The 57482-nt window shown below is 61.2% G+C and carries 49 protein-coding genes and 1 pseudogene; 26 read left to right on the plus strand and 24 right to left on the minus strand.

Translation table 11 applies throughout. From position 1 onward, the window contains the following. From B348_RS1000000132315 to B348_RS1000000131675, 3 genes and pseudogenes are all read left to right on the plus strand, one after another. A pseudogene (locus B348_RS1000000132315) lies at positions 1–138 on the plus strand (RHS repeat-associated core domain-containing protein); the annotation flags it as partial. A 93-nt stretch (positions 139–231) separates the two neighbouring features. Next, positions 232–477 carry a hypothetical protein gene (locus tag B348_RS1000000132075; RefSeq protein ID WP_256204504.1) on the plus strand — a complete coding sequence of 82 codons (246 nt, stop codon included), beginning with the start codon at positions 232–234 and terminating at the stop codon, positions 475–477. 192 nt (positions 478–669) lie between these two features. Continuing rightward, positions 670–936 (plus strand): hypothetical protein, encoded by a 267-nt coding sequence (locus tag B348_RS1000000131675; protein WP_157356562.1) that lies wholly within the window; start codon positions 670–672, stop codon positions 934–936. A 96-nt stretch (positions 937–1032) separates the two neighbouring features. Here the strand turns inward: B348_RS1000000131675 and B348_RS1000000132080 are convergent, their stop codons facing one another. The 4 genes from B348_RS1000000132080 to B348_RS0126135 all read right to left on the minus strand — a co-directional run bounded on the left by B348_RS1000000132080 (position 1033) and on the right by B348_RS0126135 (position 4088). Continuing rightward, positions 1033–2004: a hypothetical protein gene (locus B348_RS1000000132080; protein ID WP_017738983.1), complete on the minus strand. Its 972-nt coding sequence runs from the start codon at positions 2002–2004 to the stop codon at positions 1033–1035. A gap of 264 nt (positions 2005–2268) precedes the next feature. Beyond that, complete coding sequence (locus B348_RS0126125) at positions 2269–2544, minus strand: HU family DNA-binding protein (protein ID WP_003213368.1); 276 nt, start codon at positions 2542–2544, stop codon at positions 2269–2271. A gap of 191 nt (positions 2545–2735) precedes the next feature. Beyond that, positions 2736–3884 carry an NAD(P)/FAD-dependent oxidoreductase gene (locus tag B348_RS0126130; protein WP_017738984.1) on the minus strand — a complete coding sequence of 383 codons (1149 nt, stop codon included), beginning with the start codon at positions 3882–3884 and terminating at the stop codon, positions 2736–2738. Positions 3885–3920: 36 nt separating this feature from the next. After that, a complete protein-coding gene (locus tag B348_RS0126135) occupies positions 3921–4088 on the minus strand; it encodes a rubredoxin (RefSeq protein ID WP_015886569.1) in 168 nt (55 codons plus the stop codon). A 196-nt stretch (positions 4089–4284) separates the two neighbouring features. Between B348_RS0126135 and B348_RS0126140 the strand changes: the two genes are divergently transcribed. Both B348_RS0126140 and ubiA read left to right on the plus strand, forming a co-directional pair. Then, positions 4285–4848: a chorismate lyase gene (locus B348_RS0126140; RefSeq protein ID WP_026137078.1), complete on the plus strand. Its 564-nt coding sequence runs from the start codon at positions 4285–4287 to the stop codon at positions 4846–4848. Further along, positions 4848–5738 (plus strand): 4-hydroxybenzoate octaprenyltransferase, encoded by an 891-nt coding sequence (ubiA, locus tag B348_RS0126145; protein ID WP_017738986.1) that lies wholly within the window; start codon positions 4848–4850, stop codon positions 5736–5738. Before B348_RS0126140 ends, ubiA begins: the two co-directional genes overlap by 1 nt. Positions 5739–5844: 106 nt before the next feature. Here the strand turns inward: ubiA and B348_RS0126150 are convergent, their stop codons facing one another. Then, positions 5845–6222 carry a hypothetical protein gene (locus tag B348_RS0126150; RefSeq protein WP_017738987.1) on the minus strand — a complete coding sequence of 126 codons (378 nt, stop codon included), beginning with the start codon at positions 6220–6222 and terminating at the stop codon, positions 5845–5847. A gap of 153 nt (positions 6223–6375) precedes the next feature. Between B348_RS0126150 and phoB the strand changes: the two genes are divergently transcribed. The 3 genes from phoB to B348_RS0126165 all read left to right on the plus strand — a co-directional run bounded on the left by phoB (position 6376) and on the right by B348_RS0126165 (position 10047). Further along, positions 6376–7065 carry a phosphate regulon transcriptional regulator PhoB gene (gene phoB, locus B348_RS0126155; RefSeq protein ID WP_003231714.1) on the plus strand — a complete coding sequence of 230 codons (690 nt, stop codon included), beginning with the start codon at positions 6376–6378 and terminating at the stop codon, positions 7063–7065. Positions 7066–7149: 84 nt separating this feature from the next. Beyond that, the gene (phoR, locus tag B348_RS0126160) at positions 7150–8436 is read left to right on the plus strand and encodes a phosphate regulon sensor histidine kinase PhoR (RefSeq protein ID WP_256204507.1); all 1287 of its coding nucleotides are present in this window, start codon (positions 7150–7152) and stop codon (positions 8434–8436) included. A gap of 270 nt (positions 8437–8706) precedes the next feature. Next, positions 8707–10047 (plus strand): hemolysin family protein, encoded by a 1341-nt coding sequence (locus tag B348_RS0126165; RefSeq protein WP_017738989.1) that lies wholly within the window; start codon positions 8707–8709, stop codon positions 10045–10047. 3 nt (positions 10048–10050) lie between these two features. On the opposite strand, the gene B348_RS0126170 is transcribed toward B348_RS0126165, so the two are convergent. The 8 genes from B348_RS0126170 to B348_RS0126205 form a co-directional block, all read right to left on the minus strand. Further along, positions 10051–10713 carry a M23 family metallopeptidase gene (locus B348_RS0126170; RefSeq protein ID WP_026137079.1) on the minus strand — a complete coding sequence of 221 codons (663 nt, stop codon included), beginning with the start codon at positions 10711–10713 and terminating at the stop codon, positions 10051–10053. Positions 10714–10904: 191 nt separating this feature from the next. Further along, positions 10905–11813: a response regulator gene (locus B348_RS0126175; protein WP_017738991.1), complete on the minus strand. Its 909-nt coding sequence runs from the start codon at positions 11811–11813 to the stop codon at positions 10905–10907. 168 nt (positions 11814–11981) lie between these two features. After that, positions 11982–12743 carry a phosphate signaling complex protein PhoU gene (gene phoU / locus B348_RS0126180; RefSeq protein WP_017738992.1) on the minus strand — a complete coding sequence of 254 codons (762 nt, stop codon included), beginning with the start codon at positions 12741–12743 and terminating at the stop codon, positions 11982–11984. Positions 12744–12813: 70 nt separating this feature from the next. Beyond that, positions 12814–13647: a phosphate ABC transporter ATP-binding protein PstB gene (gene pstB, locus B348_RS0126185; RefSeq protein ID WP_017738993.1), complete on the minus strand. Its 834-nt coding sequence runs from the start codon at positions 13645–13647 to the stop codon at positions 12814–12816. Between the two features lie 187 nt (positions 13648–13834). Continuing rightward, positions 13835–15505, minus strand: a complete 1671-nt coding sequence (gene pstA / locus B348_RS0126190; RefSeq protein WP_017738994.1) for a phosphate ABC transporter permease PstA — start codon at positions 15503–15505, stop codon at positions 13835–13837. A gap of 15 nt (positions 15506–15520) precedes the next feature. Then, entirely contained in the window at positions 15521–17554 is a 2034-nt protein-coding gene (locus B348_RS0126195; RefSeq protein ID WP_177325359.1) for an ABC transporter permease subunit, read from the minus strand. Between the two features lie 485 nt (positions 17555–18039). Further along, a complete protein-coding gene (locus tag B348_RS0126200; RefSeq protein WP_017738996.1) occupies positions 18040–19026 on the minus strand; it encodes a phosphate ABC transporter substrate-binding protein PstS in 987 nt (328 codons plus the stop codon). A gap of 234 nt (positions 19027–19260) precedes the next feature. After that, the gene (locus B348_RS0126205; RefSeq protein WP_017738997.1) at positions 19261–20550 is read right to left on the minus strand and encodes an MFS transporter; all 1290 of its coding nucleotides are present in this window, start codon (positions 20548–20550) and stop codon (positions 19261–19263) included. A gap of 239 nt (positions 20551–20789) precedes the next feature. Between B348_RS0126205 and B348_RS0126210 the strand changes: the two genes are divergently transcribed. After that, on the plus strand, positions 20790–21194 hold the full coding sequence (locus tag B348_RS0126210) for an acyl-CoA thioesterase (protein ID WP_003176975.1): 405 nt from the start codon (positions 20790–20792) through the stop codon (positions 21192–21194). 57 nt (positions 21195–21251) lie between these two features. After that, positions 21252–22151, plus strand: coding sequence for a D-hexose-6-phosphate mutarotase (locus B348_RS0126215; RefSeq protein WP_017738998.1), 900 nt, complete (start codon positions 21252–21254; stop codon positions 22149–22151). 133 nt (positions 22152–22284) lie between these two features. Here B348_RS0126215 and B348_RS0126220 read toward each other — a convergent pair whose 3' ends face one another. From B348_RS0126220 to purE, 4 genes are all read right to left on the minus strand, one after another. Then, positions 22285–22821, minus strand: a complete 537-nt coding sequence (locus B348_RS0126220) for a DUF3299 domain-containing protein (RefSeq protein WP_017738999.1) — start codon at positions 22819–22821, stop codon at positions 22285–22287. Positions 22822–22902: 81 nt separating this feature from the next. Then, positions 22903–23148, minus strand: coding sequence for a GlsB/YeaQ/YmgE family stress response membrane protein (locus tag B348_RS0126225; protein WP_017739000.1), 246 nt, complete (start codon positions 23146–23148; stop codon positions 22903–22905). A 105-nt stretch (positions 23149–23253) separates the two neighbouring features. After that, complete coding sequence (locus tag B348_RS0126230; RefSeq protein ID WP_017739001.1) at positions 23254–24339, minus strand: 5-(carboxyamino)imidazole ribonucleotide synthase; 1086 nt, start codon at positions 24337–24339, stop codon at positions 23254–23256. Positions 24340–24351: 12 nt separating this feature from the next. Beyond that, positions 24352–24843, minus strand: a complete 492-nt coding sequence (gene purE / locus B348_RS0126235) for a 5-(carboxyamino)imidazole ribonucleotide mutase (RefSeq protein WP_003176980.1) — start codon at positions 24841–24843, stop codon at positions 24352–24354. A 381-nt stretch (positions 24844–25224) separates the two neighbouring features. Here purE and B348_RS0126240 point away from each other — a divergent pair, with 381 nt between their 5' ends. Next, complete coding sequence (locus B348_RS0126240) at positions 25225–25860, plus strand: hypothetical protein (protein ID WP_017739002.1); 636 nt, start codon at positions 25225–25227, stop codon at positions 25858–25860. Positions 25861–25917: 57 nt separating this feature from the next. On the opposite strand, the gene B348_RS0126245 is transcribed toward B348_RS0126240, so the two are convergent. After that, positions 25918–26829 carry a LysR substrate-binding domain-containing protein gene (locus B348_RS0126245; protein ID WP_017739003.1) on the minus strand — a complete coding sequence of 304 codons (912 nt, stop codon included), beginning with the start codon at positions 26827–26829 and terminating at the stop codon, positions 25918–25920. Between the two features lie 182 nt (positions 26830–27011). On the opposite strand from B348_RS0126245, the gene aspA reads away from it, so the two are divergent. The 7 genes from aspA to B348_RS0126280 all read left to right on the plus strand — a co-directional run bounded on the left by aspA (position 27012) and on the right by B348_RS0126280 (position 39398). Then, positions 27012–28436: an aspartate ammonia-lyase gene (aspA, locus tag B348_RS0126250; RefSeq protein ID WP_017739004.1), complete on the plus strand. Its 1425-nt coding sequence runs from the start codon at positions 27012–27014 to the stop codon at positions 28434–28436. 380 nt (positions 28437–28816) lie between these two features. Then, positions 28817–30262 carry a sodium:alanine symporter family protein gene (locus B348_RS0126255; RefSeq protein ID WP_017739005.1) on the plus strand — a complete coding sequence of 482 codons (1446 nt, stop codon included), beginning with the start codon at positions 28817–28819 and terminating at the stop codon, positions 30260–30262. A gap of 77 nt (positions 30263–30339) precedes the next feature. Continuing rightward, complete coding sequence (locus B348_RS0126260) at positions 30340–31317, plus strand: asparaginase (RefSeq protein WP_026137080.1); 978 nt, start codon at positions 30340–30342, stop codon at positions 31315–31317. Between the two features lie 105 nt (positions 31318–31422). After that, on the plus strand, positions 31423–36096 hold the full coding sequence (locus B348_RS01000000130340) for a dermonecrotic toxin domain-containing protein (RefSeq protein WP_017739007.1): 4674 nt from the start codon (positions 31423–31425) through the stop codon (positions 36094–36096). Positions 36097–36154: 58 nt separating this feature from the next. After that, on the plus strand, positions 36155–37147 hold the full coding sequence (locus tag B348_RS0126270; protein ID WP_017739008.1) for an AraC family transcriptional regulator: 993 nt from the start codon (positions 36155–36157) through the stop codon (positions 37145–37147). A gap of 122 nt (positions 37148–37269) precedes the next feature. Further along, positions 37270–38310, plus strand: coding sequence for a histone deacetylase family protein (locus B348_RS0126275; RefSeq protein ID WP_017739009.1), 1041 nt, complete (start codon positions 37270–37272; stop codon positions 38308–38310). Next, positions 38307–39398, plus strand: coding sequence for a polyamine ABC transporter substrate-binding protein (locus B348_RS0126280; protein ID WP_017739010.1), 1092 nt, complete (start codon positions 38307–38309; stop codon positions 39396–39398). Before B348_RS0126275 ends, B348_RS0126280 begins: the two co-directional genes overlap by 4 nt. 46 nt (positions 39399–39444) lie before the next feature. Here B348_RS0126280 and B348_RS0126285 read toward each other — a convergent pair whose 3' ends face one another. Further along, positions 39445–40989 carry a PLP-dependent aminotransferase family protein gene (locus tag B348_RS0126285; RefSeq protein ID WP_017739011.1) on the minus strand — a complete coding sequence of 515 codons (1545 nt, stop codon included), beginning with the start codon at positions 40987–40989 and terminating at the stop codon, positions 39445–39447. A gap of 87 nt (positions 40990–41076) precedes the next feature. Here B348_RS0126285 and B348_RS0126290 point away from each other — a divergent pair, with 87 nt between their 5' ends. The 4 genes from B348_RS0126290 (at position 41077) to B348_RS0126305 (ending at position 47411) form a co-directional block, all read left to right on the plus strand. Next, on the plus strand, positions 41077–41715 hold the full coding sequence (locus B348_RS0126290) for an FMN-binding negative transcriptional regulator (RefSeq protein WP_017739012.1): 639 nt from the start codon (positions 41077–41079) through the stop codon (positions 41713–41715). Next, positions 41712–42158 carry a GNAT family N-acetyltransferase gene (locus tag B348_RS0126295; protein ID WP_017739013.1) on the plus strand — a complete coding sequence of 149 codons (447 nt, stop codon included), beginning with the start codon at positions 41712–41714 and terminating at the stop codon, positions 42156–42158. Before B348_RS0126290 ends, B348_RS0126295 begins: the two co-directional genes overlap by 4 nt. A gap of 10 nt (positions 42159–42168) precedes the next feature. Further along, positions 42169–42849, plus strand: coding sequence for a GNAT family N-acetyltransferase (locus B348_RS0126300; protein ID WP_017739014.1), 681 nt, complete (start codon positions 42169–42171; stop codon positions 42847–42849). Positions 42850–42929: 80 nt separating this feature from the next. Next, the gene (locus tag B348_RS0126305; protein ID WP_017739015.1) at positions 42930–47411 is read left to right on the plus strand and encodes a dermonecrotic toxin domain-containing protein; all 4482 of its coding nucleotides are present in this window, start codon (positions 42930–42932) and stop codon (positions 47409–47411) included. Between the two features lie 21 nt (positions 47412–47432). On the opposite strand, the gene B348_RS0126310 is transcribed toward B348_RS0126305, so the two are convergent. Further along, positions 47433–48332, minus strand: a complete 900-nt coding sequence (locus tag B348_RS0126310) for a homocysteine S-methyltransferase family protein (protein WP_017739016.1) — start codon at positions 48330–48332, stop codon at positions 47433–47435. A gap of 112 nt (positions 48333–48444) precedes the next feature. Here B348_RS0126310 and B348_RS0126315 point away from each other — a divergent pair, with 112 nt between their 5' ends. From B348_RS0126315 to B348_RS0126325, 3 genes are all read left to right on the plus strand, one after another. Further along, positions 48445–49266 carry an ABC transporter substrate-binding protein gene (locus tag B348_RS0126315; RefSeq protein ID WP_017739017.1) on the plus strand — a complete coding sequence of 274 codons (822 nt, stop codon included), beginning with the start codon at positions 48445–48447 and terminating at the stop codon, positions 49264–49266. Beyond that, the gene (locus B348_RS0126320; RefSeq protein WP_026137081.1) at positions 49263–50087 is read left to right on the plus strand and encodes an amino acid ABC transporter permease; all 825 of its coding nucleotides are present in this window, start codon (positions 49263–49265) and stop codon (positions 50085–50087) included. The genes B348_RS0126315 and B348_RS0126320 overlap by 4 nt, the downstream gene beginning before the upstream one ends. 232 nt (positions 50088–50319) lie before the next feature. Then, on the plus strand, positions 50320–51603 hold the full coding sequence (locus B348_RS0126325; protein WP_017739019.1) for an autotransporter domain-containing protein: 1284 nt from the start codon (positions 50320–50322) through the stop codon (positions 51601–51603). A 128-nt stretch (positions 51604–51731) separates the two neighbouring features. Here the strand turns inward: B348_RS0126325 and oadA are convergent, their stop codons facing one another. Then, positions 51732–53540 carry a sodium-extruding oxaloacetate decarboxylase subunit alpha gene (gene oadA / locus B348_RS0126330; protein ID WP_017739020.1) on the minus strand — a complete coding sequence of 603 codons (1809 nt, stop codon included), beginning with the start codon at positions 53538–53540 and terminating at the stop codon, positions 51732–51734. Positions 53541–53551: 11 nt separating this feature from the next. Continuing rightward, entirely contained in the window at positions 53552–54967 is a 1416-nt protein-coding gene (locus tag B348_RS0126335; RefSeq protein WP_003213442.1) for an acetyl-CoA carboxylase biotin carboxylase subunit, read from the minus strand. A gap of 196 nt (positions 54968–55163) precedes the next feature. On the opposite strand from B348_RS0126335, the gene B348_RS0126340 reads away from it, so the two are divergent. After that, positions 55164–56138: a LysR family transcriptional regulator gene (locus B348_RS0126340; protein ID WP_017739021.1), complete on the plus strand. Its 975-nt coding sequence runs from the start codon at positions 55164–55166 to the stop codon at positions 56136–56138. Here the strand turns inward: B348_RS0126340 and B348_RS1000000131290 are convergent. Together B348_RS1000000131290 and hexR are read right to left on the minus strand one after the other, a co-directional pair. After that, entirely contained in the window at positions 56068–56265 is a 198-nt protein-coding gene (locus tag B348_RS1000000131290; protein WP_081609292.1) for a PA3496 family putative envelope integrity protein, read from the minus strand. The two genes, B348_RS0126340 and B348_RS1000000131290, sit on opposite strands and share 71 nt — an antisense overlap. Positions 56266–56488: 223 nt before the next feature. Continuing rightward, positions 56489–57355 (minus strand): transcriptional regulator HexR, encoded by an 867-nt coding sequence (hexR, locus tag B348_RS0126350; protein ID WP_017739023.1) that lies wholly within the window; start codon positions 57353–57355, stop codon positions 56489–56491. Positions 57356–57482: the final 127 nt, after the last annotated feature.

Consider the following 57482-nt stretch of genomic DNA (forward strand, 5'->3'; position numbering starts at 1 on the left):
GGGGCTGCATTTCAATACGTTCAGGTTTTATGATCCGGATGTGGCGCTGTTTGCTGCGCCGGATCCGATTGGGTTGGTGGGGGGATCAACCTCTACAAGTACGCACCCAATCCTATTTCATGGATTGATCCATGGGGGCTGATCAATCTGAATACCCACGGGGCCGTAGGTAATTTTGGCGTCTATGAGATTCGAATAGATGGTGAGCTGCACAAATACGACAAGGCCGATATGAACCGCGTGACAAAATCTAGCGGCGACCCGACCAGGCTTCACCAGCAGGTAGAAAAACTAGAACGTCTAAATCCTGGAAAAACGATCAAGGGAACTGTTGTGCAAAGCGGTATAAGTTCGACCCAGGCAGCGAAGACCATTGAAACGGCGAAATTGGACGCTCACTTCGAAAAAACAGGTGGTCAAATTCCCGAAGGATATAGAAAAAGCTATAAAGGTCCTGAACCGCTCTGCGGCAAATAGAAGAGGTCAATAATGCGCACCCCATTCCCTCTCGCTATCGGCGGCCTGTTCCCAGATCCTGGCGCTGTATTTTTTGTATCGCACCTCGTTAGCCGGATTATTCGTGAACAATTGGAACATCGAATAGTCGACACCGAGGAATTCGATAAAAAATAGGGCGACAACTATTGGCTGAGTTCAAAAGACTCCAGCATGGCTGACTTAACGGACCTCAAAATCATGGGACCTGAAGTGTCGAAAAGAAATAAAACAGTCAGCTACTCTTTGAAAATACCTCATCAGCCCATCAATGAAGATCCAACGAGTCATGAACAATACCTTGCCTATCATGAACGAGCCGTGAAGGAAATACTTGACGCTCTCCCAATACATCTATCAGAGCCCGTAGAAAATATTTACGCCGCCATACCTCAGGAAGTGCAAACGTTACCGGCAGCACAGCTGAAGAGCACAGAATAAATTAAAACCCGGCCTGAAAATTATCATGGATACATGGGGCTGATTTATTTACCATTCTTTTTATAGACCAAATAAATCCGCCCCCTTTATCCCTATTTATTCAGCATCTTCTGCATCTGCTTGCGCGTTTCTTATCAGCCGCTTCAGCATTTTGTTCATGTGCTCATAGCGCTTCTCAACGACCGCCATACGAGACGCTGCCGTCGGCGTTTCCGATGACTCCGGCGCCACATAGGGGTCGTAGATAAGCCCGTATCGTTTCGCGATTTCTTTCATCTGGTCTTCTGTGGCGTTCATCCTGCTTTCAAGAGCGTTCAAGCGTGAGTCAACATCAGTTGCCGCGCCAGGATCCTTACCCACCGCCTTGGCATCCGGCCCCTCATTAATGGAGAGTATGCTGTTGACCATTACTTCCGTTTTTATTTCAGCGCTTTCAAGACGTGCGTCTAATTTTTGCTGTTCCGTCGCGGAAGGATCGTTGGTGCTTACCCTACCGTCTGCGTTCCTTTTTTCAGCCCCCGGCATTTTGGCTTGTGCGTCAATCCTGTCCGTTATGGCGCAAGAAGCTATATGCTCCCCGGCGGTAAAGGGCAAACCAGTAAGTGTGCTTACGCCATGATTTATAAACGCGCTACGAGCACCGCTGGCGAGCTCACTCGATATTGGCGGAAGCACATTTTTTTTGTGCAAATCGGAAATTGTTTTCGAGCTATTGACGGCATCGTTCGACCCATTTGGCCCACCCGCAGGCTTGGGTGGTTTCGTCGATGGTGGCTTAGTCTCCGCTGGTGGCTTGGTATTCGCTGGCGGCTTTTTCTTAGGTGCCTTTGTCTTCGGGTTATTGAAAAAAACAGAGCTAGCGCGCTTAGCCCTCGCTTGCACCTCCTCTTCACTCGCCATCGGATACTGGGAAGAACGCCCGCTCTCATTACCCAAATCGCGTTCAACTCTCAAGCCGCTCGCAACGTCCTGCTGTTTATCTGTAACTATCGGCGCTTTGCCCCCCTGAGTGCCGGGTTGAGCCGACGGGATCTGCAAATGGGTATACGGCTGATCAGACAGTTTCATAACGACACCTCTTAAATTCAATTGAGAGAGTGCTTCCTGCAACCTCAACCTTTAAGTGAGCGTTCACACATAGAGGTTCCGGCATTTAAAAAAAAACGCACCAAGACGAATACAAGCCGTTGCAACCCCCGTCTGCTCAAGCCATTTAAACGTGCATATGAACCTGAACACCGACTTGCTTTGCCCCAACAAAAATGGGCACCCGACCCAGTCGGCGTGCCCATTTTTTCTACCACCCCGCCTCCCTTCGAGGCGATACCGCTCTTACGGGTTGACGCTGTCTTTGAGCGACTTGCCCGGCTTGAACGCAACGGTGTTGCTGGCCTTGATCTTCACCGGCTCGCCGGTTTGCGGGTTCTTGCCGGTGCGGGCGCCGCGATGGCGTTGCAGGAAGGTGCCGAAGCCAACCAGGGTGACGCTGTCCTTGCGGTGCAGGGCGCCGGTGATTTCTTCGAGAACGGCGTTGAGGACGCGGTTGGCCTGTTCTTTGGTGAGATCCGCTTTTTCAGCGATGGCGGCTGCGAGTTCTGGTTTACGCATGAGTGAAGCCTCTTTGACGGTTTTTTGTTGTTATGTCCGTGCTGCTCTCTAACGGAGCAGCGCCCAAGGCGCCGCAGGCTCTACTCTGCGGCAGACGGGAGTGAGGATGGCATGCCCACCGACGCTGCGCCAGTGTCGCGGCGACCTTTCTGGGGGTAGGAACGTGCTGATTCCGACAGAACGACCGGTATTTACGCCAGCAACGGTGGAAGTTCTTTGTTCAGGGCCAGTTTGTCCATGACAGCGCCGCCGGTCAGCGCATAACCCAACAGGCGGCCGCTGGCGTCGCGGCACAGGGCCTTTATATCGGCGCCCTGGCCTTCGACGCTCCACACGCCTTCGCTGCCCCGTGGCGGTGGCGAAACCACCAGCGGGCAGATCGGGGTTTTCACGGTGATGGGCATCGGCCCGTAGCTGACCGCCGTCGCATTGCCGGCCAACGTCTGGGCCAGGGCGCGGGCGCAGCTCATCAGTGGCATCACATACAGCAGGTTCAGGCCATCGACTTCGGCGCAATCGCCCAGGGCGTAGATATTCGCGTGGGAGGTCTTGAGGTGGCGGTCTACCGTGACCCCGCGGCCGGTCTGCAAGCCGGCGGCGGCAGCGAGGTCGACCCGTGGACGCAGGCCGATGGCCGAGACCACCAGGTCACAGTGGATCACTTCGCCGTCCGACAGGTGCGCTTCCAGGCCACCAGCGCTGCGCTGCAAGCGGTTGAGCACCGGGCCCAGGTGGAAACGCGCGCCAAGGCCTTCCAGGCCAGCCTGCACCGCAGCGGCAGCCGCCGGGTGCAGCAGGGTCGGCATGACTTGCTCGCACGGCGCCACCAGGTCGATCTCGTAGCCGCCGAGGATCAGGTCGTTGGCGAACTCGCAGCCGATCAGGCCGGCACCGAGCAGCAGCACGCGGCGCTTGCCGGCAGCGGCTGCGCGAAAGCGCGCGTAGTCTTCCAGGTCATTGATCGGGAAAATCAGCTCAGCCGCATCGCCTTCCACCGGCACACGCACGGTTTCGGCGCCCCAGGCCAGGATCAGGTCGCGATAGGCCACCGCTTCCTCGCCGATCCACAGGCGCTTGTGGCCCGGGTCGATGCCGCTGATGCGGGTGTGGGTGCGCACTTCGGCCTTGAGTTGCTCGGCCATGGCGCCAGGTTCAGCCATGCTCAGGCCATCGGCGTCCTTGTTCTTGCCAAAACCGGTGGAGAGCATGGGCTTGGAGTAGGAGCGGCCGTCATCCGCGGTGATCAGCAGCAATGGGGTCTCGCTGTCGAGCTTGCGAAACTCCCGGGCCAGGTTGTAGCCGGCCAATCCGGTGCCGATGATCACGACAGGTGCGTTCATTCCCTTCTCCTTGTAGTAGGTTTATTTGCTTGAAAATCAACCGATTTCGATCATTTCGAAATCCATCTTGCCCACGCCGCAGTCCGGGCACAGCCAATCTTCCGGGACGTCTTCCCAACGGGTGCCAGGCAGGATTCCGTCATCCGGCCAGCCGTCTTTCTCGTCGTAGATCAGGCCGCAGACTACACATTGCCACTTCTTCATTACTTGCTTCCTCAGGGTCCAGGCCTCTTGGCCGACGGTCGATAGATCCAGCGTTGCCGTACGGCTCAGGGCGTTTTGTACTGATCGGGGCGTGCAGATGCAAGCATGATCGACGCAAACGGCCGGCCCACCCCGGCAAAAGCCCAGGGTGCCATGGTAAGCTCGCCGCCTCTTTTGCTGCCAATACTGACTCACCGTGCCGCACTCAATCGCCCTTTCCGATGCTTGCCAATGGCTGACCCAGAGCCTTCTGCGCCCAATGCCGGCGCCCCTGACCGTCAATTGGCTGTTCAACGAAGACTCGCTGACGCGCCGGCTGACGTGGCTGTCCCGGGACGGCTTCAGCGTGACGCCACTGTTCGAAGGCTGGCAGCCGCTGCGGGACGACGAATGCGCCGCCCTTGGGCTCGCGCCAGCCACCGTCGGCTGGGTACGCGAAGTGTATTTGCGCGGGCAAGGCCAGCCCTGGGTGTTTGCCCGCAGCGTGGCGTCGCGCAGTGCGTTGCAAGGTGATGGGCTGCACATGGATGAGCTGGGCAGCCGCTCGCTGGGCGAGTTGCTGTTCTGCGACCAGGCGTTCACCCGCCAGGCGATCGAGGTGTGCCATTACCCGCGCCACTGGTTGCCAAGCGCCGATCAGGCCGACGGGCTGTGGGGTCGGCGCTCGCGTTTTGATCGCGGGGCCTTGAGCGTATTGGTCGCGGAAATCTTCTTGCCGAGCTTCTGGCATGCCTTGCATGCCCACCCGGAGAACTGCTGATGTATCAACGTCTGCTCAAGTCCTTGAACCACCTGAACCCCAGGGCGTGGGATTTCATCCAGCTGACGCGCATGGACAAGCCCATCGGCATCTATCTGCTGCTGTGGCCGACGTTATGGGCGCTGTGGATCGCCGGCAAGGGCTCGCCGTCCCTGCTCAATATCGTGATTTTCGTGCTCGGCGTGGTGCTGACCCGTGCCGGCGGCTGCGTCATCAATGACTGGGCCGACCGCAAGGTCGACGGCCATGTGAAACGCACCGAGCAGCGTCCGCTGGTGAGCGGCAAGATCAGCTCGAAAGAGGCCCTGGTGTTTTTTGCCGTGCTGATGGGCATCAGTTTCCTGCTGGTACTGCTGACCAATGCCAGCACCATACTGCTGTCCCTCGGCGGCCTGGCGCTGGCGGCGAGTTACCCGTTCATGAAGCGCTACACCTATTACCCGCAGGTGGTGTTGGGTGCGGCGTTTTCCTGGGGCATGCCGATGGCATTCACCGCCGAGACCGGCAGCCTGCCCGCCACCGCGTGGCTGCTGTATATCGCCAACCTGTTGTGGACGGTGGGTTATGACACCTATTACGCCATGACCGACCGCGACGACGACTTGAAGATCGGCGTGAAGTCCACGGCCATTCTGTTTGGCGATGCGGATCGCGTGATTATCCTCACCCTACAGGGGTTGGCGCTGGTGTGCCTGTTGCTGGCGGGCGCGCGGTTTGAGCTGGGGGGCTGGTTCCACTTGGGCCTGGTTGCCGCGGCGGGCTGTTTTGCCTGGGAGTTCTGGTACACGCGGGACAGGGATCGGCTGAAGTGCTTCAAGGCGTTCCTGCATAACCACTGGGCGGGGTTGGCGATTTTTGTGGGGATTGTGCTGGATTACGGGTTGCGCTGATTGTTCTGACGCCATCGCGGGCAAGCCCGCTCCCACAGTTTGAATTGCGAACACCTTCAAATGTGGGAGCGGGCTTGCCCGCGATGCTTTTAGCCGCGCCTCGGGCTCAAGGCTTGATCACATGCCACGCCCCACCCTTGCCATCCCCGGTCTTGTCCCCGGCCTTCATGTCATCCTTATAGGTGTACACCGGCTTGCCTTTGTAAGCCCACTGGCTGGTCTGGTCATCACGGGTGATCACCGTCCAATCCCCCATCGGCTTGTCGGTGGACTCAGCCTTCAACGGCGGCCAGTTCGTCGCGCACTGGTCCTTGCACACGGACTTGCCATCGGCATCCTTGTCGAAGGTGTAGAGCGTCATCCCTTTGTGATCCACCAGCGTCCCGTCTTTGGTCATCGCCGGGTCCATTGCGAAGGCCAGGGTCGGCAGCGTCAACGCGGCCGTTACCAACAGGGCTTTCCAGGAAACAGTGCGGTAAGTCATCGGAACCTTCCTTTTTTGGTTGTCAGGATTCGGACCCAAAGCGTAGTCCAGAGAGACGCGGATTGCCCAAGCGACTAAATTACTGTCACACGACTGCAATAATTCCGTTATCTAATGCGGCGCAAGACAGTTAAATGACAAGAGGATTTAGGCATGGTTGGCAGGAGCATTCTGATCGTTGACGACGAAGCGCCCATCCGCGAGATGATCGCCGTTGCGTTGGAAATGGCCGGCTACGACTGCCTGGAGGCAGAGAACTCCCAGCAGGCCCATGCCATTATCGTCGACCGCAAGCCGGACCTGATCCTGCTCGACTGGATGCTGCCCGGCACGTCCGGCATCGAGCTGGCCCGCCGCCTCAAGCGTGACGAGCTGACCGGGGATATCCCGATCATCATGCTCACCGCCAAGGGCGAAGAGGACAACAAGATCCAGGGCCTGGAAGTCGGCGCCGATGACTACATCACCAAGCCTTTTTCCCCACGTGAGCTGGTCGCGCGCCTGAAAGCCGTACTGCGCCGCGCCGGCCCGACCGATGGCGAAGCGCCGATTGAAGTCGGCGGCCTGATCCTCGACCCCATCAGCCACCGCGTGACCATCGACGGCACGCCGGCCGAGATGGGCCCCACCGAATACCGTCTGCTGCAATTCTTCATGACCCACCAGGAACGCGCCTACACCCGCGGCCAACTGCTCGACCAGGTCTGGGGCGGCAACGTGTATGTGGAAGAGCGCACCGTGGATGTGCATATCCGTCGCCTGCGCAAAGCCTTGGGCGATGCCTACGAGAATCTGGTACAAACCGTGCGCGGTACTGGCTACCGGTTCTCCACCAAGGGCTGAGCCAGCCGCTTTTCTTGACTTAAACAGCTGACAAGGACGCATGTTCAAGTGAACCAAAACTGGCATGGCACCCTGATCCGCCACATGCTCCTGCTGGTCACCGGCTGCCTGTTGGTAGGCCTGATCAGCGGCTACTACGGCTGGAGCCTGGCCATCGGCCTCGGCCTGTACCTGGGCTGGACCCTCAAGCAATTGCTGCGCCTGCATGAATGGCTGCGCCAGCACAAACCCGACGAAGCGCCACCCGACGGCTACGGCCTGTGGGGCGAGGTGTTCGACAGCATCTACCACCTGCAACGCCGCGACCAACGGGTACGCGGACGCCTGCAAGCGGTGATCGACCGGGTGCAGGAGTCCACCGCCGCGTTGAAAGACGCGGTGATCATGCTCGACAGCGACGGCAACCTGGAATGGTGGAACCGCGCCGCCGAAACCCTGCTGGGCCTGAAGACGCCCCAGGACAGCGGCCAACCGGTGACCAACCTGGTGCGCCACCCGCGCTTCAAGGAGTACTTCGAACAGGACAACTACGAAGAAGCCCTGGAAATCCCCTCGCCCACCAACGACCGCGTGCGCATCCAGCTGTACCTGACGCGCTACGGCAACAACGAGCACCTGATGCTGGTACGCGACGTGACCCGCATCCATCAGCTGGAACAGATGCGCAAAGACTTCGTCGCCAACGTCTCCCACGAGTTGCGCACACCGCTGACGGTGATCTGCGGCTACCTGGAGACGCTGCTGGACAACGTCGACGAGATCAACCCGCGCTGGAGCCGCGCGCTGCAACAAATGCAGCAGCAGGGTTCACGCATGCAGACCCTGCTCAACGACCTGTTGCTGCTGGCCAAGCTGGAGGCGACCGACTACCCGTCGGACAACCAACCGGTGGCCGCGCAGAGCCTGTTGCAGACCATCAAGAACGACGCCCAGGCGCTGTCCGGCCAACGCGGCCAGCAGATCACCCTGGAAGCCGACCCGCAGGTCTTGCTCAAGGGCAGCGAAGGCGAATTGCGCAGCGCGTTTTCCAACCTGGTGTTCAACGCCGTCAAGTACACCCAGGACAAGGGCACCATCCGCATCCGCTGGTGGGCCGATGAACAGGGCGCACACCTCAGCGTGCAGGACTCCGGCATCGGCATCGACGCCAAGCACCTGCCGCGCCTGACCGAGCGTTTCTACCGCGTCGATTCAAGCCGCAACTCCAACACCGGCGGCACCGGGCTTGGCCTGGCGATCGTCAAGCATGTGCTGCTGCGCCACCGCGCGCGCCTGGAGATCAGCAGCGTGCTGGGCCATGGCAGCACGTTTACCTGCCATTTCCCGCCGTCGCAGGTGACCCGCTCGCGCGTCCTCAGTACCGATGAATAACCCACAGGCGACACAGGACTAAATGTGGGAGCTGGCTTGCCTGCGATAGCGGTATATCAGTAAACACATCGGTAACGGGTACACCGCTATCGCAGGCAAGCCAGCTCCCACAGTGGATTTGCATCGCTTTCAAAGACCCATTCCATGTCCCACCCGGCAGCAGCCACTAGGCAAGCGCCCCATCAGCCGCTACATTGGCCGACCTGCGCCCGCTTTTGCGGCTCACCTGCCACCCCTTAATTGAACACACGGAACCTGCAAAACCCCATCATGGACCCTTCCCCTGGTATCACCCTCGCCACACTCTTCGCCGACTTCGGCATGATTCTTTTTGCACTGGTCCTGGTACTGCTCAACGGTTTCTTCGTTGCGGCGGAATTTGCCATGGTCAAACTGCGCTCCACGCGGGTCGAGGCCATCGCCCACACCAACGGCTGGCGCGGGCAGATCCTGCGCACCGTACACAGCCAGCTCGACGCCTACCTGTCGGCCTGCCAGCTGGGTATCACCCTCGCCTCCCTGGGCCTGGGCTGGGTCGGTGAGCCGGCGTTTGCGCACATTCTTGAGCCATTGCTGGGCGCCGTGGGCGTCGAGTCGCCGGAAGTGATCAAGGGCGTGTCGTTCTTTGCGGCGTTCTTCGTGATTTCCTACCTGCACATCGTGGTCGGTGAGCTGGCGCCCAAGTCCTGGGCCATCCGCAAGCCCGAGCTGCTGTCGCTGTGGACGGCGGTGCCGCTGTACCTGTTCTACTGGGCCATGTACCCGGCGATCTACCTGCTCAACGCCAGCGCCAACGCCATCCTGCGGATCGCCGGCCAGGGCGAGCCTGGCCCGCACCATGAGCACCACTACAGCCGCGAAGAGCTCAAGCTGATCCTGCACTCCAGCCGTGGCCAGGACCCCAGCGACCAAGGCATGCGCGTACTGGCGTCGGCCGTGGAAATGGGCGAACTGGAAGTGGTCGACTGGGCCAACTCCCGCGAAGACCTGGTCACCCTGGACTTCAACGCCCCGCTCAAGGAAATCCTCGCGCTGTTCCGCCGCCACAAATTCAGCCGCTACCCGGTGTATGACGCGGTGCGCAACGAATTCGTCGGCCTGCTGCACATCAAGGACCTGCTGCTGGAACTGGCAGCCCTGGACCACATCCCCGAGTCGTTCAACCTGGCCGAGCTGACCCGCCCGCTGGAGCGCGTGTCGCGGCACATGCCGTTGTCGCAGCTGCTGGAGCAGTTCCGCAAAGGCGGCGCGCACTTCGCCCTGGTGGAAGAAGCCGACGGCAAGATCATCGGCTACCTGACCATGGAAGACGTGCTGGAAGTGCTGGTGGGCGACATCCAGGACGAACACCGCAAGGCCGAACGCGGCATCCTCGCCTACCAGCCAGGCAAGCTGCTGGTACGTGGCGATACGCCGCTGTTCAAGGTGGAGCGCCTGCTGGGCGTGGACCTCGACCATATCGAAGCGGAAACCCTGGCCGGCCTGATCTACGACACCCTCAAGCGGGTGCCGGAAGAAGAGGAAGTGCTGGAAGTTGAAGGCTTGCGGATCATCATCAAGAAGATGAAAGGGCCGAAGATCGTCCTGGCCAAGGTCCTGCTGCTGGACTGACCCTCAATTGCCCAACGCAAAGTTGGGCAAGACGCCCACCGGCTGGTTGAACTCATACGGGATCGACACCAGCCCCGCCTCGGTGGCGCGCTGCACGACGAAATGCAAGTGTGGCCCGCTGCTGTTGCCGGTATTGCCCGACAGCGCCAGCGGGCTGCCCACCGCCACACGCTGCCCTACCTGCACGCTGACCGACCCTTGCTTGAGGTGCAGGTACACGCCCTCGGTGCCGTCGTCATGGCGCACCCGCACAAAATTGCCCGACGCATCACTGCCGCGCCCGGCCTGCGCGTTCTCGGTTTTCACCACCATCCCGCTGCGCGCCGCAATGATCGGCGTGCCTTCGGGCATGGCGATGTCCATGGCGTAGCGGCTTTTGCTGTCGGTGTGGCTGAAACTGCCGTTGGGGCCCTGGCTCAGGCGGAACGGACCGCCGCGCCAGGGCAGCGGGTAGCGGTAGGCTTGTTGTGGATAAACCGGCGTCGGCCTGTCGAGCAGCGGCCGCGCGGGCTTGCGCTCGTGGATCACGAACGCCTGCGCGCCGGGGGTTTGCCGGTCGCTGTAGAACACGTTGCCGTTGGCATCGATGGATTTGTAGACGGTCATGGCCTGAGCCGAAGGAGCGACCCAGGCCAGTGCGCAGCACAGCAATAGACGCGTGAGCATAGCGTGAACCTGCCGGGATGACTGAACGGCAGGTTAGCGGGAGATCATGACAACACTATGTGCATCAATGAAGTTCCAATGTGGGAGCGGGCTTGCCCGCGATGACAGTGTGTCAGACACAGATCATGTGTCAGATGCACCGCTATCGCGGGCAAGCCCGCTCCCACAAGGGTTAGGTGTCGTTCTGGGGGTCACGCACCCGGCACAAAATGCTTCTGTGCAGTACCACGGGCGATCAGGCGGGAGATGTAGTCGAGCTTCTGCGCGTCCTGGTCGATAAACCGGAAGGTCAGTTGCAGCCAGTCGCTGTCGGGCTTGGGCTCGTGGGCGACAACAGCGTGCAGGTAGCCGTTGAGGCGCGCGACTTCGGCGTTGTCGCCTTGTTCCAGGTCGAGTACGGCGCTTTCCAGGACCTGCGGCAGGACTTCACCGCGACGCACCACCAGCAGCGCTTCCTTGATGCTCAAGCCCTTGATCACGCATTGCTGGGTGCCGCTGGACAGGCGCAGTTGGCCTTGGCCGCGGCCGCCTGCTGGTGCTGCTGCAGGTGCTTGTACCGGCGGGCTGTTGAGCAGGCCTTTGCTGGGCGCAGGGGCGGCGGCGGCAACCGGGGCTGCACGTACGGTCTCGGCCTTGCCGCCGGTCAGGGCGCTCAGGGAGTCGTTGCCAAAGGCCGAGTTCATCTTGGTCGGCGCACTGGCGACCAGGGCGTCGAGACGGCCGATCTTGTGCAGGGCCTGCTTGACCTTGTTCAGCAATTGCTCGTTGGTGAACGGCTTGCTGACGTAACCGGAAACACCGGCCTGGATCGCCTGCACCACGTTTTCCTTGTCGCCACGGCTGGTCACCATCACGAACGGCATGGCCTTGAGGTGCGGTTGCTCACGGCACCAGGTCAGCAGTTCCAGGCCGGACATCTCGGGCATTTCCCAGTCGCACAGCACCAGGTCGAACGTCTCGCGCATCAGGATGGCCTGGGCCTTTTTGCCGTTCACCGCGTCTTCAAGCTTGATCCCGGGGAAGTAGTTGCGCAGGCACTTCTTCACCAGATCGCGGATAAACGAGGCGTCATCCACCACCAATACACTGACTTTACTCATCGACCCTTCATCCTATAAAAACTTCGGCACGCAAGACGCCTGACTGGTGGCATTTTGCCAAAACTCGCTAGTCACAGTCGGACTTTATTGCTTCCGCTGCGCAAAAAATTCGGAGGCCACAAACGAAAACGCCCGGCCAAAGGCCGGGCGTTTATTTCTCGGGCAATCTTACTTATCGTCAGCTTCGCCCGGAACATTAGGGATTTGATCGACCGACCCTTCAACTTCAGCCTTCATGCGCTTGAGGCCCATGTGCCGCACGTCGGTACCACGCACCAGGTAGATCACCAGCTCCGAGATATTGCGCGCGTGGTCGCCGATGCGTTCCAGCGAACGCAGCACCCAGATGATGCTCAAGACCCGCGAGATAGAGCGCGGGTCTTCCATCATGTAGGTGGCCAGCTCGCGCAGCGCGGTCTTGTATTCGCGGTCGATGATCTTGTCGTACTGGGCCACCGACAACGCCAGCTCGGCGTCGAAACGGGCAAACGCATCCAGCGCGTCGCGCACCATGTTGCGCACCTGGTCGCCGATGTGGCGCACTTCCACGTAACCGCGTGGGGCTTCGCCTTCTTCGCACAGCTGGATGGCGCGGCGGGCGATCTTGGTGGCTTCGTCACCGATGCGCTCGAGGTCGATCACCGACTTGGAGATGCTGATGATCAAACGCAAGTCGGACGCCGCCGGTTGGCGACGGGCCAGAATGCGCAGGCATTCTTCGTCGATATTGCGTTCCATCTGGTTGATCTGGTCATCGATCTCACGCACTTGCTGGGCCAGGCCCGAATCGGCCTCGATCAGCGCGGTCACGGCGTCGTTGACTTGCTTCTCCACCAGACCGCCCATCGCCAGGAGGTGGCTGCGCACTTCCTCAAGCTCGGCGTTGAACTGCGCGGAGATGTGGTGGGTAAGGCCTTCTTTGCTAATCATGTTGGCGTCCTTGGAGCGTCCGGTAAGGTGCGGAGAACCGCAGCATCAGTGCAATGAGAACCACGGCTGACTAGCCGTAGCGACCGGTGATGTAGTCTTCGGTCTGCTTCTTCGCCGGATTGGTGAACAGAGTATCGGTATCACCGAATTCCACCAGCTTGCCCATGTACATGAACGCGGTGTAGTCGGAAACCCGCGCCGCCTGTTGCATGTTGTGGGTCACGATGACGATGGTGAACTTGGATTTGAGTTCGTAGATCAGCTCTTCGACTTTCAGCGTCGAGATCGGGTCGAGTGCCGAGCACGGTTCGTCGAGCAGCAGCACTTCCGGTTCCACGGCGATGGTGCGCGCGATCACCAGACGTTGTTGCTGGCCGCCGGACAGGCCGAGGGCCGAGTCGTGCAGACGGTCTTTCACTTCGTCCCACAACGCCGCGCCTTTCAAGGCCCACTCAACCGCTTCGTCGAGGATGCGTTTCTTGTTGATGCCCTGGATGCGCAGGCCGTAGACCACGTTTTCGTAGATGGTCTTGGGGAACGGGTTGGGCTTCTGGAACACCATGCCCACACGACGACGCAGCTCGGCCACGTCTTCGCCCTTGCGGTAGATGTTGGTGCCGTAGAGGTTGATTGCACCGTCTACGCGGCAGCCGTCCACCAGGTCGTTCATGCGGTTGAAGGTGCGCAGCAGCGTGGACTTGCCGCAGCCCGACGGGCCGATGAAGGCGGTCACGCGCTGCTTGGGAATGTTCATGCTGACGTCGAACAGCGCCTGCTTTTCACCGTAGTACAGGCTCAGGCCCGGCACTTCGATGGCCACGGTTTCCTGGGCCAGGCTCAGGCTCTGCTTGTCGCGACCCAGGGCCGACATGTTGATGCCGTGGGTGTGGGTTTCATGTTGCATGGGATGCTCCCTGTGCTACCAATTCGTTGTGTTGGACCGCCGGGGCGATCTACTCAAAATTTTGTGTCTGACGCGGTCCAGTGTGGGAGCTGGCTTGCCTGCGATGGCATCACCGCGCTGTACCTGCCCAACCGAGTCGCCTGCATCGCAGGCAAGCCAGCTCCCACATCGACCGTGTCCAGCCCGCTTAACTGTCCAACGCTTTGTATTTTTCACGCAGGTGGTTACGAATCCACACTGCCGACAAGTTGAGCGTGGCGATCACCAGCACCAGCAGCAAGGCGGTGGCGTACACCAGTGGCCGTGCCGCTTCGACGTTGGGGCTCTGGAAGCCGACGTCATAGATATGGAAGCCCAGGTGCATGATCTTCTGGTCCAGGTGCAAGTACGGGTAGTTGCCATCCAGCGGCAGCGACGGCGCCAGTTTCACCACACCTACCAGCATCAGCGGCGCCACTTCACCGGCGGCGCGGGCCACGGCGAGGATCATGCCGGTCATCATCGCCGGGCTGGCCATGGGCAGCACGATCTTCCACAGCGTTTCCGCCTTGGTCGCGCCCAGTGCCAGGGAGCCTTCACGTACGGTGCGCGGGATGCGCGCCAGGCCTTCTTCGGTGGCCACGATCACCACCGGCACCGCCAGCAGCGCCAGGGTCAGCGAGGCCCACAGCAGGCCCGGCGTACCGAAGGTCGGTGCCGGCAGGGCTTCGGCGAAGAACAGGCGGTCCACCGAGCCCCCCAGTACATACACGAAGAAGCCCAGGCCGAACACGCCGTAGACGATGGCCGGGACGCCCGCCAGGTTGTTCACGGCAATACGGATGATGCGCGTCAGGGTGTTCTGCTTGGCATATTCGCGCAGGTACACCGCCGCCAGCACGCCGAACGGGGTCACGATCATCGCCATGATCAGGGTCATCATCACGGTGCCGAAGATGGCCGGGAAGATCCCGCCTTCGGTGTTGGCTTCCCGTGGGTCATCGCTCAAGAATTCCCAGACCTTGCTGAAGTAGAAGCCGATCTTGGTAAAGGTGCCCATGGCGTTCGGCTGGTAGGCGTGCACCACTTTGCCGATGCCGATCTCCACTTCCTTGCCGTTGCCGTCACGGGCGGTCAGCGCGTCACGGTTGAACTGGGTGTGCAGGTCGGACAGGCGCGCTTCGATGTCCTGGTAACGGGCATTCAGCTCGGCGCGGTCGGCGTCCATGTCGGCCTGGGCGGCAGCGTCGAGCTTGCCTTCCAGTTCCAGCTTGCGACCGTGCAGGCGGATGCGTTCGAGACCGGCGTTGATCGCGCCGATATCGGTTTTTTCCAGGCTCTTGAGCTGGGCGGCCAGCTTGTTCACACGGTCGACGCGGGCTTGCAGCTCCGGCCACGCGGCCTCGCCTTCGGCGATGACCTTGCCATCTTGCTTGACGTTGACCAGGGTGCCGTAGAAGTTACCCCACTCACGACGCTCGATGGCCATCAGCTCGACCGGCTTGGTCTGGTCCTTCAGCCACTCGCCGACGATCCAGGTGAAGTCGTTGCCGTTCAAGTCCCGGTTGCCGACCTTGATCAGCTCGCGGGTCATGAATTCCGGGCCTTGGTCCGGCACGGGCAGGCCAGCGCTTTTCAGGCGCTCGCGGGGCACTTCTTCCTTCTGCACCACTTCGCCGATGACGATATGGTTGGCCTGGCCCGGCACGCTGTAGTTGGCCTGGATCAGGTCGGCCGGCCAGAAGTGGCCCAGGCCACGTACGGCAATCACGGCCAGCAAACCAATGGTCATGATGACCGCGATGGACACCGCGCCACCGCTGATCCAGACGCCTGGGGCGCCGCTCTTGAACCATCCATTCAGGGAGTTCTGTTTCACAGACTTCTACCTTTCTTAAAGCGACGAGTATTTCTTGCGCAGACGCTGACGGATCAGCTCGGCGAGGGTGTTCATGATGAAGGTGAACAGCAGCAGCACCAGCGCCGAGAGGAACAGCACACGGTAGTGACTACCGCCCACTTCCGACTCCGGCATCTCCACCGCAACGTTGGCCGCCAGGGTGCGCAGGCCTTCGAACAGGTTCATCTCCATCACCGGGGTGTTGCCGGTGGCCATCAGCACGATCATGGTCTCGCCGACGGCGCGGCCCATGCCGATCATCAGCGCCGAGAAAATCCCCGGGCTGGCGGTCAGGATCACCACGCGGGTCATGGTCTGCCACGGCGTGGCACCCAGGGCCAGCGAGCCCAGGGTCAGGCCGCGCGGTACGCTGAACACGGCGTCTTCGGCGATGGAGTAGATGTTCGGGATCACCGCGAAACCCATGGCCAGGCCGACTACCAGGGCGTTGCGCTGGTCGTAGGTGATGCCGAGGTCGTGGGAGATCCACATGCGCATGTCGCCGCCGAAGAACCAGGTTTCCAGGTAGGGGCTCATGTACAGCGAGAGCCAGCCCACAAACAGGATCACCGGGATCAGGATCGCGCTTTCCCAGCCATCGGGAACGCGCAGGCGGATCGACTCAGGCAAGCGGCTGAAGATAAAGCCGGCCACCAGGATGCCAATCGGCAACAGCATCAACAGGCTGAAAATCCCCGGTAGATGCCCCTCGACATACGGCGCGAGGAACAGGCCGGCGAAGAAGCCGAGGATCACCGTCGGCATCGCTTCCATCAGTTCGATCACCGGCTTGACCTTGCGGCGCAGGCTCGGGGCCATGAAGTACGCGGTGTAGATGGCAGCGGCAACAGCCAGCGGTGCGGCCAGCAGCATGGCGTAGAACGCCGCCTTCAGCGTACCGAAGGTCAGTGGCGCCAGGCTCATCTTGGGTTCGAAGTCGGTGTTGGCGGCGGTCGATTGCCAGACGTATTTAGGCTCGTCGTAGTTCTCGTACCAGACCTTGCTCCACAACGCGCTCCACGAGACCTCCGGGTGCGGGTTGTCGAGCAGCAGCGGTTGCAGCTTGCCGCCGGCTTCCACAATCACGCGGTTGGCCCGTGGCGACAGGCCGAATACGCCTTGGCCATCGACCACCGGGTCCACCAGCAGGGTGCGGTGGGCGGTGCTGTGGAACACGCCGAACTTGCCGGAGGCGTCGAGGGCGGTGAAGCCTTTGCGACGTTCTTCGGCGGTGATTTCAACGATAGGCGCGGTGCCCATCTGGAAGGTGCGGATCTGCTTGAGGTGCTGCTCGCCATCCGGGTCGCGGGCCATGAACCACTGGGCCAGGCCGCCTTTGGAGTTACCGACGATCAGCGAGATACCGCCCACCAACTGGGTGCTGGCGGTGATTTCGGCATCGCCACTTTCCAACAATTTGTATCGACCGTTGAGGCTCTTGTCCCGTAGGTTGAATACATCGGCCAGGGCACGGCCGTTAATCACGTACAACCATTGCTGGCGTGGGTCGATGAAGATCGCCTTCACCGGCTCGGTCATCTGCGGCAGCTCGATACGCTTCTGCTCGCTGGTGACTTCGCCCGTCATCATGTTTTCTTCGCGGCTCAGGGACAGCACGTTCAAGTGCGAACCCGCGGAGCCGGCAACCACCAGGGTGGAATCCGTAGCGTTGAGCGCGACGTGCTCCAGCGGGCGACCGGCGTCATCGAGGACGATCGGCGTTTCGCCGTAGGGGTATTCGATCGCGGGCGAAATGGTTTTCTTGCCGTCCGGGTAGGACACCTTATAGGTGTGGCGGAACACCATGGACTGGCCATTGGACAGACCCAGGATCACCAGCGGGCTGCCGGGCTGGTCTTCACCGATGGAGACGACCTGGCTACCGGCCGGCAACGGCAGGTCGACACGCTTGAGCTCGGCGCCAGTGTCCACGTTGAAGAACAGTGCCTGGCCCTTGTCGGAAACCCGCATGGCGACCTGGTTCTGCTCTTCGAGCGAGATCATCAACGGCTTGCCGGCGTCCTGGATCCAGGCCGGGGTCAGTGCGTCTTCCTTGGTCAGCGAGGCGCCTTGGAACAGCGGCGCAACCACGTAGGCGAGGAAGAAGAAGATCAGCGTGATTGCACCGAGGACGGCGAGACCGCCGATCAATACATACCAACGGGTCAGGCGATCTTTGAGCGCGCGAATGCGGCGCTTGCGTTGCAGCTCAGGCGTATTGAAATCAATGCGCTTGGGAGGAGAAGTCGTCGTCATGGTGGAATTGGCCAGATCATTCATGCGCACACCCTAGCGATCCTGTATGACAGAAAGATGACAATGCAGTGACGCAAGAAATCCGCCGCGTAGCAGAGCTGGCAGCGGACTAAAAATTAGGAGGCGTAGACGGCTAGTGTGGGAGCGGGCTTGCCCGCGATGGCATCAATACGGTTTCAACTCTACACCGCGTCGCCAGCATCGCGGGCAAGCCCGCTCCCACAGAAAAGCATGCATCTACACCAGGTATTGCAGGCTTACTTGCCGCCTTCCTTCAAACCCAGGTCAGCCAGGGCCTTGGCGGCAACTTTGGCTGGCAGCGGGATGTAGCCGTCTTTCACGACAACTTCCTGGCCCTGTTTGGACAGAACCAGTTTCACGAACTCAGCTTCCAGCGGGGCCAGAGGCTTGTTCGGGGCTTTGTTGACGTAAACGTAGAGGAAACGCGACAGCGGGTATTTGCCGTTCAGGGCGTTTTCTTCGCTGTCTTCGATGAAGTCAGTGCTGCCTTTCTTGGCCAGGGCAACGGTCTTCACGCTTGCAGTCTTGTAGCCGATGCCCGAGTAACCGATGCCGTTCAGCGAGGAGCTGATCGACTGCACGACCGAAGCCGAGCCTGGTTGTTCGTTCACGTTTGGCTTGTAGTCGCCTTTGCACAGGGCTTCTTCTTTGAAGTAGCCGTAGGTGCCGGATACCGAGTTACGGCCGAACAGTTGCACTGGCTTGTTGGCCAGGTCGCCGGTCACACCCAGGTCGCCCCAGGTTTTAACGTCGGCTTTGCCGCCGCACAGACGCGTCGAGGAGAAGATCGCGTCGACTTGTTCCATGGTCAGGTGCTGGATCGGGTTGTCTTTGTGTACGAACACAGCCAGGGCGTCCACGGCAACCGGGATAGCGGTTGGCTTGTAGCCGTACTTCTGTTCGAAGGCAGCCAGTTCGGTGTCCTTCATCTTGCGGCTCATCGGGCCCAGGTTGGAGGTGCCTTCAGTCAACGCAGGTGGCGCGGTGGCGGAGCCAGCGGCCTGAATCTGGATGTTTACGTTCGGGTATTCTTTTTTGTAGGACTCGGCCCACAGGGTCATCAGGTTGGCCAGGGTGTCAGAACCAACGCTGGACAAGTTGCCCGATACACCGGTGGTTTTGGTGTAGCTCGGGATAGCTGGGTCAACAGCGGCGAACGCGTTAGCAGTCGCAACGCCAGCAGCGACAAAAGTCATGGCCGCCATCAAACGCTTCAGTTTCATGCCTTACTCCTAGCAGATAGGGATAGTTGGATCGGGGCCAAGTATCGGTAGGCCGTGTGAACACTCTATGTCTGGAATATGACAATTAGATGAAAGGCCAGTATTGGCTTTAAACGCGGCAAGACGGGGAAAGGTTCGCAAACACGGGGGGTTGGGACAGGAGCGGAGGTGTTTCAGAAATACTCTGTAATGCGATCGCTCCTACATTGCGTAGGAACGATCGCTTTCAAGGCGTTAGCGCGAGCGCTTCCACAGATACCCACCCACCAACATCCCCATCACGCACAGCGCGGCGACATAGTAAGCAGGGCCCATCGGGCTTTCCTTCATCAGCAACGACACCGCCAGCGGCGTCAGGCCGCCGAAAATCGCGTAGGCCACGTTGTAGGAGAACGACAAGCCGCTGAAGCGCACCACCGGTGGGAAGGCTTTCACCATCACGTAGGGCACCACGCCGATGGTGCCGACGAACAGGCCCGTCAGGGCGTACAGCGGGAACAGCCAGTCCGGGTGCTGGACCAGGCTGTGGTACAGCGTCCACGAGCTGCACAGCAGCAACAGGCAACCGCCGACCAGCACGCGGCCGGCACCGAAACGGTCAGCCAGGGCGCCGGAGAGGATGCAGCCCAGGCTCAGGGTGACGATGGCCAGGCTGTTGGCTTGCAGGGCAACGGTCGGCGCGAAGTGATAAACGGTCTGCAGCACGGTCGGGGTCATCAGGATGACCACGACGATACCGGCCGACAGCAGCCAGGTCAGCAGCATCGACAGCACGATGGCGCCACGGTGGTCACGCAATACGGCGCGCAGCGGCAGCTCGGCGGCCAGAGTCTTGCGTTGCTGCATCTCGGCGAAGATCGGCGTCTCATGCAACCAACGACGCAGGTACACCGACAACAAGCCAAACACGCCGCCCAGCAGGAACGGGATGCGCCAGGCGAAATCCGACACTTCTACAGGGGTGTACAGGGTGTTGATGGCCGTCGCCACCAGCGAACCCAGGAGAATACCGGCGGTAAGGCCGCTGGTCAGGGTGCCGCAGGCGTAGCCGATGTGGCGCGGCGGTACGTGTTCGGAGACGAACACCCACGCGCCCGGCACTTCGCCACCAATCGCCGCGCCCTGGATGACGCGCATCAGCAGCAACAGGATCGGCGCCCACAGGCCGATCTGCGCGTAGGTCGGCAGCAAGCCCATGATCAAGGTCGGTACGGCCATCATGAAGATGCTCAGGGTGAACATCTTCTTGCGGCCCAGCAGGTCACCAAAGTGCGCCATGATGATGCCGCCCAGCGGACGCGCCAGGTAGCCGGCGGCGAAGATGCCGAAGGTCTGCATCATGCGCAGCCATTCGGGCATGTCCACCGGGAAGAAAAGTTTTCCGACCACGGTGGCGAAAAACACGAAAATGATGAAATCATAAAATTCCAGCGCCCCGCCCAAGGCAGACAGCGACAGGGTTTTGTAGTCGTTGCGGGTCAGCGGGCGCGAAGGTTGCGCGCTGCTTGCGGGCACGGAGGACATGGCAAGGCTTCTCTTATTAGTCAGGACGGCAGATCCGCTGCGCTGGCTGAGCCAGGGCGGGTTGGGCAAGATAGCAAATCGCCTGGAAAAGCACACCAGAAGCACAGTTGCGCGAAAAAGCCGCAATACAGCGGCTAATTGCCGACCAAATCAGCCACAGACGGTCGTCGCGGCGCAAGGGTCCCGATATACTCGGCCCTTGACGCGCCAGACCCGCAGTCTTGAGAGGCATACCCGGCATGATCGAACTCGAACAAGAAGACCCTATCCCGCAAGGCGACCTCGCCCTGCAAATCACCGCGCTGCCGCGTGAAACCAACGGCTTTGGCGATATCTTCGGCGGCTGGCTGGTCGCGCAGATGGACCTCGCCGGCACCGCCATGGCCAGCAAGGTCGCGGGCGGACGTGTGGCCACCGTGGCCATCGATCGCATGGCGTTCCTGGTGCCGGTCGCCGTGGGCGCGCAGCTGTCCTTTTATACCCAGGCCCTGGAGATCGGCCGCAGCTCGATCCAGATGATGGTCGAAGTGTGGAGCGACGACCCGCTGTCCAGCGAATGGCGCAAGGTCACCGAGGCGGTGTTCGTGTTCGTCGCCATCGACGGCAGCGGCCGTACGCGCTCGGTGCCATCGCGCGCCCGTTAAACCTCGCCGGGTTTTGACGGTCAATTGCCCCATTGCCTGCCATTAAGAGTGCTTGATATGCCTGTGCCCCACGTTGAAACCGTGAAGATCGACGAGCTGGACTGCTGGCGCATCCGCCACAACGGCGCTGAGTTGATGGTGGCCCAACAGGGCGCGCACATCTTCAGTTACGGACGTGACGGCGAGCAGCCGCTGATCTGGCCGAACCCCGAAGCGGTGTTCAAGCAGGGCAAGGGCATTCGTACCGGCGTACCGGTGTGCTGGCCGTGGTTTGGCGTATTTGAGCGCAACCCGCACAGCGTCAAGGCGATGCGCCAGAGCGAGCAGCCGGCCGGTGCCCATGGTTTTGTGCGTACGGCGTTGTGGGAATTGGCTGCGACCGAGCTTGAAGGCGACGCCTTGCGCGTTGACCTGGTATTGCCGGTGCCCGCAGGCGGCTTCCCCGGTTGGCCCCATCAGGTTGACCTGACCCTGAGCCTGCTGCTGGACGAGCAACTGCACATCCGCCTGACCAGCCACAACCGTGGCAGCGACAGCGTGACGCTGAGCCAGGCACTGCACACCTATTTCGCCGTGAGCGATGTGCGCAATGTGCAGGTCGACGGGCTGGACGGGACGGCGTATATCGACACCGCTGACGGCTGGACCAAGAAAAACCAGTCCGGTCTGCTGCACTTCAGCGCCGAGACGGATCGCATCTACCTCGATACGCCGGCGCAGTTGAGCATCGTCGATCAAGACTGGCAGCGTCGCATCCAGCTCACCAGCGAGGGCTCGACGTCCACCGTGATCTGGAACCCGTGGACTGAACGCGCCAAGGCCTTCGATGACATGGCCGATGACGGCTGGACGGGGATGTTGTGCATCGAGACGGCGAATGTGCTGGATGATGTTGTTGAATTGGCACCCGGCCAAAGCCACACCTTAGGCGTGAGCATCACCGCTACTGCCCTGTAAACCCGATCAAAACTGTGGGAGCTGGCTTGCCTGCGATAGCATCAACTCGGTACTACTGATACACCGAGGTGCCTGCATCGCAGGCAAGCCAGCTCCCACACAAGCCAGCTCCCACATTGATTTGTGCCGGGCTTTAGAGATCGGACTCTTTTACTACGCGCACTTTCCCCGCATCCAGCGCATAAGCGGCGTCGGCCAAGTCGTTGTTGACCTTTTCGACCTTGAGCGTCCCCGTCACCCACAACGGCGTGTAGATATCATCCAGCTTCAACCCCTTGGGATAACGCACCAGCACCAGCTGGTTAGGCGGCGGTGGCGGCACGTGGATGCACGCGCCTGGGTAGGGCACCAGGAAAAACAGCGTGCTGCGGCCCTTGGCGTCGGTTTCCAGCGGCACTGGATAGCCGCCGATGCGGATGTTCTTGCCGTTCATCGCCGCCACGGTCTTGGTCGAATACATCACCGCCGGCAAGCCTTTGCTCTGCTTCAGGCCACCTTTATCGGTGAACGTGCCTTGGGCTTCGGGGGAGTTGTGGTCGATCTCGGGCATGGTTTCGAGGGCTTTCTGGTCCGACAGCGGCATCAGGTCGAGCCAGTCGGTTTCCGGCAGTTCGCCGGCGTGCGCAAGGCCAGAGCCGAGCAGGAGGAGAGTCAACAGAAGACGGCGCATGGGGAGCAGCTCGGCAAGGAAAACAGTGCCGGCATTCTAGCCCTCTGCGCCTGCGCAGCGCAGAGGGCTTTGTCGCTTAGATCATTTCTTTTTGATCAGGCCGTAGATCACCAGCAGGATGATCGCGCCGATCAGCGCGCCGATGAAGCCCGCGCCTTGACCGGCCTGGTAGATACCCAGGGCCTGGCCACCGTAGGTCGCCGCCAGGGAGCCGGCGATACCCAGCAGGATGGTCATGATCCAGCCCATGCTGTCGTCGCCAGGCTTGAGGAAACGCGCCAGCAGGCCGACGATCAGGCCGATAAAGATGGTTCCGATGATACCCATGGCATTTCCCTCTGAATGTAGGTGAGCTATGCCAAAGCCTAGTCAGGCTTTGGCATCCTGCAATCAGAGAGACGACGATCGCCAATGGTTCCCGTCGGACTTGTCTTATTGCTCGGCGATCAGCGCTTCAACCTTGAGGATCTGCGCTTGCAGCGTCGCACGGTCCTTGCAACGCAGGTTGGCGTGGCCGACCTTGCGCCCGGCCTTGAAGGCCTTGCCGTAGTGATGCAAGTGGCAGTCGTCGATGGCGATGACTTTTTCCACCGCCGGCACCACACCGATGAAGTTGAGCATCGCGCTCTCGCCGACCTTGGCGGTGGAACCCAATGGCAAGCCCGCGACCGCCCGCAGGTGGTTTTCGAACTGACTGCACTCGGCGCCTTCGGTGGTCCAGTGCCCGGAGTTGTGTACGCGTGGGGCGATTTCGTTGGCCTTGAGGCCACCGTCGACTTCAAAGAACTCGAACGCCATCACGCCGACGTAATCCAGCTGCGTGAGCACACGGCTGGAATAATCTTCCGCCAGGGCCTGCAACGGGTGGTCGGTGCTGGCCACGGACAGCTTGAGGATGCCGCTGTCGTGGGTGTTGTGCACCAACGGGTAGAAGCGGGTTTCGCCATCACGGGCACGCACGGCGATCAGCGAGACTTCGCCGGTGAACGGCACGAAGCCTTCCAGCAAGCAGGCGACGCTGCCCAGCTCGGCGAAGGTGCCGACTACATCGGCCGCAGTGCGCAGGACTTTCTGGCCCTTGCCGTCATAACCCAGGGTGCGGGTTTTCAGCACGGCCGGCAGGCCGATGCTGGCGACGGCGGCGTCCAGGTCCGCCTGGGACTGGATGTCGGCGAAGGCCGGGGTGGGAATGCCCAGGTCCTTGAACATGCTTTTCTCGAACCAGCGGTCACGGGCGATGCGCAAGGCTTCGGCGCTCGGGTACACCGGCACGAACTGCGAGAGGAAGGCCACGGTTTCAGCCGGCACGCTTTCGAACTCGAAGGTCACCAGGTCAACTTCGTCCGCCAGTTGGCGCAGGTGATCCGGGTCGCTGTAGTCAGCGCGCAGGTGTTCACCCAACGCAGCCGCGCATGCGTCCGGCGCCGGGTCCAGGAAAGCGAAGTTCATCCCCAGCGGGGTTCCCGCCAAGGCCAGCATGCGGCCCAGTTGGCCGCCACCGATTACACCGATTTTCATCAATCAACAACCTCAGGCGATACGTGGGTCTGGATTGTCCAGCACGCTGTCTGTCTGCTCAGCACGGAATTTCTTCAGCACCGCGTGGAACTGCGGGTGCTTGGCGCCCAGGATACTGGCGGACAGCAGCGCAGCGTTGATCGCGCCGGCCTTGCCAATCGCCAGGGTGGCCACCGGGATGCCGGCTGGCATCTGCACGATGGACAACAGCGAATCCACGCCCGAGAGCATTGCCGACTGCACCGGCACGCCCAGCACCGGCAGGTGGGTCTTGGCCGCACACATGCCTGGCAAGTGCGCTGCACCGCCGGCACCGGCGATGATCACCTCGATGCCACGGGATTCTGCTTCATCGGCATACTGGAACAGCAAATCCGGGGTGCGGTGGGCAGAGACCACTTTCACTTCATACGGAATGCCGAGTTTTTCCAGCATATCGGCGGTGTGGCTAAGGGTGGACCAATCGGACTTGGAGCCCATGATCACGCCAACCAATGCACTCATCGTCGTGCCTCTTCTCTCTGGGCGCCCGCAGGCGCGTCAAAAAACAACAAGCCACGCGGGAAATCCGGCGTGGCTTGTTATACGAATTAAGGCCGGTTGGACCGGCCGAAGGCCGCGCAGTATACCGTAATAATGCAGATAAACAGCCCCTTGGATGACCATCTGTCTAGCGTATCGCTTATTGCCATTTACTGACTCAGAAGTCAGCCAATACTGCTCTAAGCGTCTCGAACACTTCACACTGAAAACCAAGCAACTTACAAATTTTTGGAAAGTTTCCCACTAACCACTCAGACAAGTTGTCACCTCATGAAAAATCACCAACTATATTCTTGTCGCTCTCTGATTAATTCTCAACGTAGAGCACGAGGGCCTATATCTATGAGCACTGATTTCTTTGCCAACATTGACCGCATCATCTCAGAAGCAACCGCGGCAATAAATGACCAAAGGACACGCCCTGCCAAAAAACCGATTTATGTGAATGTTGTTTTCCACAAAGACCTGGGTTATCCCGCCGAACAGGAATTTGAAAAAACTCATTTGGCCTTGGCCAAAAAACATATTGAAAATATTTCAGGACGCGAAGTTATCGTCAATGTGATTCGCGACGCCAAAATGCGCAACTTCAACTACCAGTCCGACAATGATGTCGAGTACGGACTTCGCAAGCACTACGGCAGAAACAAGAACCCAGACCAGGCTCACCATTCGGGCAAGCCGAAGATCGAAAAAACCTTATTCGTAACACCCGAGCATTTGAGCTTCAGCGAGCCAGGCAGAACCGACCCCGGCCACGAATATGGAATAACCTCTTACAACAACGCTCGAGGTGCCGCCCACACGCTTGGCCTTTTGTTGGGTGCAACCCGTGCTGACGGAGAGATAACCTATAACGGTTGGTGGAATGACACTTTCATGAAATACAATAACGAATCCCCTCTACGCGGCAATGACTTGAATTACTCTGACGCCAACAAACAGAACATTCGCACCTACCTTGCCAAATTCGATTGAGCCACCCTCTCAATCAATTTCAACAGGCAACAAGCGCGTCTGACTTCCACCGGCAACTCATTGTGTTGCACCGGCAGCCCCCCCCTCCAACTTGCGCCACAACAAGCGCACGTTTGCCTTGCGCACCAACGCGCAGCGATACAGGCGGATCTCCAGCGGTACATGCCACTGCGGCCCGCCACAGACCACCAACTCACCACGCGCCAGTTCTGCGCGCACGCTCAGCTGCGGCACCCAGGCAATGCCCAAGCCTTCCAACGCCATGCTCTTGAGACTGTCGGCCATGGCGGTTTCGTAAACGGTGGTAAAGCGCAAGGCACGTTGGCGTAATAACAGATTCACCGAACGACCAAGGAACGCCCCGGCGCTATAGGCCAGCAGCGGCACACTGCCCTCACCCTCCAGGTCGAACAACGGCTTGCCATCGGCATCGGCGGCGCACACCCGGAGCATTTCGGTGTTGCCCAGGTGCAGGGAGGGGAAGATTTCCGCGTCCATCTGCATCGCCGCGTCCGGGTCGTAGAACGCCAGCATCAGGTCGCAACCGCCTTCGCGCAGGGCGTGCACGGCGTCGCCGACGTTGGTGGCCACCAACCGCGTGGCGATGTTCAGGCCTTCGTTGCGCAGTTGGGCGATCCAGCGCGGGAAGAAGCCCAGCGCCAGGGAGTGCGCCGCCGCCACTTGCATGACTTCGCCCTGCCCGCCTTCCAGGTGATGCAAATGGCGCAGCACTTCACCGAGCTGTTCGACCACGGTGCGTGCGGTCACCAGGAACAACTGCCCCGCCGCCGTCAATTCCACCGGCGTGCGCGAGCGGTTGACCAGGGTCAGGCCCAGCGCAGCCTCGAGGCTACGGATGCGTCGGCTGAATGCCGGCTGGGTGACAAAGCGCCGTTCCGCCGCCTGGGAAAAGCTGCGGGTGGCCGCCAGGGCGCTGAAGTCTTCCAGCCATTTGCTCTCAAGGTTCATCACTTCCCTCCACGGGTACGCACCATTTTGGTACACACGCCCGCCATGATAGCCGGGTCACACCTGCATTATGCCGTTTATGCATAGCCCAGTGCTGAACAGCATTGGCCCAAAAACTCACACAAGCCTAGCATTCGCAGCGTTCCGGCCAGTTCTGGGTCCATATCGAGATGATTTCCGTCATGTCCTCCGCTGCATCTTTCCGTACCGAAAAAGACCTGCTTGGCGTACTCGAAGTACCTGCACAAGCGTATTACGGCATCCAGACCCTGCGAGCGGTGAACAACTTCCGCCTCTCGGGCGTTCCGATTTCGCATTACCCGAAATTGGTGGTCGGTCTGGCAATGGTCAAGCAAGCGGCGGCTGACGCCAACCGCGAGCTGGGTCAGCTCAGTGAAGCCAAGCACGCTGCCATCAGCGAAGCTTGTGCCCGGCTGATCCGCGGCGATTTCCACGAAGAGTTCGTGGTGGACATGATTCAAGGCGGCGCTGGCACTTCAACCAACATGAATGCCAACGAAGTGATCGCCAACATCGCGCTGGAGGCCATGGGTCACCAGAAGGGCGAGTACCAGTACCTGCACCCGAACAACGACGTGAACATGGCGCAGTCGACCAACGACGCCTACCCGACCGCGATCCGCCTGGGTCTGCTGCTGGGCCATGACGCGCTGCTGGCCAGCCTCGACAGCCTGATCCAGGCCTTCGCCGCCAAGGGCGTCGAGTTCGGCCACGTGCTGAAAATGGGCCGCACCCAATTGCAAGACGCCGTGCCGATGACCCTCGGCCAGGAATTCCGTGCCTTCGCCACCACCCTCGGTGAAGACCTGGCCCGCCTGAAAACCCTGGCGCCAGAGCTGCTGACCGAAGTGAACCTGGGCGGCACCGCCATCGGTACCGGCATCAACGCCGACCCGCGCTACCAGGCCCTGGCCGTACAACGCCTGGCCACCATCAGCGGCCAGCCGCTGGTCCCGGCTGCCGACCTGATCGAAGCCACCTCCGACATGGGCGCCTTCGTGCTGTTCTCCGGCATGCTCAAGCGTACCGCGGTGAAGCTGTCGAAGATCTGCAACGACCTGCGCCTGCTGTCCAGCGGCCCACGCACCGGGATCAACGAGATCAACCTGCCAGCGCGTCAGCCAGGCAGCTCGATCATGCCCGGCAAGGTCAACCCGGTGATCCCGGAAGCGGTTAACCAGGTAGCGTTCCAAGTGATCGGCAACGACCTGGCGCTGACCATGGCAGCCGAAGGCGGCCAACTGCAACTGAACGTGATGGAGCCTTTGATCGCCTTCAAGATCTTCGACTCGATCCGCCTGCTGCAGCGCGCCATGGACATGCTGCGCGAACACTGCATCGTCGGCATCACCGCCAACGAAGCGCGCTGCCGCGAACTGGTGGAGCACTCCATCGGCCTGGTCACCGCGCTGAACCCGTACATCGGCTATGAAAACGCCACCCGCATCGCCCGTATCGCCCTTGAAAGCGGCCGCGGCGTGCTGGAACTGGTGCGCGAAGAAGGCTTGCTCGACGACGCCATGCTCGACGACATCCTGCGCCCGGAAAACATGATCGCTCCACGTTTGGTCCCGCTGAAGGCTTAAGCGTTTGTTGCACCGCTCACCAGGTTGAGGGACTAGACACCTCTCACCTTTTGAGGGCCTGAAGGCTCGTTCTTCAGGCCCTTTTTTTTGCCTCAAGGTTGTGAAATGAAGCCCATAAAAACTCCAATATCGCCCTGCAAGCCCGCCACCCTGCTGAAACCTTTAATCGCCCCGTGCAGACGGATCACGCGCTCCTAGGTATAGTGCCGCCCCTCTTCGCGCTGCGGCCGTCGGTAACGAGGCCCGGGTACACACGCGAAACCGCATGAATAACAACCCGCAAAAGGATTGGGGTCGAACTGTCGCGCACTGCCTGGTGCCAAGCGACGGCGTCGCACCGTCCTGCGTTTGCCATTAGAAAAATCAGCGAGGAACACTCCATGCTCGAAGTCATCAACGACTTCCTCTCAGGGAAAGTACTGATCGTGCTCATTGTCGGGCTCGGCGGTTATTTCACGATTCGCTCGCGTTTCGTACAGCTGCGTCACTTTTTCCACATGTTCTCGGTGTTCAAAGACAGCCTCAAGAGCAGCTCCGACCAACTCAGCTCGTTCCAGGCGCTGATGCTCAGCCTGGCCGGCCGCGTCGGTGCCGGCAACATCGCCGGTGTCGGCATTGCCGTGACCCTGGGTGGCCCGGGTGCCGTGTTCTGGATGTGGGTCACCGCGCTGGTGGGCATGTCTTCGAGCTTTATCGAATGCTCCCTCGGCCAGTTGTACAAGCGTACCGACGCAGAAGGCACCTACCGTGGCGGCCCGGCGTATTACATCCAGCACGGCCTGCACAAGCGCTGGCTGGGCATGGTCATGGCGTTCCTGCTGCTGGTGACCTTCGGCTTCGCCTTCAACGGCCTGCAAGCCCACGCCGTGACGCACTCGCTGAACAACGCCTTCGGCCTCGACACCACCTACACCGGCCTGGCCCTCGCGGCATTGCTGGGCCTGGTGTTCATCGGCGGGATCAAGCGCATCGCCTCGATCGCCGACCTGCTGGTGCCGGTCAAGACCCTGGTCTACATCGCCGTGACCCTGTACGTGATCGTGCTGCAATTCGACCACGTGCCGGCCATGCTGATGACCATCGTCAAGAGCGCCTTCGGCCTCGACCAAGCCTTCGGTGGCCTGGTGGGCAGCGCGATCATCATGGGTGTTAAGCGCGGCGTGTTCGCCAACGAAGCCGGCCTGGGCAGTGCGCCTAACGTGGCGGCGGTGGCTTCCGTAGAGCACCCGATTGCCCAGGGCGTGGTCCAGGCGTTCAGCGTGTTCCTCGACACCTTCGTGATCTGCACCTGCACGGCGTTGCTGATCCTGCTCTCCGGCTTCTACACCCCAGGCTTTGAAGGCGACGGCATTGCCCTGACCCAGAACTCCCTGGCCGCGGTAGTGGGCGACTGGGGCCGCATGTTCATCTCCGTGGCCCTGGCGTTGTTCGTGTTCACCTCGATCATGTACAACTACTACCTCGGCGAGAGCAACCTGCGCTTCCTGGTGGGCAACAACCGCAAGGTGCTGATCGGCTACCGCACGCTGGTGCTGGTGCTGATCTTCTGGGGTTCGATCGAGAACCTGAGCACCGTGTTCGCGTTTGCCGACATCACCATGACCATGCTCGCCTTCGTCAACCTGTTCGCCCTGGCGTTCCTGTTCAAGATCGCCATGCGCATCCTGAACGACTACGACAAGCAGCGCGCCGCAGGCATCAAAACCCCGGTGTTCGACTCCAGCCAGTTCCCTGACCTGGACCTCGACCGCAAGGCCTGGCCGGCCAATCCGGTAAAACCGGAAGCAGCGCCATCGGCTGAACTCAACGCCCAAGCCCAGCGCTAAGCGTAGAGAGATGACACGCCGCACGACCTTGGGCATGCTCGGGGCCGTGCGGCGTTTTTCGTTCAGGAGAAAATTCGATGTCCCCATCTAGCAACGTCATGGTGCTCTACACCGGCGGCACCATTGGCATGCAGGCCAGCGCCAATGGCCTGGCGCCCGCGTCCGGCTTCGAAGCCCGTATGCGTGAACAGCTTGCCGGCCAGCCCATGCCCGCGTGGCAATTCCAGGAAATGGCCCCGCTGATCGACAGCGCCAACATGACCCCCGCCTACTGGCAGCGCCTGCGCACCGCGGTGATCGATGCCGTGGACCAAGGCTGCGACGGCGTGCTGATCCTGCACGGCACCGACACCCTGGCCTACAGCGCGGCAGCCATGGGCTTCCAATTGCTGGGCTTGCCGGCGCCGGTGGTGTTCACCGGTTCCATGTTGCCGGCCGGCGTGCCCGACAGCGATGCCTGGGAAAACGTCAGCGGTGCCTTGCTGGCATTGCGCGCGGGCCTGGCCCCGGGCGTGCACCTGCACTTCCATGGCGCACTGATGGCACCGACGGCCTGCGCGAAAATCCGCAGCTTCGGCCGCAACCCATTCGCGGCGCTGAATCGCCAGGGCGGCGTGGCCCGTGCCGAATCCATCCCCCACGCGCTGGACTATCGCCAGCCAAAAGCCTTGGCCAACATCGGCGTCCTGCCGCTGGTGCCCGGCATCAGTGCGGCGCAGCTGGACGCCGTGATCGACAGCGGCATCCAGGCGCTGATCCTGGAGTGCTTTGGCAGCGGCACCGGCCCCAGCGACAACCCTGAGTTCCTCGCAAGCCTCCAGCGGGCCCAGGACCAAGGCGTGGTGGTGGTCGCGATCACTCAGTGCCATGAAGGCGGCGTTGAACTGGACGTCTACGAAGCCGGCAGCCGTTTGCGCGGTGTGGGCGTACTGTCGGGCGGCGGCATGACCCGTGAAGCCGCGTTCGGCAAGCTCAATGCGCTGGTCGGCGCTGGATTGGATCACGCGCACATCCGCCGCCTGGTGGAGACCAACCTGTGCGGTGAACTCGGCTGAGCCGAGCCCTGTAGATATGCACCGCCTTTCTGATTGAGCGCTTTCTAGCATGGCAACCACCCACCTTCAGGTGGTTGTCCTTGCTAACGCACATCAGGAATGCCCATGCCTCCCGTCGTCACCACTGCAGCACCGCGCCGCGCCCCACGCGCTCGCCTCACGTCTTCATTGATCAACCAACTGTCCATCGGCCCGGCCTTTCGCGAGGTCGCCGCGCATTTGTTGCGCCTGAAGTTACAAGAGCGCTATCCCAACCTGCACATTGACCCGAACGTCGTCATGGTCGGCACCCCGAGCTGGGACGTCGTCCACGGCGAGATTGTCGCCACCCCCCCGCAATACCGCGCGCTCACCGACATACTGGCACGCCAGGCGGTGCTCGCCGTACCGTCCCTGTTCATCGACGGCATTCACTTTCTCACCCCGTTGCCGATCACCGAGCCACCTGTGCACCTGGCCGTGCGCATCGAAGACATTGCCCTGATCATCAATGTACTGGCGCCGGTAATGATCCGGGGTTACCAGCAACAGCAATTGGCGTTCTGGGACCAGACCGTGGGCGGCAGCGGGCCGCATTGGCACGAGTTGTCCCTGGTGTTGCGCGACCTCTGGAATGTCAGCGAAGTACACGGCTGGACCGATGAGGATTGCCAGATGGCTCGCCAAGTCGCCCAGGCCCCCGACCTGGCGCACCGGGCAACCGACGACAGCTTTGGCACTCACGCGTACGTGCTGGACGTCGATCAGGTCGATGACCAGGGCAACGCCACCCACCTCAACGAACACCTGGTCAGCGTGGTGATCGGCAAGCAGGACGGGCATGAGGTCATCCTCGCCCACTCGATGCTGTTGGGCTTTCGCAAATACGCCACGCTTGACGCACTGGGCCAGGACCTGCCGCTGCTGCTGGACACTGCGATCACCCACAAAAAAATCCAGTGGCGCCTGGTGGAGCCCGACGGGGACTTCTTCGACTACCTGGCCTGCACCCTGGTGACGATGCAGATCGAAGCGATCGGCGCCATCGACTTTTCCGACCTGCGTGGCCAAGGCGTCAGCCCGCTGGCCCTGGCAGGCCCACCCGGCGCCGTGCCCTACGGCGAAAGCCCGGGGCAGGATATCGACTGGTTGCAGCAAGCCCTTCCCAACTGGCTGGCCGATGCGTCGATTTCGGACATGAACAGCTACTCCCGCTACATGAAAGACCTGTCGGCCCTGAACACCTTCTACCAGGGCAAGAGTTACGACGAGGGCATTGCGCCCATCGAGCAATACGCCCTGGACAAGCTGGAAGCAGAAATTCGCAAGGATCACCCCGACGCCACCAACCTGTCGCTGGACACCCTTCAACTGAAGGTCCAAAGCCCTGTGGTGGTGGGGTTGTTCCCCTTGCCGTGGCAGTTCGATACCACCCTGTACAGCATGAGCCAGCTGGCCCTGCAAAATCTGATTGACGTGCCTCTGGGCATCAAGAGCCTCGAACACAACCCGCCACGCGCGCTGCCCGAATGGCTCACCGTGGACTACCTGGAGACACTGATCAGCCGCATCGACATTGGCAACGCCTATCCTCGCTTGATCAAAAGCACACTGCTGGATGACCCCGCGCAAGCCGACCGCCGCGGCACGCTTTACGCCTATCACCTGGGCATTCAACTGCCGCTGTTGGCGTTGCAGGCCAAGATCCGCCGGGAATTCGGGATCGATGAGCGGGGTTTCCGGTTTGTCGCGGCGGCGATGGAGGCGGAAAAATCCGACCGGCAGGTGGATGACATCGCCATCGTCGTGCGCCCACTGGCGTTGTTGCCCAGCCTGCGGCTGAACAGAACGGCGGATATCGTCGCGAATATGTTTGTCATCGGCCCGCAGGACCCGGCCAGCGGTCCGTGCCTGCTCTATCGGCCCCTGCTCGACAAGCCCCTGACCCAATACCCCTCACCCGCCAACCTGGTGTACGCCATCCAGCAGTCCCCCGACCTGCGCGAATCGGTGCTGGCCTGGCTGCCCGATGACGTGCGCGACGACTATCGCCACTACGTCTTCCCGACGAAAATTCCGTCCCCCTGGACAGTCGCCGAAGTCGCCACCAACCCACTCAAACTCGCCAGCCTGAGCGGGCCGCTGCAACTGGGCGGCGACGCCATCGACGGCAACCTGTTCACCACGCTGTACAACGCCAATGCAAACGCCCTGATCACCCTGGCCGACCGCCAGGCGGTGTCGAATGCCGAAGCCCGCTGGGCCACGTTCAAACGCGCAGGCTGGGCGATATTCAACGGCGTCTTGCCCTTCCTCGGGCGCACAGTGAACACCGCCGCGTGGGTCTGGCAGATCATGGATCAACTGGAGGCACTCAAGGACGCCAAGGAGCATCCCACACGCCAATCACCGTGGGCCGCGCTGTCCGACCTGCTGCTCAACCTCGGCATGGCCATTGCCTTGCATGCTGCGTCTCGCACCTCGCCCCGTCCGTCCAGCGCGGCCGAGTCGACGGAAGAACGCCTCGCCCCCCCCATTTCCGCCCCCAAGGCAGAACCGCTCACTATCCGTCAGTTGCCCACCGTCACCCCCGAACAATTGCCGTACGATCACCCCCGCCCCCTGCACACCAGCGGCGCCCTCAACAACACCCCCGTACGACTGGGCATCGTGCTGGACCGCTTCAAGGTCCCCAGGCCCGACACCTTGGGCACGCAGATCAGCACCGCGGGGCCTCACCTTCACCTGTATCAGGGGGGGCAAAAATACTACGCCCCAGTGGGTGAGCGCTGGTTCGAAGTACAGGTGGATGAGAATGATCGAGCCATCATTGTCGATCCCAGCCAACCGCTGCGTACTGGCCCGCCCCTGATACATAACCGGCAGGGCCAATGGTTCGTCGACACGCGCCTGCGCCTGCGCCTGCGCGGAGGCGGCCCGATCGTGCTGGCCCGAAAGGCGACCAGCCTGGCGGAGCAGCGCGCATCCACGCTGAAAAAACAACTGAGCAACTTCCACGAGGTCGAAAAAGGCCTCCAGCAAAACCTGGATGACGCCCACGGCGCCATGGAAGGGTCGGCAGCCGCCTCATCCGGCACGATGGCGGAAGCCAACCGGCGGGCCTATCTGCGCACCTTGAAAAACATCTGCCGCACGTACGAAACGGCGCTGCAGGGGCTCAAGCAGATAAGCATCCACGAGTTCTCACCCAGATACGCGGAAAGAGCCCTCCGATATGTCAAAAACCAGGCCGCCATGACCCTGAACGGGGTCAGGGAAACCGGCACTCGGTTCACCCCGCGCATGCAAGAGATGCTGCCCAAAATCGTGCGACAGGCCCAGATGCCCCAAGAGCGCTACATCGATGAGGCCCGCCTGATGAACGACCTTTGTGCGGAAATGCTCAAGCACCTGGAATACATGGACACGCGTTTCGATGAACTGCGCCAACTGGGCGAAGACGGCGCCATTCTGCGCCAGGAAATCCAACGGGAAATGCCGGCCTATAAAAGCGTCGATGTCAGGTCTATACAGGTGACCATGGCCCGTAACCTGTGCCTGGCCGCAAGCAGCACGATCAGCCAATCCAAGGCCTGGAACAGCATCGACCGGATTGTCGACACCGCCGACCTCGCCGTCCTGGGCCTGCGCGATACCGTGTACGAACGCAGCGAATCGCGCATGGACGAGCGCATCGATATCTTGAACCACCTGGTCGAACAGTTCCAAATGCTCGACGAACAGTTGGAAGACTTCTCGTCGCAGTATGCCGAGTATGCCCGGGGCGAAAACGTCCAGGCACTGCAGGACCAGCTCAAGCGGTTCGCCAAAGACACCACGAACAACCTGTCGTTGGTGAGTGCCGAACGCGAAGTGGTACGCCGCCGCGGCAAACCGATGCCTGCGGCAGCCCCCCTGCAAAGGAAAATTATCCGCACGCGCCATGCCGGCCTGCTTATCGGCAAGCCGCGCCTGGACTGGACGGGGCAAGACACGGGCCTGGTGGATATCATTTCGCCGGTGACCGAAAAAGTCGTCGCCACTTACCGCGAAAAGGACGGCATATGGTTGCGACACTGGGCAACCCCACCGACAACCCCGCCGATGGCGGTGTTCGCCGCGGCCAGTGAAGGCCAAGCGTTACTGGACGACATGCCGGCTTTCCTCGAGCGTGCAGAACGCCTTGCCGCCACACCGAAACGAACCGCCTGCGGCATCGAATACCTGTTTCGCCAGCAGGCCTATGAACTGGAAAGCACCCGCAACGTCATCAGCCACGCACTCGCGCAAGGCGAAGCCAGCGAGAAAGATATCGCCTCGGCGAAATTCATCGATCAAGCGCTGAAAACCCAGGAAAACGACCTGTTCAGACGTAGCGATGCCCATATGTCGAGAATGCTCAAGGAGTCCCCTCCGACCGTGGCCAGCGTCGAGTGGCTCAAGCGTCACAACGCCATAACCATCACCCAGACCAAGCTGCGCGAACCGCTCACCACAGCCCCCAAACTGCTGTTCCTGGATGAATACCTGATTCGCGATCGGTCGACCAAAGACATCCTCTGGTACGCGCAATTTCACTACACCGAGTCATGGATATCGCCCGAGCGCTACGTATCCGGCCGGCTCAAGACCGTCGAGGAGCAGGGTGCGGCCAGCGACTCCGCCTCCATTTCGAGCACGAACGAATGGGAAAGGCTCGCCTACCTGCGCAGCGAAATCAGCCTGAAACCGGCCCAGGACCTGTTTTTTGAAGTATCCAAGGCCAAATCCAGGTGGCGTTTTTGGCAGCCGGATCAATAAGCCAAACGGCGGCACACAACTTGCTGCATTGGCGCTAACCCTCTGACATCGGCCGCCCATGTTGCATTCGCACCTCACCACCCTCAACGCCGTGTCCCTGGTCCTGGCGACCTTCAAGGACCACGGCCTGCCCGGCGAGACACTGCTCGCGGGCAGCGGCATAGGCATGGCCGACTTGAGCCGTGCCGACAGCCGCATCACCACGTGCCAGGAGCTGCGGGTATGCGCCAATGCCGTGGCCCTGCGCCACGACATCGGCCTGGACCTGGGCCAGCGCATGCACGTGTCGTCCTACGGCCTGCTGGGTTATGCCCTGCTCACCAGTGCCACCTTAGGTGACGCTTTGCGCCTGGCGCTGCGCTACCCGGCGCTATTGGGAACACTTTTCGAGCTGAGCCTGGTGGAGGACGGCGGGCAGGTCTGGCTAACCGCTGGCGACTATCGGGAGAGCCCGGCACTGGCAGCGTTCAATGTGGAGTTTTGCCTGGTGTCGATGAAAGTTATCTGCGATGACTTGCTTGGCCGCACGTTGCCCCTGCATCAAGCGCGCTTCGACTACCCGGCACCGGCCTACCACGCCCGCTATACCGAGCGGTTCGAGTGCCAGCTGCAATTCGATGCCACCGCCAGCGGGTTTGCCTTTGACCAGCACTGGCTGCAACAACCCCTGCCCCTGGCAGATGCCATCACCCATCGCGCCATGGCCGAGCGCTGCCGCAAACAGAATTCCGAGTTCACCGGGCGCCAGGCCTGGCTCAACCGTGTGCGCCAATTGCTGGCTGACCAACTGCACGCCGCCCCCGGCCTGGAGGGCTTGGCTGCGCAGATGAAGTGCTCTGCACGTACGCTGCGCCGACACCTGCACGCCTTGGGTTGCAGCTATCAGCAATTGCTCGATGAGTTGCGCTTTGAGCAGGCCAAGCAGTGGCTGGCACAAGACCAGATGCCGATTCATCGCATCGCCGAACAATTGGGCTTCAGCGAAACCGCGAGTTTCCGCCATGCGTTTGTGCGCTGGAGCGGGGTGGCGCCCAGCCTGATGCGCCATTGAAGGGCGAATTACGGTCAATACCATTGGCCATATCTATCCCCTTCTGGCCGCTCCTGCCGTTCTCATGATTCGCGCGGGCCGCAACACTGCCAGGCACAACAACGAGCCTGCGGGGAGCACCCATGCTGACGATCTACTCCGACGATCACCATCTGCACCACGGACGCTGCGAGCTGATGGACGGGCAACTGATGCCCTGCTTCGAAATGCCTTCGCGCGCCAACCATGTGCTGCAACGGGTCAAGGACCGCAACCTCGGCCCGGTGCAGGCGCCGCAAGACTTCGGCCTGGCGCCCCTGCAACGCATCCACAGCCGCGACTATCTCGACTTCTTCAAAGGTGCCTGGGCGCGCTGGACCGAATACGGCCAGGACGGTGACCTGCTGCCCTACACTTGGCCCGCACGCACCCTGCGCCGAGTGTTACCCACCAGCCTGCATGGCCAACTCGGTTACTACAGCTTCGATGGCGGCGCACCGATCACCGCTGGAACTTGGCAAGCCGCCTACAGCGCGGCGCAAGTGGCACTCACCGCCCAGCAGGCGATCCAACAAGGCGCCCACAGTGCCTTTGCCCTCTGCCGCCCCCCTGGGCATCACGCCGCCAGCGACTTGATGGGCGGTTACTGCTACCTCAACAACGCCGCCATCGCCGCCCAGGCGTTTCTCGACCAGGGCCGGCAAAAGGTCGCGATCATCGACGTGGACTACCACCACGGCAACGGCACCCAGTCGATTTTCTACGAACGCAGCGACGTGCTGTTCACCTCGATCCATGGCCACCCGGAAGCGGAGTTTCCGTTTTTTCTCGGTTATGCCGATGAACGGGGCCAAGGTGCAGGCGAAGGTTTCAACTTCAACTATCCGCTGCCGGCCGGCTCCGGTTGGGAGCAGTGGAGCGCAGCGCTGGAGGAGGCGTGCAAGCAAACCGAACACTACGCCGCCGACATCATCGTGGTGTCCCTGGGCGTAGACACATTCAAAGACGACCCGATTTCCCAGTTCAAGCTCGACAGCCCGGACTACCTGGCCATGGGCCGACGCCTCGCGCGCCTGGGCAAGCCCACCCTGTTCGTGATGGAAGGCGGCTACGCTGTGGAAGAAATCGGCATCAACGCCGTCAACGTCCTCGAAGGTTTCGAACAAGAAGGATCTGCCCGATGAAGATGCTCACCTCCCTGGCCCTGTGCGCTGCCGTTTTGAGCGGCGCCGTGCAGGCCGAAGAAAAAACCCTCAAGGTCTACAACTGGTTCGACTACATCACCCCCAAGGCGCTGGAAGACTTCAAGGCGCAGAACCCGCAGATCAAGCTGGTGTACGACATCTTCGACACCAACGAAGCCCTGGAAGCCAAGCTGCTCACCGGCAACTCCGGCTATGACGTGGTGGTGCCGTCCAACGTGTTCCTGGCCAAGCAGATCGAAGCCGGCGTGTTCCAGCCCCTGGACCGTAGCCAACTGCCCAACTGGAACCACCTCGACCCCAAGCTGATGAAGCTGATCGAAGCCAACGACCCCGGCAACAAGTTCGCCGTGCCCTACATGTACGGCACCATCCTGATCGGCTTCAACCCGGACAAGGTCAAGGCCGTGCTGGGCCCGAACGCGCCGGTGGACAGCTGGGACCTGATCTTCAAGGAAGAAAACATCAGCAAGCTCAAGCAATGTGGCGTGGCCTTGCTTGATTCGCCGTCGGAGATCCTGCCGCTGGCCCTGCAACACCTGGGCCTGGACCCCAACAGCAGCAACCCCAAGGATTACGTCAAGGCTGAAGCGCTGCTGATGAAAATCCGCCCATACATCACCTACTTCCACTCCTCCAAATACATGGCCGATATCGCCAATGGCGACATCTGCGTGGCCGTGGGTTACTCGGGGAGTTTTTCCCAGGCTGCCAATCGCGCCAAGGAAGCCAAGAACGGCGTGACCGTGGACATGCGCCTGCCCAAGGAAGGCGCGCCGATCTGGTTCGACATGCTCGCCATCCCCAAAGGTGCGCAGAACCCGCAGGACGCCTACACCTTTATCAACTACCTGTTGCAACCCCAGGTGATCGCGCCGGTCAGCGACTTTGTCGGCTACCCCAACCCGAACAAGGATGCGACCGAGCTGGTGGACCCGGCGATCCGCAACAACCCCAACCTGTACCCGACCGATGCGGCGATGGCCACGCTGTACACCTTGAAACCGTTGGCCCGTGATGCCGAGCGTGCGCGGACGCGCGCCTGGACCAAGATCAAATCCGGCACCTGATGGGCGAACACAGCTCCCTCGCCACAGATTGCTTTTTTGCTCTGAACTAACGGGCAATACGCCAAGCCTGGCGCAACCGCGCCAGCGCCTCGGCGATGTCAGCCTCAGGCACCGCCGCAAAACCCAAAACCAAGCCGGCACGCTGGTCCTCGGGCGTGGTCGATTGCGCCAGCCAATAGCTGCTCAAGCCGTTGATCTCGACCCCCGCCGCGTGGGCCTGCGTCAGCAACTGCTGCTCGCGGGCCAGGCTGTCCACGCGCACCGTCATGTGCAGCCCCGCCGCAACGCTGGGCAGTTCGCCCATACCGGGCAAGCCGCAAGGCCAACCGGCCAGCAAGGCATTGCGCCGGCTCAACGCAGCCCGGCGCATGCGCCGGATGTGGCGCTGAAAGTGCCCGGCGGCCATGAACTCGGCCATCACCGCCTGGGTGCTGACCTCGGAGTGGCGCATGTCCACGGCCCGGCGCCGGGAAAACGCGTCCACCAGGCCCGGCGGCAACACCAGGTAGCCCAGGCGCAAGGCCGGAAACGCCACCTTGCCGAAGGTGCCGACATAGAGCACCCGGCCACTGCGATCCAGCGCCGCCAGGGGAGACAAGGGTGCGCCGCTGTAGCGGTACTCGCCGTCGTAATCGTCCTCGATGATCCAGCCGCCCGTGCGCGCGGCCCAGGCCAGCAATTCCAGGCGCCGCGCCAGGCTCATCACCACCCCCAGCGGGTATTGATGGGACGGTGTGACGTAGGCCACACGACAGTCTTCCAGCGTGTTGAGCACCTGGCAGTCGATACCCTCGCCATCCACCGGCACGCCGTGCAATTTCCCCCCGGCCAGGGCAAACGCATGACCTGCCGCGCGGTAGCCCGGGTTTTCCACAGCGACGCCGTCGCCGGGCTCCACCAGCAACTGTGCACAAAGGCTAATCGCTTGCTGTGCGCCACTGGTGATCACTATTTGTTCAGCCGCGCACTGCATGCCCCGGGAGCTGCGCAAATAAGCCGCGATCAAACTGCGCAGCCGGGCATCCCCCGCCGGGTCGCCATAACACAGTTGTTCCAGGTCTGGCTTACGCCAGAAGGCCCCATTCAGCTTGGCCCACACTTCAAACGGGAACAGATCGAACGCCGGCACGCCCACGCGAAAGGCCCGTGGCGGCCCCGCTGGAGGTTGTGACAGATGGTGGGTTTTTATCCGCGCCAAACCGCCGCTGTGGATAACTTCATTGTCGAGATCTTCCGGCAAATTTGACCATTTTGTGGATAAGGCTGGGGATAAGCCTGTGTGTAAGCCTGTGGATACTTTTGTGGATAGTTTTTTTGCCGCAGGCAGTTGCGCCACATAAGTGCCATCACCGACCCGGCTTTCGATAAAGCCTTCGGCATACAGCTGATCGTAGGCGCGCACCACGCTGTTGCGCGAGATCGACAGCGCCGCCGCCAAGTCGCGGCTGGCGGGCAAGCGCGTGCCACTGACCAGCCGTCCGTCCAGCACCCGTTGGCGCAGGGCGTCATACAGCTGGCGTGTCAGCCCTTGGCGACGATCCAACTCGATTCCCGCAGGGTTGAAGGACAACGGCGGCGTGATGGGCGACATATTGGACCTATGAAATGGGTGCCAGATGGATCTTTCCACGATCCATTAGCCTGCCTAGGATGCTGGCATTCGCCAAGGAATATTTCCATGTACACACCCCGCGCCTTTGCCCTCGACGACTTGCCCGAACTGCATCAGCTGATCCAGCACACCCGCCTGGCGCAGTTGGTGACCTTTGGCGAACAGGGCCTGCTGGCCAGTCACTTGCCGCTGCTGCTCCAGCCCGAAGAAGGCCCGAACGGCACGCTTTACGGGCACCTGGCCAAGGCCAATCCGCAGTGGCGCGACCTGCAAAATGGCAGCGAAGCGCTGGTGATCTTTGCCGGCGCCGAGGCCTACATCAGCCCGGCGTTCTACCCGGCCAAGGCCGAGCACGGCAAAGTCGTGCCCACCTGGAACTACATCGCCGTGCATGCCTACGGCAAAGCCGAAGTGTTCGACGATGCCGAACGTTTGCTGGCGGTCGTCACTGCGCTGACGGATCGCCATGAAGGCACGCGCGCCCAACCGTGGAAGGTCAGCGATGCCCCGGCCGACTACATCGACGGCATGCTCAAGGCCATCGTCGGCTTTGCCCTGCCGATGGAGCGCCTGATCGGCACGCGCAAGCTCAGCCAGAACCGTAGCCCGGCCGACATGGCCGGCGTGCGTGAGGGCCTGGCCGCCAGCCCGGATGCACGCGACCAGACCCTCGCCCGCTCTATTCCCCAAGGAGTTGCAGAATGAGTCAGATCGATATCCGCCAGGTCAGCGCCGCCGACCACGCTGCGTGGCTGCCTTTGTGGCAGGCGTACTTGAAGTTCTACAACACCGAACTGCCGGACGCGGTCAGCCAAAGCACCTGGCAGCGCCTGGTCGACGCCAGCGAGCCCACCTGCTCGGCACTGGCCTGGCAGGACGGCAAGGCGGTGGGCATGGTCAATTTCATCTATCACCGCTCCAATTGGAGCATCGAGAATTCCTGCTACTTGCAGGATCTGCTGGTGGACCCGAGCCAACGCGGCACCGGCGTGGGCCGCAAGCTGATCGAATTCGTCTACGCCACCGCCAAGGCCGACGGCTGCGCCAAGGTGCACTGGCTGACCCACGAGACCAACGCCACCGCGATCCAACTCTACGAACGCATCGCCGAACGTCCCGGCTTTATCCAATTTCGCAAAGGTCTTTAAGGAGCGCAGCATGTCAACTTCCCTCGCCGACTGGAAAGGCGTCCCGGCCCCCACGGTGCAACTGCTTGAAGGGCGCTTCATCCGCCTGGAAAAGCTCGACCCGGCGCGCCATGGCGACGCTCTGTTCGAAGCCCTGCAAGGCCCTGGCGCCGACCCCAAGCTGTGGGACTACCTGCCCTACGGCCCTTTCCCCGAGCGCAGCGCATTCAATGACTGGCTGAACAAGCACGCGGCCCACAGCGACCCGTACTTTTTCAGCGTGATCGACCGCGCGACCGGCCAAGTGCAAGGCATCCTCAGCCTGATGTCCATCGTGCCCGAGCAAGGCCGTATCGAAATCGGCCACGTGACCTTTGGCGCCCCCATGCAGCGCTCGCCCAAAAGCACCGAGGCGGTGTACCTGCTGGCCAAGTACGCCTTCGACCAGGGCAACCGCCGCCTGGAGTGGAAGTGCAACAACGCCAATGGCCGCTCCAAATACGCCGCAGAGCGGCTGGGGTTCAGCTTCGAGGGGGTGTTCCGCCAGCATACGGTGGTGAAGGGCAGGAACCGGGACACCGCGTGGTATTCGATCATCGACGCGGAATGGCCGGCGATCGGGGCAGGCTTTGAACGGTGGCTGTCGGACGAGAACTTCAAGGACGATGGCCAGGTGAAGACGCTGTTGGAATGCCGCACCGCGCCTATCTAACTACCACCTGCCCTACACCCCCTATCCCTTAGGTTCTCCCTGCAATGGCGTCTCGCGCCGTCCTGATCATGGAGAACCGCATGAATGCAATAACGTCCATACAGCCTGCCCTGCCAAGCCCGAAACCCCTCAGGGAAAAAGCACTGCTCACCCGCCTGACCGAGGACGGGCCAACCAGCAATGAAGTGGCCAGCACTCTACTGCGCGCCGAACTGGACACCCTCTACCCCGACCTGAATATTGACCTCGGCAGAACGGTGGTTGGCACCCCGATCTGGGAGTTCATCGACAACGAGCTGACCTGTGTCGACACCCAATACACGCCCCTGACCTACGTCCTGGCGCGGCTGGCCCTGGAAAGCACCACGGTCAACTATCTACAGGGCGAGCACTTCCTCACTCAACAGCCTATGGCGCAACCCCCCATTCAATTGCCGGTCAACATCGAGCAGATCGCCACATTGCTCAATGATTTGGCGCCGGTGTTTTTCGTCGCCTTCAAGGAGCAGCAACTGGCGTTCTGGAACGCCACGGGGACCCGCCTGCCGCGCTGGCATGAACTGGCCGACGGCCTGGCTGCCGCGCTGAACATCCAGGAGGTCAAGGGCTGGAATGCCGATCACTGTGACATTGCACGCGGGATCTCGATGTACCCCGACAAACAGCAACGCCTTCTCCAACGGCCCGACCTGGCGCATATCCAGGTGTGCCTGCTCGACATTGACACCTCGAACGACAAAAGCTTCAAACACCTCATGCTCGCCGGCACCGCCGTCATGCAAGGCACGTTCAGGAACGCCGATATCCTGATGATGTACACCCTCGAATACGGTTACGAAACCTTCGCCTCCCTGCAGGATTTAGCGGCATCGGCACAGGCCAGGCTCAGTCCGTCGATGGGCGAGTTGCCGCTGTCGCTGCGCCTGGTCGAACCTGAGGGGGATTTTTTTGATCACATGGCCTGGGCCCTGATCGCCACCCAGCTCAACGCCATCGAAACCGAGGGCTTCAGCAACCTTTTGGAGCAGTTCTCCCCAGCCGCAGCGCCGCCGGACACCGACCCGGATACACAGCGCCTGAACATGCTCGATGGTGCGATTCCCGAATGGTTGCGCGATGCCTCACCCCAGGCGTTGAACGACTACAGCCAGCACATGCTCGACCTGAGCTCGCTGTACGGCGATGTGCCCGCGGACTTGTTCCAGATCCAACCCATCAAGGCCTTCGCTCAAGAGAAGATGCGCAACGCCATCATTGCCGACAAACACAACGTCGGTGCCGACAAGCTGCCACTCGACGAGATACAAATCACCCTTACGGAACCTCTCAACGTCGGGCCTTTTACGCTGCCCAACCCAGTGGGAAGCTACACGCAGACCCTGGGTGAATATGCACTCAGCAACACCCCGCCCTACCAGGCAACCGTGCGCTTCAAGGACGGGAAAACAGTGCCCGGCTGGCTCACGGACAAGTACCTGACGCAGATTTCAGAACAGGTCGATATCGGCCGGGTATATCCGCAACTGATCAGAGAAAAGCTGATTGACGACCCACACGAAGCCCTCCGACAAAAGAATTTTTACATCCGGCAACTGCGCTCGCTGCTGCCACTGCTGGCGCTGGAATGCAAACTCACCCACCAAGGCAATGTCGACGAGCAGGGCTATCGCTACATCAATGAACTGGTCAACCCGACGCCCGGCACGGCGGACCCTATCGTTATCCGCCCATTGTCGATACGGCCCAGCCTGCGCATCAGCCACACATTCGACGATGTCCTCAACGTCTACATCATCGGCCCCCGGGACTGGCAAAAAGGACCGTGCCTGCTGTATCGCCCGTTACTCGAAAACCCGTTGCTACAGTTCCCGTCCCTGCAAAACCTGAAGTATGAGCTGCACCAGCCGGGGGAGGTCCGGGACTCCATATTGGCGTGGCTACCCAACCGGCAGTTGAGTTTCAACTACTCCCAGTACATCTTCCCGGCAGGTCTGACCTCGGCCTGGCTGATCAGAGAGCTCGTGACGACGCCGTCGAAACTGCTGGAATGGGGAGGCAGCCCGGTGTTTTCCAAAACCGAGCTGAAGGGCGATATTTTTGCCGCGTTGTTTGATGCCAACGCAAAGGCCATGACGGAATTGGCGGATCGTGAATCGCTCTCCAACGCAGAGCGGCGCTGGGCATTGCTGGAAGACAGCGCCTGGGCGATCTTCAATGCCGCTTCAAGCTTCATGAACGGCAACGTCGCTACGGCGGTATGGGTCTGGCAAATTTTCGGTCAGCTCCAGCACGTGCTGGATGCCCCTGAACAGGGCAACAGTTTGATCAAGTGGCAACGCCTGGGCGACGTGCTCATGGCCTTGGCCATCGTTATTACCCATAAGGCCGGGCCCCTGCGCAGGGGCAAAGCCAAATCCCCAAGACCGAGCCACCCCAGCCCCCCCTTGCCCACAACCCCACAAATACGGACCACGGCCTCAGGCGGTGTACTGGCACACAGTCAATTCTCGACGCTGGCTGTCGAGGGCGTCGTACCGCGCCGGACGCCGGCCCAGTGGGACACCTACCTGGACGCGTACAAGGTCAAGGCACCAGACCTCAGCAACAAGCCCGCCCCCGAACAGCGTCCTGCGCTTTACGACGAGGCGGAAAAAACCTATGCCCAAGTGGATCAGCGGTGGTTCCAGGTGGCTGAAGATGACGATGCCAACATTCACGTTCTCGACCCTGAAAACCCTTCGCTCACAGGACCTTGCCTGGCCAAGACGCCAGCAGGCACCTGGCGTATCAACACGGATCTGCGCCTGCTGCGCAGCAACGAAAGCTTGAAAAGCAAGTTGAAGGCCTCGCGGCTGCTCAGAGCTCAGAAACTCAAGCCCCTGGAGCAACAATGCGAAACGCTGGAGCAACATGAAAAGGTGCTGAAAAAAGAAATGCACACCCTGCTCAAGTCCCCCACCACCGCGACCCTGTTGGACCAAAGCCTGTCCAAGTCCCAGGAGCTGATCAGCAATCGTCAAACGTCACTGGCGCTGCTGGAGAAGTGGAGAGACGAAGGCGGCACCATCGGCTATGAGGACAAGCTGCTCAAGCTATACAAGAGTTTGAACACCTACCTGATGACCTGGATCGCGTTCAAGCACGTCGCCTACAACGCCGCTGTCGAGCGCATCCTGAAAAGCCGCGAGTCCGATGAGGTGAACGCTCGGCAACAACTCCCGACAGACATCAACGCAGCCACCACCATGGGCAGGGAAATAGACGCCAAGCTCAACGAGCTGGGTGTCGCAAGACATAAGCTGTCCCGCATGGGAGCCGCCGGGGCCTTGACCGCCCGCCAGATCGAAGTATCCGCGCAGTTTCACTCCCGCTGGGAATTGAAAGCCAATGAAATCACGAGCGCCGCCGAACTGTGCGTACGTGAGCAAGCCGCGCAAGACATGGCTGAAGCCCGAAGTACCGTCTACGCAGTGGTGGAGCGTGCCACTGCGGCCAGCAGAAACATAACGCAAATATTGAAGGATGCCCCCCACGAGGCACAGTTGGAAACACTGGCCGCGAAGGTCGAAGAACTCCAGAGCATCAGCAATCGGATAGACGAGCTGCCTGGCGAGTTTCCAGAACGGGTCAACCCCAATGCCCTTGGAAACCTGAAAAGCGTCGTCAACGAATTCCTCCTGTTGGTCCAGAGCAATATTGGCAGCCGACTTCAACAGGAAGCCGAGGCCGGTCTTTCCGGGCGCAAACCTGCCAAGCCGTCTACGTCCAAGCCGTATCCAACAGCCAGGATCATCAAAAAACGTCCGCGCGATCAGCCCAAGGAAACGGAAAACATCCCCCGGCAGGAACCGTTGACACTCATCCAGCCGTTGAAGAAACAGCCGCCGAAACAAACAAGCGACTACAGCGACATCACCAACCAAGGGCTCCAACTGACCAATGGGCTCGACGCTTTTATCCGTGACACGAAAAAAAGCGCGCTGAAACCCTTTCGAATACCCGCCGACATGCAGGACCTGTTCGATCTGCATGCCCTCACGCTGGAACAGACCCTCGACGCCTTCGAACCGCTACATGCCGCCGCCAGGCAGGCTGGCAAAGCCCTTCCGGTAGCCAACATGGCTGTCGAACTCAAAGAAGGCGCAGCCCGGTTGCGCCAGGAAGGTATCAACATCAGAGCAACCATGCTCAAGCTGCGAAAGCCCCGGCAGGGTTACTTTCAGTGGCTGATCGAGAACGACCAGGTCCGGGTGACGCGCAATGAAACAGGCAGAATCAAGACCCAGCAGCTCAACGACTACTTCCAGGAATATTTCATTTGCGACTCAGCCAACCTCCATCAGCCGTTATGGCTGGCGCACTTTCACTACTCCACCCTCAAGGCGCCGGCCAGTCAGTTCACGGCGGCCCATCTCAAGATCGACGACAAATACCTGGCGCGACTCCCCAGCGAAACACAACAAACACTCAATAACCGTTCAGCGCTGGACAATGTCCTGCGCAGACTGAACGACCCCGTCACCTTGGCCGTGTTCCTGAAGCTTGAGGAGCCTCGCCGCTGACTCATTCGGTTCAGTGCTGGTTCAACCCGCCAACTGCCGGGCCAGTACCGCAATGTGCTCCGGCCCGATCCCGCAGCACCCGCCCAGATGGCTGGCACCACGCGCTTGCCAGTCGGCGGCCCAGTGCAGGTAGCCGGGCGGGTCAAGGTCGTCGCGCAACGGGTCCAGGCCATCGTTGGCCGTGGCTTCCTTGGGCTGCGGCGGGAAGGCGTTGGCGTAGGCGCCTACGTCAATCTGCACGCCCAGGCGTTCGAACGTCTGACGCGCGACATCGATCGCATCACCGATCACTTCGGGCTGGCTGCAATTGAACAGCAACACCTGCACCCCCAACTGCGCCGCTGCTTCGGCCGCGTCCGCCACCGGCTCGCCGGAGCGCAGGCGCGGCACGTCGTCGGTGTCTTCGTCCTTGAGGGTAAACGACAGCCAGAACGGTTTGCCGTCCTTTGGCAGCCCGGCCTGGATGGCGCGCGCTTCGGCGATGGAGCTCTGGGTTTCGGCCAGCCACAGGTCGACAAACGGCGCCAGGCCTTGCACCAGTGGCGTCAGCAGCTCGGCGACGCGCTGCGGCTCGAACAGGTCGGGGCGGTACGAGCCAAACAGCGGCGGCAGCGAGCCAGCCACCCGCACGGCCTTGCCCGACGCGTCCACGGCACGCCGCGCCAATTCACCGGCCAGCGCCGCCAAGGCCTGGCCTTCGGCGGCGAAACGCGCCTCGCCGATATGGAATGGCACCACCGCATAGCTGTTGCTGGTGATGACGTTCGCGCCACTTTCGATATAAGCCGCGTGCACCGCTTCCACTGCCTGCGGCGCTTCGCTCAACGCCAGCGCCGACCATTCCGGCTGCCGGAACGGCGCGCCACGGCGTTGCAGTTCACGGCCCATGCCGCCATCGAGAATTACTGTTGCGTTGGCCATATGCTTTTTACTCATAAGCTTATGAAAATAACTCACTATGAGAGTCGTTCTTATAACTATTTAATACGTTCAATTCAGTACATAACAACTCTTTTTTCTAACGGTGCTCTTCATGAAACTTAAACCGCTGCTGGCCTTGGGCCTGACGATTCTGGCTGCTTCTACCCAAGCCTTCGGCGGCACCACGCTGGACCGCATCGAGCAAAAGAAAGAGTTGGTAGGTGTGCTGATGGAAAGCTACCCGCCGTTTTCCTTCTTGAACGAGCAAAACCAACTGGACGGCTTCGACGTCGATGTGGCCAAGGCCGTGGCACAAAAGCTCGGCGTGAAGCTGCGCCTGGAAACCCCGTCCTGGGACGTGATCGCCGCCGGCCGCTGGAGCGGGCGCTACGACATCTGCATCTGCTCCATGACCCCGAGCAAGGCCCGCGCCGAAGTGTTCGATTTCCCGGTGGAGTACTACGCGTCGCCCGCGGTGATCGTGGTCAACGCCACGGACGACCGCATCCACAGCGCCAAGGACTTGAGCGGCAAGAAAGTCGGCCTCACCAGCGCCTCCAGCTATGAAAGCTACCTGAACAAAAACCTGGTGATCGAAGGCGCCGAAGACACCCAGTTGCAGTACCCGTTCGACAACGTGCAGATCGCCCCGTACGACACCGACAACGTGGCCTTCCAGGACCTCGGCCTCGGCGCCGGCAAGCGCCTGGATGCGATCCTCACCAACCTGGTTACCGCACAACCGCGCCTGAGCGAAGACAAGCGCTTCAAGCTCGCTGGCGAGGCGCTGTATTCGGAGCCCAACTCGGTGGCCATCGAAAAAGGCGACCCGCAGTGGGACAGCAAGGTGCGTGAAGTCTTCGCCCAGCTGAAACAGGACGGCACCTTGAGCCAGCTGTCGCAAAAATGGATCGGCGCCGACATCAGCCAATGACAGCGTTTCCTACACCTCCAAAGATCAGCGAATCACGCGTGCAGCGGCTGTTTGGCTTTCGCACGCGGCTCTACCTGACCTGGGCCGCGCTGTTCTGCCTGTTCGCCAGCTTCTTCCTGAGCTTTGACCTGAAGTTCTCGATCATCCTCGACAAGCTGCCCAATCTGGTCGGCCTGCACCTGGCGCCCAACGGCTTCCTGCAAGGCGCGGCGCTGACGTTGTTCCTATGCCTGTGCTCCATGGTGATTTCCTCGGTGCTGGGTTTCGTCACCGCGCTGGGACGCTTGTCGAAAAGCGCCGTGGCCTTTGGCATCGCCAGCTTCTACGCGTCGTTCTTTCGCGGCACGCCGCTGCTGATCCAGATCCTGCTGATCTACCTCGGCCTGCCGCAGCTGGGTTTGGTGCCGGGCGCCATCGTCGCCGGGATCATCGCGTTGTCGCTGAACTACGGCGCTTACCTGAGCGAAATCTTCCGCGCCGGCATCCTTGGCGTCGCCCTTGGCCAACGCGAAGCGGCCCTGGCCCTGGGCATGCGCGACAGTGCGATCTTCTGGCACGTGACCTTGCCCCAGGCCATGCGCACCATCATCCCGCCGGCGACCAACCAGTTCATCTCGATGCTCAAGGACTCGTCGCTGATCTCGGTGATGGGTGTGTGGGAAGTGATGTTCCTGGCGCAATCCTACGGCCGGTCGAGCTATCGCTATATCGAGATGCTGACCACCGCTGCGATCATCTACTGGGTGCTGTCCCTGGGACTGGAACTGATCCAGGCGCGGATGGAACGGCATTACGGCAAGGGGTATGTGCGCCGAGGCTGATGCTCAGCTGTAGTGACGGCGCAGCTTGACCACGCCCATTTGCACACCGAGCAACTGCAATAAAATGCAGGTAGATGACGGCTGTGTGATTTTGTACGCAATAAAATGCAGACCCTATTTGAAACCCGCGCCAATAGAGACAACTCCCGCACACCAAGAGTGTTGGCCCTGACAGTTATCCCCCCGCCATCTCGCTAAATTCCCGACCTCATCCACAAGAGGTCGGGAATTCATGCCCATAACCCCCCGCAGAATCGTACTGTTCATCAGCCTCGCGGTAGCCGCCAGCCTTCCCCACGCGCAAGCACGCGGCGACATCGAGTCCATGCCCTATTGGCCTCACCCCTACGACGCGCTGGATGACGAATGGGCGTATGAGCCGAACATTGAAGCCGCGTCCATCGACGGCTTTATCATCCGCCAAGCCACCACACACAATGGCCGGCAGGTGGCGAAGGTGCTGGAGCCGGCGCTGGTTCGCCTGCTGGAATCTGGTCAGCTGACCTCTGAACAGCTCAAGGCGTTGGAAAAACGCTACGCCGAACTCGCGCAGCAACCGAACGCTTTCGGCGCAGCTCTCGAACAGTTGGCCGGTAGCCAGAATGCCAACCTCGCCGCTGCAACACAGAGCACGACCCAGCAACTCAGCAGCCGCGTGCTCTCGACCCTGCGCGAACTGCCCACCGACACCGATGGCCACTTCTGGGTCAAAAACCTCGGCAGTGAAGGCGGCCTCGACAGCCAGCGCGGCACCGCCGGCCTGAACACGGCCAACCAGGGCGTGCTCCTGGGCGCAGACTGGGCAGTCGATCATGCATGGCGAGTCGGGGTGCTGGGGGCCAAGTCCAGCAGTCGCTTCGACACCCGACGCTTCACCGCCGACCTGGACAGCTGGCACCTGGGCGCCTACGCCGTGCGCCAGGACGGCCCATTGGCGTTGCGCCTGGGGGCGATCTACAGCAGCCATGCCGGGCAGAATCGACGCGGCGTCGAGATCCTCAGTTACAAGGACACGCTCAAGGGCAGCTACAACGCCACAAGCCAGAATGTGTTCGGTGAAGTGGGCTACCAACTGGGCACTGGCAGCCTGAGCATCGAGCCGTTTGCCGGGCTTGGCTACCAGCGCTACAGCCGGGACAGTTTCAGGGAGCAAGGGGGGCCGACAGCACTGAATGTCGATGCACAGACCCAGCAAAACCTGAACAGCACCGTTGGCCTGCGCCTGGCCAGGCTGATTCGGTTCGATAACCAGATGAGCCTCACGCCACACCTGAGCGCAGGCTGGAAACACCTGTATGGCGACGTCGAAAGCCAGGTGCGCCAGTCCTTTCGCCAGGGCGGCATCGATGACTTCACCATCCAAGGCTCTTCCCTGGACCGCAACAGCCTGAGCCTGTTGGCGGGGCTGGACTTGAATCTGTCTTCGAACCACAGCCTCGGCCTGGCCTATATGGCTGAAAACGGCACCCACAGCAGCAACCAGGGCCTGATGGGGCAATGGCGGATGAGGTTCTGACACGTCTTACGACAGCGGGACGCGGAGCGTCCGGGGCGGCGTTCCCACGCGGAGCGTGGGAACGAGCAGGCAAAAAAAAGGAGGGCACCTGCCCCCCCGAGGATTAAGCGATAGTGTCGAAGGCTGGATCAGCCTTCGATTTCAATCAGGATTTCGCCAGGGTTGACCCGGTCGCCCTTGGCCACGTGAACGGCGGTCACCTTGCCGGCAATCGCTGCCTGCACTTCGGTTTCCATCTTCATCGCCTCGGTGATCAGCACGGCCTGGCCGGCCTTGACCACGTCGCCTTCCTTGACCAGCACGTCGACGATATTGCCCGGCATCGCGGTGCTGACATGGCCCGGCGCAGTGGCTTGCTTGCGCTTGCTGCTGCCGCCGCCGACAAACTCGTTGAGCGGTTCGAACACCACTTCTTCCGGCATGCCGTCGATGGACAGGTAGAAGTGGCGCTTGCCTTCGGCCTTCACGCCGACACCGGTGATGTCCACGCGGTAGCTTTCACCGTGCACGTCGATGACGAATTCGGTCGGCACACCTTCGCCACCGGCACGCGCCACGCCGCCGGCTTCAGGGATTGGCAGCAGCACTTCCGGCGCCAGGGTGCCGGCGTCGCGTTCTTCGAGGAACTTGCGGCCAATGTCCGGGAACATGGCATAGGTCAGCACGTCTTCTTCGGACTTGGCCAACGCGCCGATCTCGCCGCGCAGCTTGGTCATTTCCGGCTTGAGCAGGTCAGCCGGGCGCACGTCGATCACTTCTTCGCTGCCGATAGCCTGGCGACGCAGTTGCTCATTCACCGTGCCCGGCGCCTTGCCGTAGCCGCCTTGCAGGTAGAGCTTCACTTCGTTGGTGATGGTCTTGTAGCGCTCGCCGGCCAGCACGTTGAAGAACGCCTGGGTGCCGACGATCTGCGACGTCGGCGTGACCAGCGGCGGGAAGCCGAGGTCTTCACGCACGCGCGGGATCTCAGCCAGCACTTCGCTCATGCGGTTGAGGGCGCCCTGCTCTTTCAACTGGTTGGCCAGGTTGGAAATCATCCCGCCCGGCACCTGGTTGACTTGCACACGGGTATCGACCGCGGTGAATTCGCTCTCGAACTGGTGATATTTCTTACGCACGGCGTAGAAGTACAGGCCGATCTCTTGCAGCAGTTCCAGGCTCAGGCCGGTGTCGAATTCGCTGCCTTTAAGGGCGGCGACCATCGACTCGGTCCCCGGGTGGCTGGTGCCCCAGGCGAAGCTGGAGATGGCGGTGTCGATGTGGCTGGCACCGTTTTCGATGGCCTTGAGTTGGCACATCGCGGCCAGACCCGCAGTGTCATGCGAGTGGATGAAAATCGGCAGGGTCTGCTCGGCTTTCAGCGCCTTGACCAGTTCGCCGGTGGCGTACGGGGTCAGCAGGCCAGCCATGTCCTTGATCGCGATGGAGTCGCAACCCATGGCTTCCAACTGCTTGGCCTGGGCCACGAACGCCTCGACGGTGTGCACCGGGCTGGTGGTGTAGGCGATGGTGCCCTGGGCGTGTTTGCCCGCCGCTTTGACCGCTTCGATGGCCACGCGCAGGTTACGCACGTCGTTCATCGCGTCGAAGATGCGGAACACGTCGATGCCGTTGACTGCGGCCTTGGCGACGAAGGCTTTGACCACGTCGTCGCTGTAATGGCGGTAGCCCAGCAGGTTCTGGCCGCGCAGGAGCATTTGCAGGCGGGTGTTGGGCAACGCGGCGCGCAGTTTGCGCAGGCGCTCCCACGGGTCTTCTTTAAGGAAGCGCACGCAGGCGTCGAAGGTCGCGCCGCCCCAGACTTCCAGGGACCAGTAGCCGACTTTGTCGAGCTTGTCGCAGATCGGCAGCATGTCGTCGGTGCGCATGCGGGTTGCGAGCAACGATTGGTGGGCGTCGCGCAGGATGGTGTCGGTTACGAAGATTTTCTTGCTCATTATTCTTTTCCTCACAGGCCTGCGTGGGCGGCGATGGCGGCGGCGATGGCCAGGGCCAGCTCTTCGGGTTTGCGCTTGATCGAGTAGTTGGTCAGCTCAGGGTGGCTTTCCACGAAACTGGTGTTGAACTGGCCGCTGCGGAATTCCGGGTTGCGCAGGATTTCCTGGTAGTAGGCGGCGGTGGTCTTCACGCCTTGCAGGCGCATGTCGTCCAGGGCACGCAGGCCGCGGTCCATGGCTTCTTCCCAGGTCAACGCCCACACCACCAGTTTCAGGCACATGGAGTCGTAGAACGGCGGGATGGTGTAGCCGGTGTAGATCGCCGTATCGGTGCGCACGCCGGGACCGCCGGGGGCGTAGTAACGGGTGATCTTGCCGAAGCTGGGCAGGAAGTTGTTTTTCGGGTCTTCGGCGTTGATACGGAACTGCAACGCAAAACCACGGTGCTGGATATCTTCCTGTTTCACCGACAGCGGCAGGCCCGAGGCGATGCGGATCTGCTCGCGGACGATGTCGATCCCGGTGATTTCTTCGGTGATGGTGTGTTCCACCTGCACCCGGGTGTTCATCTCCATGAAGTACACCTCGCCCTCGGCGAGCAGGAACTCCACGGTGCCGGCGTTCTCGTAGCCCACGGCCTTGGCGGCACGCACCGACAGGTCGCCGATGTAGGCGCGCTGTTCCGGGGTCAGCTGCGGGCTTGGGGCGATTTCGATGAGCTTCTGGTTGCGGCGCTGGATCGAGCAATCACGCTCGAACAGATGCACCACGTTGCCAAAGCTGTCACCGAGGATCTGCGCCTCGATGTGCTTGGGGTTGACGATGCATTTTTCCAGGAACACTTCCGCCGAACCGAAGGCCTTGGTGGCTTCGGAAATAACACGGGGGAAGGCTTGTTCAAGTTCTTCGCGGCTGTTGCAACGGCGGATACCGCGCCCGCCACCACCGGAGGTGGCCTTGAGCATCACCGGGTAACCAATGCGGTCGCCTTCGGTGAGGGCTTCAGCGATGTCGGCGACGTTGCCTTCGGTGCCGGGGGTGACCGGCACGCCGGCCTTGATCATGCTGCGGCGCGCTTCGGTCTTGTCGCCCATGCGGCGGATCACTTCAGCGGACGGGCCGATGAATTTGATCCCACGTTCGGCGCAGATGTCCGCCAGTTCGGCGTTTTCCGACAGGAAGCCGTAGCCGGGGTGCAGCGCGTCACAACCGGTTTCCACGGCCAGGTTCACCAGCTTGCGCGGGTTCAGGTAACCGGCCAGGGGCTCGGCACCAATGCTGTGGGCTTCGTCGGCACGTTTGACGTGCAACGCATGGCGGTCGGCGTCGGAGTAGACCGCGACCGAGCGAATGCCCATCTCGGCGCAGGCACGCACGATTCGTACGGCAATTTCACCACGGTTGGCGATCAGGATCTTTTTTATCACTTGGAAATTCCCTTGAGCCGATTGCTGCGTTCTTCGACCCGCTAGACCCGGGTCGGCGCGTGACCAAATGTTTCATGACAGTCGCGAGACACACACTAAGCCCGTGGAGGGATTAACAAAAATCAATAATTATTGGGTCGTGCATAAGTAAAGACTTATAGTTGGCCGGACAGCCGCGCGCGAAAGGACGATAAAAATGCGTAAGTCATTGATGCGTATGACATTGCGTCAATTGCAGATCTTCAATGAAGTGTGCGATTTGCGCTCGTACAGCCGTGCTGCCGAGGAAATGTCCCTCACACAACCCGCCGTCAGCCTGCAAATTCGCCAGCTGGAAGAGCTGATCGGCCAGCCATTATTCGATTACGTCGGCAAAAAGCTCTACATGACCGAGGCCGCCGAAGCCTTGCAGCGCGCCAGCCGGGACATTTTCGGGCGCCTGGAAAACCTCGACATGCAGCTGTCGGATATGCAGGGCTCGCTGCAAGGCCAGTTGAAGCTGGCGATTGAATCCAGCGCCAAGTACTTCGTGCCGCACCTGTTTGCCGCGTTCAAGCGCCAGCATCCCGAAGTGCAGCTGCACCTGACGGTGGTCAACCGCGCCCAGGTGATTCGCCGGCTGTCGGACAACCGCGACGACCTGGTGATCATGTCCATGGTGCCCCAGGACATGGGCCTGGAGTTCCTGCCGTTCCTCAACAATCCGATCGTCGCGGTGGCGCCCCCTGATCATCCCTTGAGCCTGCAAGGCCCGCTGCGCCTGCAAGACCTGGAGCCTTACACGCTGCTGGTGCGCGAGCAGGGTTCCGGCACGCGGATGGCCTGCGAGGAATACTTCAAGGAGAAGCGCGTGCACTTCACCCAAACGGTGGAAGTGTCATCGGCCGAGGCCCAGCGCGAATGCGTGAGCGCAGGTTTGGGCGTGGCCTTGCTGACGCGCCACGCCGTGAACCTGGAACTGGCCAGCGGCGGGCTCAAGGAGCTGCCGGTGGAAGAGCTGCCGCTGTACCGCAGTTGGTGCCTGGTGCAGGCCAAGGCCAAGCGCCTGTCACCGGTGGCCCATGCGTTCCTGGGCTTTATCCGCAGCGAACGGGCACAGATCAGCGTGCTGGCTGAGCGTTTCGCTGGGCAGCCACGGGTGCCTGCCAATGCAGCTCCGGGTAGTCACTGATGCTCTGGAGCAATTGGCGTTCTTCACAACGGTCTTCGATTGCGCGACGGAACGCCATGCGGCGCTGGTCTTCCTGCTGACGGCGGGTTTTTACGGCGCTGTTGCTGTCTTCGTAGGGACGGGCCATTTCGAGTCTCCCAATGCGAGTACGGGAGTTCAGGATGGCCTTGGGCGGTTACGGTTTGGCGGCGCGGGGATGACAGGACGATGAATCTTCGGAAGTTGACGCATATCCACTGTGGGAACGGGTCAATGTGGGAGCGGGCTTGCCCGCGAAGACGGAGTGTCAGTCAAAGATGCTCTAACTGACCCACCGCATTCGCGGGCAAGCCCGCTCCCACATTAGTCTGTCAGTCGTCGAGGGCTTTGACGGATTTTGGCGACAACCGCAGGCTGCGCAAGCTGCGTTTCACGCTCTTGAGGTGGTTGACCAGGCTCGGCCCGCGCGCCATGGCCACGCCCATCGCCAGCACGTCGATCACCACCAGGTGGGCGATGCGCGAGGTCAACGGCGTATAGATCTCGGTGTCTTCATGCACATCGATCGCCAGGTTGACGGTGGACAGCTCCGCCAACGGCGTCTGGCTCGGGCACAGGGTGATCAGGGTCGCGCCGCTTTCACGCACCAGGTTGGCGGTGATCAGCAGGTCTTTGGAGCGCCCGGACTGGGAAATGCAGATCGCCACGTCGGTGGGCTTCAACGTCACCGCCGACATCGCCTGCATGTGCGGGTCGCTGTAGGCCGCTGCCGTGAGCAGCAGTCGGAAGAATTTGTGCTGGGCGTCGGCTGCCACCGCACCCGATGCGCCAAAACCATAGAACTCGACACGCTGGGCCTGGGACATCGCCGTCACGGCTTTTTGCAGCTCGATCGGGTCGAGCTTCTCGCGCACTTCCATCAGGGTGTGCAGCGTGGTGTCGAAGATTTTCAGGCTGTAGTCGGCGACGGAATCGTCTTCGTGGATCGCAAACTGCCCGAAGCTCGCACCTGCAGCCAGGCTCTGGGCCAGCTTGAGTTTCAGGTCCTGGAACCCGGAGCAACCGATGGCGCGGCAGAAGCGCACGATGGTCGGCTCGCTGATGCCCACGCTGTGGGCCAGGTCGGCCATGGAGCTGTGCATCACGGCCGCAGGATCAAGCAGCACGTGGTCGGCAACCTTGAGTTCCGATTTACGTAACAGGTGGCGCGACTGGGCGATATGTTGCAACAGGTTCAAAGGGCAGGACTCTTGTTATTGGCAGGTGCCAGGGATGTAGCAAGCTTGTAGTTATACTACAAGAATTGTCGTTTTGCCCGTCTGATGCATCACTAAATCGCCCTGCTGCCCTCTGATTCAAAGGGCA

Source organism: Pseudomonas sp. CBZ-4 (assembly GCF_000346755.1).
In the GTDB taxonomy this organism is placed as follows: domain Bacteria; phylum Pseudomonadota; class Gammaproteobacteria; order Pseudomonadales; family Pseudomonadaceae; genus Aquipseudomonas.

What these genes read in the sequence shown, in the direction of transcription:
- B348_RS1000000132075 (WP_256204504.1), top strand. Translation starts at nt 232, where the DNA reads ATGAACCGCGTGACAAAATCTAGCGGCGACCCGACCAGGCTTCACCAG.
- B348_RS1000000131675 (WP_157356562.1), top strand. Translation starts at nt 670, where the DNA reads ATGGCTGACTTAACGGACCTCAAAATCATGGGACCTGAAGTGTCGAAA.
- B348_RS1000000132080 (WP_017738983.1), bottom strand. Translation starts at nt 2,004, where the DNA reads ATGAAACTGTCTGATCAGCCGTATACCCATTTGCAGATCCCGTCGGCT.
- B348_RS0126125 (WP_003213368.1), bottom strand. Translation starts at nt 2,544, where the DNA reads ATGCGTAAACCAGAACTCGCAGCCGCCATCGCTGAAAAAGCGGATCTC.
- B348_RS0126130 (WP_017738984.1), bottom strand. Translation starts at nt 3,884, where the DNA reads ATGAACGCACCTGTCGTGATCATCGGCACCGGATTGGCCGGCTACAAC.
- B348_RS0126135 (WP_015886569.1), bottom strand. Translation starts at nt 4,088, where the DNA reads ATGAAGAAGTGGCAATGTGTAGTCTGCGGCCTGATCTACGACGAGAAA.
- ubiA (WP_017738986.1), top strand. Translation starts at nt 4,848, where the DNA reads ATGTATCAACGTCTGCTCAAGTCCTTGAACCACCTGAACCCCAGGGCG.
- B348_RS0126150 (WP_017738987.1), bottom strand. Translation starts at nt 6,222, where the DNA reads ATGACTTACCGCACTGTTTCCTGGAAAGCCCTGTTGGTAACGGCCGCG.
- phoB (WP_003231714.1), top strand. Translation starts at nt 6,376, where the DNA reads ATGGTTGGCAGGAGCATTCTGATCGTTGACGACGAAGCGCCCATCCGC.
- phoR (WP_256204507.1), top strand. Translation starts at nt 7,150, where the DNA reads ATGCTCCTGCTGGTCACCGGCTGCCTGTTGGTAGGCCTGATCAGCGGC.
- B348_RS0126165 (WP_017738989.1), top strand. Translation starts at nt 8,707, where the DNA reads ATGGACCCTTCCCCTGGTATCACCCTCGCCACACTCTTCGCCGACTTC.
- B348_RS0126170 (WP_026137079.1), bottom strand. Translation starts at nt 10,713, where the DNA reads ATGCTCACGCGTCTATTGCTGTGCTGCGCACTGGCCTGGGTCGCTCCT.
- B348_RS0126175 (WP_017738991.1), bottom strand. Translation starts at nt 11,813, where the DNA reads ATGAGTAAAGTCAGTGTATTGGTGGTGGATGACGCCTCGTTTATCCGC.
- phoU (WP_017738992.1), bottom strand. Translation starts at nt 12,743, where the DNA reads ATGATTAGCAAAGAAGGCCTTACCCACCACATCTCCGCGCAGTTCAAC.
- pstB (WP_017738993.1), bottom strand. Translation starts at nt 13,647, where the DNA reads ATGCAACATGAAACCCACACCCACGGCATCAACATGTCGGCCCTGGGT.
- B348_RS0126200 (WP_017738996.1), bottom strand. Translation starts at nt 19,026, where the DNA reads ATGAAACTGAAGCGTTTGATGGCGGCCATGACTTTTGTCGCTGCTGGC.
- B348_RS0126205 (WP_017738997.1), bottom strand. Translation starts at nt 20,550, where the DNA reads ATGTCCTCCGTGCCCGCAAGCAGCGCGCAACCTTCGCGCCCGCTGACC.
- B348_RS0126210 (WP_003176975.1), top strand. Translation starts at nt 20,790, where the DNA reads ATGATCGAACTCGAACAAGAAGACCCTATCCCGCAAGGCGACCTCGCC.
- B348_RS0126215 (WP_017738998.1), top strand. Translation starts at nt 21,252, where the DNA reads ATGCCTGTGCCCCACGTTGAAACCGTGAAGATCGACGAGCTGGACTGC.
- B348_RS0126220 (WP_017738999.1), bottom strand. Translation starts at nt 22,821, where the DNA reads ATGCGCCGTCTTCTGTTGACTCTCCTCCTGCTCGGCTCTGGCCTTGCG.
- B348_RS0126225 (WP_017739000.1), bottom strand. Translation starts at nt 23,148, where the DNA reads ATGGGTATCATCGGAACCATCTTTATCGGCCTGATCGTCGGCCTGCTG.
- B348_RS0126230 (WP_017739001.1), bottom strand. Translation starts at nt 24,339, where the DNA reads ATGAAAATCGGTGTAATCGGTGGCGGCCAACTGGGCCGCATGCTGGCC.
- purE (WP_003176980.1), bottom strand. Translation starts at nt 24,843, where the DNA reads ATGAGTGCATTGGTTGGCGTGATCATGGGCTCCAAGTCCGATTGGTCC.
- B348_RS0126240 (WP_017739002.1), top strand. Translation starts at nt 25,225, where the DNA reads ATGAGCACTGATTTCTTTGCCAACATTGACCGCATCATCTCAGAAGCA.
- B348_RS0126245 (WP_017739003.1), bottom strand. Translation starts at nt 26,829, where the DNA reads ATGAACCTTGAGAGCAAATGGCTGGAAGACTTCAGCGCCCTGGCGGCC.
- aspA (WP_017739004.1), top strand. Translation starts at nt 27,012, where the DNA reads ATGTCCTCCGCTGCATCTTTCCGTACCGAAAAAGACCTGCTTGGCGTA.
- B348_RS0126255 (WP_017739005.1), top strand. Translation starts at nt 28,817, where the DNA reads ATGCTCGAAGTCATCAACGACTTCCTCTCAGGGAAAGTACTGATCGTG.
- B348_RS0126260 (WP_026137080.1), top strand. Translation starts at nt 30,340, where the DNA reads ATGTCCCCATCTAGCAACGTCATGGTGCTCTACACCGGCGGCACCATT.
- B348_RS01000000130340 (WP_017739007.1), top strand. Translation starts at nt 31,423, where the DNA reads ATGCCTCCCGTCGTCACCACTGCAGCACCGCGCCGCGCCCCACGCGCT.
- B348_RS0126270 (WP_017739008.1), top strand. Translation starts at nt 36,155, where the DNA reads ATGTTGCATTCGCACCTCACCACCCTCAACGCCGTGTCCCTGGTCCTG.
- B348_RS0126275 (WP_017739009.1), top strand. Translation starts at nt 37,270, where the DNA reads ATGCTGACGATCTACTCCGACGATCACCATCTGCACCACGGACGCTGC.
- B348_RS0126280 (WP_017739010.1), top strand. Translation starts at nt 38,307, where the DNA reads ATGAAGATGCTCACCTCCCTGGCCCTGTGCGCTGCCGTTTTGAGCGGC.
- B348_RS0126285 (WP_017739011.1), bottom strand. Translation starts at nt 40,989, where the DNA reads ATGTCGCCCATCACGCCGCCGTTGTCCTTCAACCCTGCGGGAATCGAG.
- B348_RS0126290 (WP_017739012.1), top strand. Translation starts at nt 41,077, where the DNA reads ATGTACACACCCCGCGCCTTTGCCCTCGACGACTTGCCCGAACTGCAT.
- B348_RS0126295 (WP_017739013.1), top strand. Translation starts at nt 41,712, where the DNA reads ATGAGTCAGATCGATATCCGCCAGGTCAGCGCCGCCGACCACGCTGCG.
- B348_RS0126300 (WP_017739014.1), top strand. Translation starts at nt 42,169, where the DNA reads ATGTCAACTTCCCTCGCCGACTGGAAAGGCGTCCCGGCCCCCACGGTG.
- B348_RS0126305 (WP_017739015.1), top strand. Translation starts at nt 42,930, where the DNA reads ATGAATGCAATAACGTCCATACAGCCTGCCCTGCCAAGCCCGAAACCC.
- B348_RS0126310 (WP_017739016.1), bottom strand. Translation starts at nt 48,332, where the DNA reads ATGGCCAACGCAACAGTAATTCTCGATGGCGGCATGGGCCGTGAACTG.
- B348_RS0126315 (WP_017739017.1), top strand. Translation starts at nt 48,445, where the DNA reads ATGAAACTTAAACCGCTGCTGGCCTTGGGCCTGACGATTCTGGCTGCT.
- B348_RS0126320 (WP_026137081.1), top strand. Translation starts at nt 49,263, where the DNA reads ATGACAGCGTTTCCTACACCTCCAAAGATCAGCGAATCACGCGTGCAG.
- B348_RS0126325 (WP_017739019.1), top strand. Translation starts at nt 50,320, where the DNA reads ATGCCCATAACCCCCCGCAGAATCGTACTGTTCATCAGCCTCGCGGTA.
- oadA (WP_017739020.1), bottom strand. Translation starts at nt 53,540, where the DNA reads ATGAGCAAGAAAATCTTCGTAACCGACACCATCCTGCGCGACGCCCAC.
- B348_RS0126340 (WP_017739021.1), top strand. Translation starts at nt 55,164, where the DNA reads ATGCGTAAGTCATTGATGCGTATGACATTGCGTCAATTGCAGATCTTC.
- B348_RS1000000131290 (WP_081609292.1), bottom strand. Translation starts at nt 56,265, where the DNA reads ATGGCCCGTCCCTACGAAGACAGCAACAGCGCCGTAAAAACCCGCCGT.